This is a genomic window from Streptosporangium sp. NPDC049046, assembly GCF_040649155.1.
Classification (GTDB): Bacteria; Actinomycetota; Actinomycetes; order Streptosporangiales; family Streptosporangiaceae; genus Streptosporangium.
The window spans coordinates 1-56,541 of record NZ_JBEZEZ010000015.1 but is presented as its reverse complement, the minus strand read 5'-3'; the positions used below and the strand labels follow the sequence as shown (position 1 = coordinate 56,541).

At 70.5% G+C, this 56,541-nt stretch carries 50 protein-coding genes, 1 rRNA gene and 1 riboswitch; of the genes, 16 read left to right on the top strand and 35 right to left on the bottom strand.

Translation table 11 applies throughout. The annotated features are described in order from the left end of the window. Positions 1 to 15 precede the first annotated feature (15 nt). Positions 16 to 2,295 carry an AAA family ATPase gene (locus tag AB0B96_RS22025; protein ID WP_362901273.1) on the top strand — a complete coding sequence of 760 codons (2,280 nt, stop codon included), beginning with the start codon at positions 16 to 18 and terminating at the stop codon, positions 2,293 to 2,295. Positions 2,296 to 2,412: 117 nt separating this feature from the next. Here AB0B96_RS22025 and clpB read toward each other — a convergent pair whose 3' ends face one another. From clpB to AB0B96_RS21985, 8 genes are all read right to left on the bottom strand, one after another. Then, positions 2,413 to 5,019, bottom strand: a complete 2,607-nt coding sequence (gene clpB / locus AB0B96_RS22020; RefSeq protein ID WP_362901271.1) for an ATP-dependent chaperone ClpB — start codon at positions 5,017 to 5,019, stop codon at positions 2,413 to 2,415. After that, positions 5,010 to 5,498: a chaperone modulator CbpM gene (locus AB0B96_RS22015; protein WP_362901269.1), complete on the bottom strand. Its 489-nt coding sequence runs from the start codon at positions 5,496 to 5,498 to the stop codon at positions 5,010 to 5,012. The genes clpB and AB0B96_RS22015 overlap by 10 nt, the downstream gene beginning before the upstream one ends. Further along, complete coding sequence (locus AB0B96_RS22010; protein ID WP_362901267.1) at positions 5,498 to 6,451, bottom strand: DnaJ C-terminal domain-containing protein; 954 nt, start codon at positions 6,449 to 6,451, stop codon at positions 5,498 to 5,500. Before AB0B96_RS22010 ends, AB0B96_RS22015 begins: the two co-directional genes overlap by 1 nt. Next, positions 6,448 to 7,023 carry a nucleotide exchange factor GrpE gene (locus AB0B96_RS22005; protein WP_362901265.1) on the bottom strand — a complete coding sequence of 192 codons (576 nt, stop codon included), beginning with the start codon at positions 7,021 to 7,023 and terminating at the stop codon, positions 6,448 to 6,450. Before AB0B96_RS22005 ends, AB0B96_RS22010 begins: the two co-directional genes overlap by 4 nt. Beyond that, positions 7,016 to 8,935 (bottom strand): molecular chaperone DnaK, encoded by a 1,920-nt coding sequence (gene dnaK, locus AB0B96_RS22000; RefSeq protein WP_362901263.1) that lies wholly within the window; start codon positions 8,933 to 8,935, stop codon positions 7,016 to 7,018. Before dnaK ends, AB0B96_RS22005 begins: the two co-directional genes overlap by 8 nt. Positions 8,936 to 9,151: 216 nt before the next feature. After that, positions 9,152 to 9,634 carry a general stress protein gene (locus AB0B96_RS21995; protein ID WP_350947163.1) on the bottom strand — a complete coding sequence of 161 codons (483 nt, stop codon included), beginning with the start codon at positions 9,632 to 9,634 and terminating at the stop codon, positions 9,152 to 9,154. A 192-nt stretch (positions 9,635 to 9,826) separates the two neighbouring features. Continuing rightward, a complete protein-coding gene (locus AB0B96_RS21990; protein WP_362901261.1) occupies positions 9,827 to 10,468 on the bottom strand; it encodes a response regulator transcription factor in 642 nt (213 codons plus the stop codon). A 152-nt stretch (positions 10,469 to 10,620) separates the two neighbouring features. Then, entirely contained in the window at positions 10,621 to 11,745 is a 1,125-nt protein-coding gene (locus AB0B96_RS21985) for a histidine kinase (RefSeq protein WP_362901259.1), read from the bottom strand. A gap of 157 nt (positions 11,746 to 11,902) precedes the next feature. Here AB0B96_RS21985 and AB0B96_RS21980 point away from each other — a divergent pair, with 157 nt between their 5' ends. Further along, positions 11,903 to 12,589, top strand: coding sequence for an ATP-binding cassette domain-containing protein (locus tag AB0B96_RS21980; protein WP_362901257.1), 687 nt, complete (start codon positions 11,903 to 11,905; stop codon positions 12,587 to 12,589). Continuing rightward, complete coding sequence (locus tag AB0B96_RS21975) at positions 12,586 to 13,323, top strand: ABC transporter permease (protein ID WP_362901255.1); 738 nt, start codon at positions 12,586 to 12,588, stop codon at positions 13,321 to 13,323. Before AB0B96_RS21980 ends, AB0B96_RS21975 begins: the two co-directional genes overlap by 4 nt. A 122-nt stretch (positions 13,324 to 13,445) precedes the next feature. Here the strand turns inward: AB0B96_RS21975 and menD are convergent, their stop codons facing one another. Beyond that, positions 13,446 to 15,104, bottom strand: a complete 1,659-nt coding sequence (gene menD, locus AB0B96_RS21970) for a 2-succinyl-5-enolpyruvyl-6-hydroxy-3-cyclohexene-1-carboxylic-acid synthase (RefSeq protein WP_362901253.1) — start codon at positions 15,102 to 15,104, stop codon at positions 13,446 to 13,448. A 175-nt stretch (positions 15,105 to 15,279) separates the two neighbouring features. Continuing rightward, the gene (gene menB, locus AB0B96_RS21965; protein ID WP_350947313.1) at positions 15,280 to 16,128 is read right to left on the bottom strand and encodes a 1,4-dihydroxy-2-naphthoyl-CoA synthase; all 849 of its coding nucleotides are present in this window, start codon (positions 16,126 to 16,128) and stop codon (positions 15,280 to 15,282) included. A gap of 161 nt (positions 16,129 to 16,289) precedes the next feature. On the opposite strand from menB, the gene AB0B96_RS21960 reads away from it, so the two are divergent. The 3 genes from AB0B96_RS21960 (at position 16,290) to AB0B96_RS21950 (ending at position 19,484) form a co-directional block, all read left to right on the top strand. Continuing rightward, positions 16,290 to 17,438: an AMP-binding protein gene (locus AB0B96_RS21960; RefSeq protein WP_362901251.1), complete on the top strand. Its 1,149-nt coding sequence runs from the start codon at positions 16,290 to 16,292 to the stop codon at positions 17,436 to 17,438. Positions 17,439 to 17,489: 51 nt separating this feature from the next. Further along, positions 17,490 to 17,864, top strand: coding sequence for a hypothetical protein (locus tag AB0B96_RS21955; RefSeq protein WP_362901249.1), 375 nt, complete (start codon positions 17,490 to 17,492; stop codon positions 17,862 to 17,864). A gap of 195 nt (positions 17,865 to 18,059) precedes the next feature. Next, positions 18,060 to 19,484 carry an RNA polymerase sigma factor gene (locus AB0B96_RS21950; RefSeq protein ID WP_362901247.1) on the top strand — a complete coding sequence of 475 codons (1,425 nt, stop codon included), beginning with the start codon at positions 18,060 to 18,062 and terminating at the stop codon, positions 19,482 to 19,484. Between the two features lie 212 nt (positions 19,485 to 19,696). Here the strand turns inward: AB0B96_RS21950 and AB0B96_RS21945 are convergent, their stop codons facing one another. Together AB0B96_RS21945 and AB0B96_RS21940 are read right to left on the bottom strand one after the other, a co-directional pair. Beyond that, positions 19,697 to 19,906, bottom strand: coding sequence for an MbtH family protein (locus AB0B96_RS21945; protein WP_362901245.1), 210 nt, complete (start codon positions 19,904 to 19,906; stop codon positions 19,697 to 19,699). Between the two features lie 480 nt (positions 19,907 to 20,386). Beyond that, positions 20,387 to 20,788: a hypothetical protein gene (locus AB0B96_RS21940; protein ID WP_350947155.1), complete on the bottom strand. Its 402-nt coding sequence runs from the start codon at positions 20,786 to 20,788 to the stop codon at positions 20,387 to 20,389. A gap of 195 nt (positions 20,789 to 20,983) precedes the next feature. Between AB0B96_RS21940 and AB0B96_RS21935 the strand changes: the two genes are divergently transcribed. Beyond that, entirely contained in the window at positions 20,984 to 21,586 is a 603-nt protein-coding gene (locus AB0B96_RS21935; protein WP_362515827.1) for a TetR/AcrR family transcriptional regulator C-terminal domain-containing protein, read from the top strand. Positions 21,587 to 21,995: 409 nt separating this feature from the next. Beyond that, a complete protein-coding gene (locus AB0B96_RS21930) occupies positions 21,996 to 22,187 on the top strand; it encodes a DUF5999 family protein (protein ID WP_307558872.1) in 192 nt (63 codons plus the stop codon). A gap of 7 nt (positions 22,188 to 22,194) precedes the next feature. On the opposite strand, the gene AB0B96_RS21925 is transcribed toward AB0B96_RS21930, so the two are convergent. Next, positions 22,195 to 22,827 carry an alpha/beta family hydrolase gene (locus tag AB0B96_RS21925; protein WP_362901512.1) on the bottom strand — a complete coding sequence of 211 codons (633 nt, stop codon included), beginning with the start codon at positions 22,825 to 22,827 and terminating at the stop codon, positions 22,195 to 22,197. 146 nt (positions 22,828 to 22,973) lie between these two features. Here AB0B96_RS21925 and AB0B96_RS21920 point away from each other — a divergent pair, with 146 nt between their 5' ends. Continuing rightward, a complete protein-coding gene (locus AB0B96_RS21920) occupies positions 22,974 to 23,324 on the top strand; it encodes a hypothetical protein (protein ID WP_350947153.1) in 351 nt (116 codons plus the stop codon). A 163-nt stretch (positions 23,325 to 23,487) separates the two neighbouring features. Here AB0B96_RS21920 and AB0B96_RS21915 read toward each other — a convergent pair whose 3' ends face one another. The 10 genes from AB0B96_RS21915 to AB0B96_RS21870 form a co-directional block, all read right to left on the bottom strand. Continuing rightward, positions 23,488 to 24,270, bottom strand: coding sequence for a hypothetical protein (locus AB0B96_RS21915; protein ID WP_362901243.1), 783 nt, complete (start codon positions 24,268 to 24,270; stop codon positions 23,488 to 23,490). A gap of 135 nt (positions 24,271 to 24,405) precedes the next feature. Next, complete coding sequence (gene gcvP, locus AB0B96_RS21910) at positions 24,406 to 27,261, bottom strand: aminomethyl-transferring glycine dehydrogenase (protein WP_362901241.1); 2,856 nt, start codon at positions 27,259 to 27,261, stop codon at positions 24,406 to 24,408. Between the two features lie 179 nt (positions 27,262 to 27,440). After that, positions 27,441 to 27,533, bottom strand: a riboswitch (glycine riboswitch). Between the two features lie 15 nt (positions 27,534 to 27,548). Further along, a complete protein-coding gene (locus tag AB0B96_RS21905; protein ID WP_350947150.1) occupies positions 27,549 to 28,169 on the bottom strand; it encodes a MerR family transcriptional regulator in 621 nt (206 codons plus the stop codon). Between the two features lie 144 nt (positions 28,170 to 28,313). Beyond that, positions 28,314 to 28,784 carry a bifunctional nuclease family protein gene (locus AB0B96_RS21900; protein ID WP_326639501.1) on the bottom strand — a complete coding sequence of 157 codons (471 nt, stop codon included), beginning with the start codon at positions 28,782 to 28,784 and terminating at the stop codon, positions 28,314 to 28,316. Between the two features lie 79 nt (positions 28,785 to 28,863). After that, positions 28,864 to 29,541 carry a MerR family transcriptional regulator gene (locus AB0B96_RS21895; protein WP_350947149.1) on the bottom strand — a complete coding sequence of 226 codons (678 nt, stop codon included), beginning with the start codon at positions 29,539 to 29,541 and terminating at the stop codon, positions 28,864 to 28,866. After that, complete coding sequence (locus AB0B96_RS21890; protein WP_350947148.1) at positions 29,541 to 30,053, bottom strand: FHA domain-containing protein; 513 nt, start codon at positions 30,051 to 30,053, stop codon at positions 29,541 to 29,543. Before AB0B96_RS21890 ends, AB0B96_RS21895 begins: the two co-directional genes overlap by 1 nt. A 357-nt stretch (positions 30,054 to 30,410) precedes the next feature. Continuing rightward, positions 30,411 to 32,912: a mannose-1-phosphate guanyltransferase gene (locus AB0B96_RS21885; protein WP_362901238.1), complete on the bottom strand. Its 2,502-nt coding sequence runs from the start codon at positions 32,910 to 32,912 to the stop codon at positions 30,411 to 30,413. A 3-nt stretch (positions 32,913 to 32,915) separates the two neighbouring features. Continuing rightward, a complete protein-coding gene (locus AB0B96_RS21880; RefSeq protein ID WP_350947146.1) occupies positions 32,916 to 33,512 on the bottom strand; it encodes a CDP-alcohol phosphatidyltransferase family protein in 597 nt (198 codons plus the stop codon). An 80-nt stretch (positions 33,513 to 33,592) separates the two neighbouring features. Next, positions 33,593 to 33,718, bottom strand: coding sequence for a hypothetical protein (locus AB0B96_RS21875; RefSeq protein ID WP_362901236.1), 126 nt, complete (start codon positions 33,716 to 33,718; stop codon positions 33,593 to 33,595). A gap of 5 nt (positions 33,719 to 33,723) precedes the next feature. Then, positions 33,724 to 34,011, bottom strand: a complete 288-nt coding sequence (locus tag AB0B96_RS21870) for a hypothetical protein (RefSeq protein ID WP_362901234.1) — start codon at positions 34,009 to 34,011, stop codon at positions 33,724 to 33,726. Between the two features lie 139 nt (positions 34,012 to 34,150). Between AB0B96_RS21870 and AB0B96_RS21865 the strand changes: the two genes are divergently transcribed. Continuing rightward, positions 34,151 to 34,756 carry an rRNA adenine N-6-methyltransferase family protein gene (locus AB0B96_RS21865; RefSeq protein ID WP_362901232.1) on the top strand — a complete coding sequence of 202 codons (606 nt, stop codon included), beginning with the start codon at positions 34,151 to 34,153 and terminating at the stop codon, positions 34,754 to 34,756. 76 nt (positions 34,757 to 34,832) lie between these two features. Further along, positions 34,833 to 36,014, top strand: coding sequence for an acyl-CoA dehydrogenase family protein (locus tag AB0B96_RS21860; protein ID WP_362901230.1), 1,182 nt, complete (start codon positions 34,833 to 34,835; stop codon positions 36,012 to 36,014). 46 nt (positions 36,015 to 36,060) lie between these two features. Here the strand turns inward: AB0B96_RS21860 and AB0B96_RS21855 are convergent, their stop codons facing one another. Both AB0B96_RS21855 and AB0B96_RS21850 read right to left on the bottom strand, forming a co-directional pair. Next, positions 36,061 to 36,975 (bottom strand): alpha/beta hydrolase, encoded by a 915-nt coding sequence (locus AB0B96_RS21855; RefSeq protein ID WP_362901228.1) that lies wholly within the window; start codon positions 36,973 to 36,975, stop codon positions 36,061 to 36,063. A gap of 172 nt (positions 36,976 to 37,147) precedes the next feature. Beyond that, positions 37,148 to 37,834 carry a gamma-glutamyl-gamma-aminobutyrate hydrolase family protein gene (locus AB0B96_RS21850; protein WP_362901226.1) on the bottom strand — a complete coding sequence of 229 codons (687 nt, stop codon included), beginning with the start codon at positions 37,832 to 37,834 and terminating at the stop codon, positions 37,148 to 37,150. A 491-nt stretch (positions 37,835 to 38,325) separates the two neighbouring features. Here AB0B96_RS21850 and AB0B96_RS21845 point away from each other — a divergent pair, with 491 nt between their 5' ends. Together AB0B96_RS21845 and AB0B96_RS21840 are read left to right on the top strand one after the other, a co-directional pair. Further along, the gene (locus tag AB0B96_RS21845; protein ID WP_362901224.1) at positions 38,326 to 39,441 is read left to right on the top strand and encodes a globin domain-containing protein; all 1,116 of its coding nucleotides are present in this window, start codon (positions 38,326 to 38,328) and stop codon (positions 39,439 to 39,441) included. Positions 39,442 to 39,812: 371 nt separating this feature from the next. Beyond that, entirely contained in the window at positions 39,813 to 40,142 is a 330-nt protein-coding gene (locus AB0B96_RS21840; RefSeq protein ID WP_350947139.1) for a hypothetical protein, read from the top strand. 6 nt (positions 40,143 to 40,148) lie between these two features. On the opposite strand, the gene thyX is transcribed toward AB0B96_RS21840, so the two are convergent. The 3 genes from thyX to AB0B96_RS21825 all read right to left on the bottom strand — a co-directional run bounded on the left by thyX (position 40,149) and on the right by AB0B96_RS21825 (position 44,554). Then, positions 40,149 to 40,841 (bottom strand): FAD-dependent thymidylate synthase, encoded by a 693-nt coding sequence (gene thyX / locus AB0B96_RS21835; protein WP_362901221.1) that lies wholly within the window; start codon positions 40,839 to 40,841, stop codon positions 40,149 to 40,151. Between the two features lie 112 nt (positions 40,842 to 40,953). Continuing rightward, positions 40,954 to 42,291, bottom strand: coding sequence for an amidohydrolase (locus AB0B96_RS21830; RefSeq protein ID WP_362901219.1), 1,338 nt, complete (start codon positions 42,289 to 42,291; stop codon positions 40,954 to 40,956). A gap of 121 nt (positions 42,292 to 42,412) precedes the next feature. Further along, the gene (locus AB0B96_RS21825; RefSeq protein WP_362901217.1) at positions 42,413 to 44,554 is read right to left on the bottom strand and encodes an anthranilate synthase component I; all 2,142 of its coding nucleotides are present in this window, start codon (positions 44,552 to 44,554) and stop codon (positions 42,413 to 42,415) included. Positions 44,555 to 44,942: 388 nt separating this feature from the next. Here AB0B96_RS21825 and AB0B96_RS21820 point away from each other — a divergent pair, with 388 nt between their 5' ends. Then, entirely contained in the window at positions 44,943 to 46,133 is a 1,191-nt protein-coding gene (locus tag AB0B96_RS21820; RefSeq protein ID WP_362901215.1) for a WYL domain-containing protein, read from the top strand. 133 nt (positions 46,134 to 46,266) lie between these two features. On the opposite strand, the gene AB0B96_RS21815 is transcribed toward AB0B96_RS21820, so the two are convergent. The 4 genes from AB0B96_RS21815 to AB0B96_RS21800 form a co-directional block, all read right to left on the bottom strand. Next, a complete protein-coding gene (locus tag AB0B96_RS21815) occupies positions 46,267 to 47,181 on the bottom strand; it encodes an SDR family oxidoreductase (RefSeq protein WP_362901213.1) in 915 nt (304 codons plus the stop codon). A gap of 119 nt (positions 47,182 to 47,300) precedes the next feature. Continuing rightward, a complete protein-coding gene (locus AB0B96_RS21810; RefSeq protein WP_362901211.1) occupies positions 47,301 to 47,729 on the bottom strand; it encodes an SRPBCC domain-containing protein in 429 nt (142 codons plus the stop codon). Continuing rightward, on the bottom strand, positions 47,722 to 48,042 hold the full coding sequence (locus AB0B96_RS21805) for a metalloregulator ArsR/SmtB family transcription factor (RefSeq protein ID WP_362901209.1): 321 nt from the start codon (positions 48,040 to 48,042) through the stop codon (positions 47,722 to 47,724). The genes AB0B96_RS21810 and AB0B96_RS21805 overlap by 8 nt, the downstream gene beginning before the upstream one ends. Then, complete coding sequence (locus tag AB0B96_RS21800) at positions 48,035 to 48,424, bottom strand: VOC family protein (RefSeq protein ID WP_362901207.1); 390 nt, start codon at positions 48,422 to 48,424, stop codon at positions 48,035 to 48,037. The genes AB0B96_RS21805 and AB0B96_RS21800 overlap by 8 nt, the downstream gene beginning before the upstream one ends. Before the next feature lie 405 nt (positions 48,425 to 48,829). On the opposite strand from AB0B96_RS21800, the gene AB0B96_RS21795 reads away from it, so the two are divergent. Together AB0B96_RS21795 and mctP are read left to right on the top strand one after the other, a co-directional pair. Then, positions 48,830 to 49,042, top strand: a complete 213-nt coding sequence (locus AB0B96_RS21795; RefSeq protein WP_362901205.1) for a DUF3311 domain-containing protein — start codon at positions 48,830 to 48,832, stop codon at positions 49,040 to 49,042. Between the two features lie 4 nt (positions 49,043 to 49,046). After that, positions 49,047 to 50,642: a monocarboxylate uptake permease MctP gene (gene mctP, locus AB0B96_RS21790; RefSeq protein WP_362901203.1), complete on the top strand. Its 1,596-nt coding sequence runs from the start codon at positions 49,047 to 49,049 to the stop codon at positions 50,640 to 50,642. Positions 50,643 to 50,699: 57 nt separating this feature from the next. Here mctP and AB0B96_RS21785 read toward each other — a convergent pair whose 3' ends face one another. From AB0B96_RS21785 to rrf, 3 genes are all read right to left on the bottom strand, one after another. Continuing rightward, positions 50,700 to 54,020, bottom strand: a complete 3,321-nt coding sequence (locus tag AB0B96_RS21785) for a PQQ-dependent sugar dehydrogenase (RefSeq protein WP_362901201.1) — start codon at positions 54,018 to 54,020, stop codon at positions 50,700 to 50,702. A 187-nt stretch (positions 54,021 to 54,207) separates the two neighbouring features. Next, entirely contained in the window at positions 54,208 to 55,383 is a 1,176-nt protein-coding gene (locus AB0B96_RS21780) for a TIM barrel protein (protein ID WP_362901199.1), read from the bottom strand. A gap of 1,083 nt (positions 55,384 to 56,466) precedes the next feature. Next, a 5S ribosomal RNA gene (rrf, locus tag AB0B96_RS21775) occupies positions 56,467 to 56,541 on the bottom strand; the annotation flags it as partial.

Sequence of the window (56,541 nt, the reverse complement as noted above, 5' to 3'; positions counted from 1 at the left end):
ATCCGAGACAAGACCATGCGCGGCCGGAAGGATGAGTGGGCGGCGGCCCTCGCCCTGCTCGAAGGCGTCGCGTCCACGACCCGGAACGTCATGCTCGTCGAGGGCGAGCCGGGGATAGGCAAGTCGCTGCTGCTCGCCGAGGCCGCGAGCGCCGCGAGCGCGCGTGGGATGTCGGTGGCGGGCGGCCGGGCCGACGAGCTGGGACGGCTCACCCCCCTGGGGCCGCTGCTGTCGGCGCTTGAGGAGTCACCGACGACTCCGATGCCCCTGACCAGGAGTTTCTTCCCCGACGGGCCGGAACTGCTGCTGTGGCTGGCCGAGCAGGTCCGTACCTCGCTGGAGAGAAGACTCGCCTCGGGGCCTCTGCTGGTGATCCTCGACGATCTCCAGTGGGCCGACCCCGCCACGATCATGGCCCTGCGGACGATGCCCTCGCGACTCGCCTCACGCCCGGTGACATGGCTGCTGGCCCGCCGCGACGCCCCGGCCGGCGGCGACGCGGGCCGGCTTTTCGACCTGCTGGAGGAGGAGGGGGCCGCCCGGACCGTTCTGCGCCCGCTGGACGAGCGCGCGGTGGCCGAGGTCTCCGCCGACATCCTGGGCGCGCCACCCGGGCGGGAGCTGGCGGCGCTGGCCGCCCAGGCCGCCGGCAATCCGCTCCTGCTCTCCGAGCTCCTCACCGGGCTACGCGAGGAGGGCGCCGTCCTGGTCGAGGACGGCGTCGCCCGGCCGTCCGGGATCACCTCCGCCCAGGCGGCGCTGCCCGCGCGCCTGCACGACGCCGTCCGACGCCGCCTGAACGAGCTCGGCACCAGGACCCGTTATCTGCTGGAGGCCATCGCGGTGCTCGGCCGCTCGGTCACACCTGCGTACGCGGCCAGGATGCTCGGCGAGACCCCGGCCGCGTTGCTCCCTCCGCTGGAGGAGGCACTCGCGGCCGGGGTCCTCGTGGCCACCTCCGACGAGCTGACGTTCCGTCACGAACTGGTGTGGCGGTCGGTCGTCGACAGGGTGCCCTCACCGGTGCGGCGAGCGCTGCGGGAGCAGGTCGAGCGCTCCACCGCGCCCCTCCGGGGCGGCGACGGCGGGAGGCTCCTGGACCTCTCCCTGCTCGCGTGGAACGAGGGCGACCTCTCTCGCGGGCTGGGCCTGGCGCGCGAGGCCGTGGAGCGACCGGCCCGCGGCCCGCACCGGCAGCCGCGGGCGGTGCTGGCCACGATGCTCGTCGACCTGTGGCTGCTGGACGAGGCGGCAGCGGCGACGGAGATCGCCGCCGAGGAGGCCGACACCGAGGGTGAGCCCTCGTGGGCCGCGGAGATCCCCGTTCTCCGCGCCCGCCTGGACCTGGCCGCGGGCCGGATCGGCGCAGCGATCAAGCACGCGGAGGTCGCCCTGACCACCGCCGAGGCCCTGGAAGCGCCGATGCTGGTCTCCTCGTCCCTGTCGGTGCTCGGCACCGCGTCACTGCGGTCGGGCGACCTGCCTGGGGCCGTCAGGTACATGGAGAGGGGCCTGGTCAGGCCGGCATCCGGCATGCCGCCGCCCGCACGGCTGCGATCGGAGCTGGTGGCCGCACGGATCAGGGAGGCGCGCGACGGCGCCGCGGGTGGCATGAGCTCGCTCGGCGGGGTCTACGACGCGCTGCCCCTGTACCTCGGCGCGCTGACCGGCGAGCCCGCGGCGGCGGCGTGGCTGGTGCGGGTGGCGATGGCCGTGAACGACCGGCGCAGGGCCGACGCCGTGGTCGACGCCGCCGAGGACGTCGCCTCCCGCAATCCCGGCCTGTCCAACCCGTCGGTCTCCGCCGACCACGCGCGAGGGCTGCGGGAGGGTGACGCCGAGGCGCTGGGCCGCGCGGTGGCCGGGTACGTCGATCCCTGGGCGAGAGGGTCGGCGGCGGAGGACCTCGGGGTGCTGCTGGGGGTGGGCGACGGCCACAGGGAGCTGGCCGTGGGGAGCCTGAAGACCGCCCTGACCTGCTACGGGGCCGTGGAAGCCGTCCGGGACGCGGCGCGGGTGCGGGGCAGACTGCGGCGTCTGGGCGAGCGGTGCCGCCACTGGGTAAGGACCGCCCACCCCGCCTCGGGGTGGGCCAGCCTGACCGGCACCGAGCAGGCCGTCTGCGATCTGGTCTCCCAGGGGCTGACGAACCGGCACGCCGCCGAGCAGATGTTCATCAGCGAGCACACCGTCGCCTTCCACCTGCGGCAGGTCTACCGCAAGCTGGGTATTCACTCGCGGGTCGAACTGGCCAGGCTCGCGGCGCAGGAGAGCGGCCACCGGCGTCCTGGCTGACGTCCCCCTGGTGCGTTCTCCTCGAGGAGGGCGGGACGTGGTTCCGGTGTCGCACGATATTTTGATATTTCGTTATTTCGGTGACGTCGACCGTTCCGCTGGTCCGCGGTCGGCGACTCACCCGTAGGTGACGGCGAGTTCGTCGTCGCCGAGGTCCACCCGGACCACGGCTCCCTCGTCCGCCTCCCCCGACAGGAGCGCGCGGCCGATGCGCGTCTCGACCTCCCTGGCGATGAACCTGCGCAGCGGGCGGGCTCCGTACACGGGGTCGTAGCCTCGCTCGGCGATGTGCCGCAGCGCCGCCTCGGTGACCTCCAGCCGGATGCCCCGCTGTTCGAGGCGGTCGCGCAGCTCGACGAACATCAGGTCGACGATGCGTTCGATCTCCTCCGGGGTGAGCGGCTTGAAGATCACGATGTCGTCGACGCGGTTGAGGAACTCGGGGCGGAAGTGGGAGCGCAGCTCGGCCATGACCCGCTGTCTCGCCTCGGGCTCGATCTCCCCGGTCGAGGTGACGCCGTCGAGGAGGTACAGGGAGCCGAGGTTGGAGGTCATGATCAGGACGGTGTTGCGGAAGTCGACGGTCCTGCCCTGCGCGTCGGTGAGCCTGCCGTCGTCGAGCACCTGCAGCAGCGTGTTGAAGACATCGGCGTGCGCCTTCTCCACCTCGTCGAAGAGCACCACGGAGTAGGGCTTGCGCCGCACGGCCTCGGTCAGCTGGCCTCCCTCCTCGTACCCGACATAACCGGGGGGCGCGCCGACGAGACGACTGACCGTGTGCCGCTCCTGGTACTCGCTCATGTCGATGCGGATCATGTTGTCCTCGGTGTCGAAGAGCGCCGCCGCGAGCGCCTTGGCCAGCTCCGTCTTGCCGACGCCCGTGGGCCCCAGGAAGATGAACGACCCGATCGGGCGGCGCGGGTCCTTGATGCCGGAGCGTGCCCGGATCACCGCGTCGGCCACCAACCGCACCGCCTCGTCCTGGCCGATCACCCGCTCGTGCAGGATCTGGTCGAGCCGCAGGAGCTTCTCACGCTCGCCCTCGCGCAGCCGGCTCACCGGGATGCCCGTCCATCGGGAGACGATCATCGAGATCTCCTCGTCGGTCACGACCTCGCGCAGCAGGCGCGAGGCGCCCTGCTTGGAGTACAGCCGCTCCTCCTCGGCCTCGAGCCGCCGCAGCAGCTCGGGCAACCTGCCGTGCCGCAGCTCCGCGGCGCGGTTGAGGTCGTAGTCGCGCTCGGCCCGCTCCGCCTCCGCGCGTACGTGCTCCAGTTCCTCGCGCAGGGCCTGGACGGCGCGCAGGGCGTGCCGCTCCGCCTCCCACTGCGCCCGCATCGCGTCGGCCTGGGCGCGCAGGTCGGCGAGTTCCCTGCGCAGCTCCTCCAGCCGGGTCCCGCTCGCGGAGTCCTCCTCCTTCGCGAGCGCGGCCTCCTCGATCTCCAGGCGCATCACCCTGCGGGTGAGCTCGTCGAGCTCGGCGGGCATCGAGTCGATCTCCGTACGCAGCATCGCGCACGCCTCGTCCACCAGGTCGATGGCCTTGTCGGGCAGGAAACGGTCGGAGATGTAGCGGTGGCTCAGCACGACGGCCGCCACCAGCGCGCTGTCCTGGATCTTCACGCCGTGGAAGATCTCCAGGCGCTCGCGCAGGCCGCGCAGGATGGACACGGCGTCCTCGACCGAGGGCTCGTCGACCATCACCGGCTGGAACCGGCGCTCCAGGGCCGCGTCCTTCTCGACGTGCTTGCGGTACTCGGCGAGGGTCGTCGCCCCGATCATGTGCAGCTCACCACGGGCCAGCATGGGTTTGAGCATGTTGCCCGCGTCCATCGCGCCCTCGGCGGCTCCCGCGCCCACCACGGTGTGCATCTCGTCGACGAAGAGCAGGATCCGCCCTTCCGCGGCCTTGACCTCGTTGAGCACCGCCTTGAGCCGCTCCTCGAACTCGCCCCGGTACTTGGCCCCGGCCACCAGCGAACCCATGTCGAGGCTGAAGACCGTCTTGCCCTTGAGTCCCTCCGGCACGTCCCCGTGGCTGATCCGCAGGGCGAGGCCCTCCACGATGGCGGTCTTGCCCACACCGGGGTCGCCGACGAGGACCGGGTTGTTCTTCGTCTTGCGCGACAGGATCTGGATGACGCGGCGGATCTCGGCGTCACGCCCGATGACCGGGTCGAGTTTGCCGGACATGGCGTCGGCCACCAGGTCGCGCCCGTACTTCTCCAGCGCCTCGTACGCCACCTCGGGCATCGCGGAGGTCACCCGCTGGTTGCCGCGGATCGCGGTGAGCGCCTTGAGGAAGCCGTCCCTGGTCAGGGCCTGCTCGTGCAGCAGCCGCCCCGAGGCCGTCGAGCCGCCCTCCTCAAGCAGGGCGACGAGCAGGTGCTCCACCGACACGTACTCGTCCCTGAGCCGGTCGGCCTCCCGCTTGGCCGTCTCCAGCAGGCGGGAGAGCCGCTGCGTCACGTAGACCTGGCCGGGCGAGGCGCCGGGACCGCTCACCTTGGGGCGGCGGTCCAGCCCCGCCTCCAACTCGGTCCTGAGCCGGTCGGTGTCGACGTTCGCGTACGAGAGCAGGCGCGGGATCAGCCCGTCCGGCTGGTCGAGCAGCGCCAGCAGCAGGTGCTCGCCGTCCACCTCGGTGTGCCCGAAACGCAGGGCCTTGGTCTGCGCGTCGTGCAGCGCCTCCTGTGACTTCTGCGTCAGCTGGTTCATGTCCACGGCGGGCCTCCGGTGGGTCGGGAACGACCGCGCTGGGCGGCCTCGAGTTCTGCGATGCGGTCCAGCAGGTCCAGTACGAGGCCGAGCGCCGCGTAGTTGATCGAGAATCCGGCGCGCAGCCGCCGGATGCGCGCCATGGTGAGCAGTTGGGGAGGCGGGAACCACAGGTTCCCCTCGGCGTCGGTCCAGGCGTCGAGCAAACCCAGCACGACGAGGCGCCGCAGCAGGTCGGGGTGTGTCCCCGTCCGGGCGGCGAACGTCTCCAGATCCAGGCGCGCGGGCCTGGTCAGCTGGTAGGTCCTCCCTGCCTCTCGCGGGACCTCTCGCGGGGCCTCCCTTGGGGCCTCCCGCCGGTTCTCTCGCGGGTGGGAGACCGCGTCCGGGGCCGACGAGCGTCCGGCGCGCTCCGCCCGCTCCCGCGGGTGGGCGGGGCGCGGCTCCGGCCGGCGCGGTCCGCGTTCGGAAAACGGGTCGTTCATCACCGTCTCCTCGGGTCGAACGTGGAAACCGAGGAGAGCTGCTCGAACAACCGCCGCTCCTCCTCGGACAGCCGTTCCGGGACCATGATCCGCACCTCGGCGTACAGGTCGCCCGGCTTGTCGCGACGGCTGGGCATCCCCCGGCCGCGCAGCCGCAGCCGCCTGCCGCTGGACGTGCCCGGCGGCACCTTGACCTTGGTCTCGCCGCCGGGGGTGTCGACCGCGACGGAGGCTCCGAGCGCCGCCTCCCATGGAGCGACCGGGAGCAGGACGTGGATGTCGCGCCCCTCGGCCCGGTAGCGGGGGTGCGGGGCGATCCTGACGATCAGGTAGAGGTCGCCCGCGGGCGCCCCTTCACCGCCCTTGCCGCCCTGACCGGCCAGCCTGACGCGCTGGCCGTCGGTGACGCCCGGCGGGATGTCGACCCGCAGCCGACGCGAGCCGACGGTGATGGAGCGGGGCCCGCCACGGTAGGCGTCCTCGAAGGACAGCACGATCTCGGCCTCCTGGTCGGCACCGGGAATCGGCCCCCAGCTCGCGCCGGAGCGCCCCCTCCTGCCGCCGGAGAACAGCCCTTCGAGGAGATCGTCGAGGTCGACGCCCTCCTCGAAGCCGCCGAAGCCGCCGCCACGGGGACCCGCTCCGCTCCGGCCCCCGGCCCGGCCCGCGCCCGCCCCGCGTCTCCCGGCGCGCGCCCACGTCTCGGGGTCGACGTCTTCGGGCACCTGACGGAAATCCGGCCCGAAGGCGTCGTAGCGGCGCCGGGTCGCGGGGTCGGACAGCACGCTGTAGGCCTCGGAGACCTCCTTGAAGCGGTCCTCGGCGGAGGGGTCCTTGTTGACGTCGGGATGGTTGGCCCGCGCCAGCTTGCGGTAGGCGCGCTGGATGTCCTCCTGGCTCGCCCCTCTCCGCACGCCGAGGATCTCGTAGAAGTCCCGGTCAGGGGGCATCATGCCCCCTTGGCCACCACGACCAGCGCGGGCCGCAGCTGCTGTTCACCGTCCCCGTAGCCCGGCCGCACCACCCGTACGACCGTGCCGTCGGGCACGCCCTCCTGCGAGAGCACGCCCACCGCCTCGTGCCTGGCCGGGTCGAACACGGCCCCGGTATCGTCACGACGCGCGTACCCGAGGCGGGAGAGCACCTCCTGCGCCTGGTCGCGGATCACCCGCAACCCGTCGGCTATGGAGACGGGATCGGTCTCGGCGTGCTCCAGCGCGCGGTCCAGGTTGTCCAGTACGGGCAGCCACTCCCCGGCGGCCCGGGCCCGCTCCTCCGACCGGGTCCGCGCGGCGTCCCTGCTGACGCGTTTGCGCAGGTTGTCGAGGTCGGCGAGGGCACGCCGCCACCTGTCCTGGAGATCGGTCACCAGCGCCTGGAGCTCCACGACGCGCTCCTGGAGCTCGTCCGGGGCCTCCAGGCTCTCCGGGGCCCCCGGGGACCCCGGGTGCTCCTCCCGGACCTCCGGCCCCCGGTCCGGTGTCTCCTCCCGGCCATCGCGCCGTGCCTCGGGTGTCTCACTCATCGGTCGTGAACTCCGCGTCGATGACGTCGTCCCCGCCACCCTGGGAGCCGGCCGGTCCCGCGGCTCCCGGACCGCCCGCCGCCCCGCCGGTCCCCGGGGCTCCGTCGCCCGAGACGCCGGCGCCCGCCGCGGCGAGACCGTGGTAGGCCTGCTGGAGCTCGGAAGTGAGCGAGCGGACCCGGTCGAGCGGGGCCTCCTGCTTGATCGCGTCGCGGGCGTCGTTCACCAGCATCTCCCCGCGCGCCTTCTCGTGGACGGGTACCGAGTCACCCAGCTCCGCCAGGCGACGCTCCACCTGGTAGGCGGCACTGTCGAGCTCGTTGCGCGCGTCCACCACCTGCCGCATCCGCTGGTCCTCCTCGCGGTGCCGCTCGGAGTCGGCGACCATCCGCTCGACCTCGCTCTTGTCCAGGTTCGAGCTCTCGCTGATCGTGATGCGCTGCTCGGCGCCGGTGTCCTTGTCCTTGGCCGAGACGTTCAGGATGCCGTTGGCGTCGATGTCGAAGGTCACGTCGACCTGCGGCACACCGCGCGGCGCGGACCGGATGTTCTCCAGCCGGAACCGGCCGAGGGGGCGGTTGTCGGCGGCGCGCTCACGCTCGCCCTGCAGGATGACGACGTCCACGGCGGTCTGGTTGTCCTCCGCGGTGCTGAACGTCTCGGAGCGGCGGGCCGGGATGGTCGTGTTGCGCTCGATGACCTTCGTCATCACCCCGCCGAGCGTCTCGATGCCGAGGGAGAGCGGGGTCACGTCGAGCAGGACGACGTCCTTCAGCTCACCCTTGATGACGGCGGCCTGGATCGCGGCGCCCAGCGCCACGACCTCGTCCGGGTTGACCGTCATGTTCGGTTCCTTGCCACCGGTCATCCGGCGCACCAGGTTCTGCACGGCGGGCATCCTGGTCGACCCGCCCACCAGGATCACCTCGTCGATGTCGTCGGCGGTGAGCTTGGCGTCGGCCATCGCCTGCTGGACCGGCCCTTTGCACCGTTCGAGCAGGTCGGCGGTGATCTCCTCGAAGGTCGAGCGCCTGAGCGTGGCGTTCAGATGCTTGGGGCCGGAGGCGTCCGCGGTGATGAAGGGCAGGCTGACCTGCGTCTGGCTGACCGCCGACAGCTCGACCTTGGCCTTCTCGGCGGCCTCGAACAGCCGCTGCAGGGCCTGCGGGTCCTGACGCAGGTCGATGCCGTTGTCCCGCTGGAACTCGTCGGCGAGGTAGTCGACGACCCGCCGGTCGAAGTCGTCGCCGCCCAGGTGGGTGTCGCCGGCGGTCGACCGCACCTCCACTACGCCGTCCCCGATGGCGAGGATGCTGACGTCGAAGGTTCCACCGCCCAGGTCGAAGACGAGCACGGTCTCGCTCTCCTTGCGGTCGAGCCCGTAGGCGAGGGCCGCCGCGGTCGGCTCGTTGATGATCCGCAGGACTTCCAGGCCGGCGATCTTCCCCGCGTCCTTGGTCGCCTGGCGCTGGGAGTCGTTGAAGTAGGCGGGTACGGTGATGACCGCCTCGGTGACCTTCTCCCCCAGGAACTTCGAGGCGTCGTCCACGAGCTTGCGCAGGACGGCCGCGGCGATCTCCTCGGGGGCGTACGACTTCTCGTGGATCTTGAAGCGGACGGCCCCCTCCGGGCCGGGAACGACGTCGAACGAGACGGCGTTCAGCTCGCTGGAGACCTCCTCGTGGCGGCGGCCCATGAAGCGCTTGGCCGAGTAGATCGTCCCCTTGGGGTTCAGGATCGCCTGGCGGCGAGCCAGTTGCCCCACCAGGCGTTCGCCGTTGTCGGTGAACGCCACGACCGACGGCGTCGTCCGGGCACCCTCGGAGTTGGGAATCACCGTGGGCTTGTCGCCCTCCATGGTGGCGATCACCGAGTTGGTGGTGCCCAGGTCGATTCCGACTGCTTTAGCCATGCTGCCCTCCTATGCGCTGCGGCACCGGCGCCCGCCGGACGGCGTCGTCGGTGCCCATCCGACAGCCCGGCGTCCCCCGGGCCCGGTGGTTCCGCGTCTTCACCGGAACCGCCCGGCGGATCGGGCCGGCCGGATGGGCGGACATGGGACGGCGGCGCGAGCGACATCGCCCGCGCCGCCGTCAGTACGGGCTCCGGCCCGGGTGGCTCCGGCCGGTCAGATCTGCTGATGCATCTGCTGGGACGTACCGACGTTGAGCAGCCTGCGCGCCTCGGCGGCGTGCGCGGCCGCCGCCAGCACCTCGTAGCGGTCGGCGACGATCGCGCTCGACGACAGGAAGTCGCGTTTGCCGCCGGTGAGCGCGTGACCGACCAACCCGAAGATCACTCCGGCGATGGCACCCCAGATCAGGCCCCACAGCACCAGGATGAAGGGGAAGCGCCCGGGAGTGAAGATCGCGAAGAACAGGCCGATCAGCAGTCCGAACCAGGCTCCGGTCGCCGCGCCCATCCCCGCGGCGCGGAGATAGGTCAGCCGCCCGAGCACCCGCTCGATGAGCCGGAGACCGACTCCGACGATCATCGTGTGCTCCACCGGGAACTTCTGGTCCGACAGCTGGTCCACGGCACGCTGGGCCTCGGCGTAGTCGCCGAAACTCGCAACCGTCTCATAGCCGGTCAAATTGACGTCAGGTCGCATGGCACTTCCCTTCGACGGGCACCCGCGAGGTGAATCCGTACTCGACTCACCCTCACCCCGCGACGGCGTCCCCACATCCCCAGACCTGACAGTCATCGCCGTCGCCGTCACCCCGGCGCGGGTTCCCCTGCCGTCGGGCCACCGCCGGGGAGGGCTCCCGGCGCGCCCCCACCGTCGGCCGGGAATCCGCTGTCAGTCGGGGGCCAGGCCATGCCGGAAGGCGTACGTCACCGCCTGGGCCCGGTCGCGCAGTCCCGCCTTGGCGAAGAGATTGTTGATGTGCGTCTTGACCGTCGCCTCGGAGATGAACAGCTCCCGGGCGATCTCCGCGTTGGAGCGGCCCGCCGCTATCAGCCGCAGCACCTCGCTCTCGCGGCGGGTCAGGCCGTCGGGCGGGTCAGGCGTGCGGCGGCTCCCGGCCACCGCCTCGGCGAGCCGCCGCTGGACACCGGGATCGAACTGGGCCTCACCCTCGACCACGGTGGCGATGGCCGAGGCGAGGGACTCGGCGTCGGCGTCCTTGGTCAGGTAGCCCCGCGCCCCCGCGGCCAGCGCGGCGAAGACCGACTCGTCGTCGGAGTACGTCGTCAGGACCACCACCTGGATCTCCGGGTGGGCGGCCCTGATCCTGCGGGTCGCCTCCACCCCGTCCATCCGGGGCATCCGCAGGTCCATCAGGACCACGTCGGGCCGAAGAGAGCCGGCGAGCCCGACCGCCTCCCGTCCGTCGGCCGCCGCCCCCGCCACCTCGATGCCGGGCAGCAGCCCCAGGAGCAGCACCAGCCCCTCGCGCACCACCGTCTGGTCGTCGACCACCAGCACCCGCACGCTCACCCTGCCTCCCTGCCTCCCTGCCCCTTGAACGCCCCTCGAACGCGCCCGCGTGCGCCGATCACACTCCCCGGCGTGGTCGTACCGTACGGCACCGGCGTGACCCGTCCGCGGCGCGGCGCCCACCCCCGCGATGGCGCCGCGCCGCGGGCGGCTCACGCCGGGACCCGCAGCAGGACCTCGAAGCCCTCCTCACCCGGACGCACGGCGAGCGAACCACCGATCAGCTCGGCCCGCTCCCGCATGCCCACCAGCCCGTATCCGCCTCCCGACGGCGCCGCCGGGCCCGGCGGGCCGCCCGTGTCGCGTACCTCCAGCTCGCACCAGCGGCCGACGCGGCGCAACGCCACCGACGCCGCGGCGCCCGGCGCGTGCTTGCGCACGTTCGTCAGCGCCTCCTGCGCGGTCCTGGCCACCGCCAGCCGTGCCCCCGCCTCCAGGCCGTCGAGGTTCCCCACGACCGAGACCGCGCAGGGCGAGCCGGTCACGGAACGGAACTCCACCGCCAGCCGCTCCAGCCGCTCGGCCAGCGGAAGCTCCTCCCCGCGCAGCGCGTCTAGCGCCCTGCGGGTCTCCTCGAGCCCGGCGCGCGCCAGCCGCACGGCGCGGTTCACCCGGTCGAGGGCCGCCGCCGTGTCCTCTCCGCGCTCGGGTCCCCGCTCAAGCCCACGCTCAAGCAGCAGCCGCGCGCCCTCCAGGTGGACGATCTGCGCCGACTGCGAGTGCGCCAGGATGTCGTGGACCTCCCTCGCCAGCCGGGCCCGCTCGGCCAGTACCGCCTCGCCCGCCCGCGCCTCGGCGAGCGCGGCGGCGTGATCCCTGGTCGCCTTCACGTGCCGCATCAGGAAGACGAAGACGGCGACGTAGGTGAGGCCGAAGGTGTTGCCCAGCACCTCCGCGACCGGCAGCCCGAGCAGGAAGGACACGGCCGTCGTGGCGGCGACGTCCGCCGTGACCAGGAACGCCGCCGGCCAGAGGCGGGTTTTGAACGGCGCGGCGAAGATCACGATGTACATGAACCCCATGCCGCTGTAGGGGCTGATCCCGTGCAGGGCCAGTCCCCCGGCCAGGGTCGCCGCGAGCAGCGGGGCGTCTCGGCGCGGCTCCCGGCCGAGCAGCACCCACAGGCAGCAGCCGACGGTGGCGGCGCCGAGCGGGACCACTCCGAGCAGACCGGGCCAGCCCGTCTCGACCGCGCCGATCACCGGACCGGAGAGGATGTAGCCCACCAGCACGACGGTGAGGAACCGGCGCACCGAGGGGCGGCGGAGAAACGTCACGCCCACAAGCTATCCACGCCCCCCTGCGGCGGGCCATGGGCCTCGGGGTGGAGATCGCCTCCACCCCCGGCGGCCCCGATCTCCTCCCGGGTGGACATCGCGAGATCCATCCCCGGGACCGTGCGCTCCCACCCGCCCGGGGGCCATCGTCGAGGTCATGTCAGCAATCAGCGTCACCCACCTCGGCAAGTCGTTCGGCGGGGTACGGGCCGTCGACGACCTGTCGTTCACGGTGGAACGGGGAACACTCACGGCCTTCGCCGGCCCCAACGGGGCGGGCAAGACCACCACCCTGCGCATGATCCTCGGCCTGGTCACGCCCACCGAGGGCAGCGCGACCATCGGCGGCGAGCCCTACCGCGACCTGAAACGCCCCGTCCGGACGGTCGGCGCGGTGCTGGAGGCCACCGCCTTCCACCCGGCGCTGAGCGCCCGCACGCATCTGGAGGCTCTCCGTCTCGCCGCGGGCCTGGATCCCGGACGCGTGGAGCAGGTTCTGGAGCAGGTCGATCTCACCGCCGCGGCCGACCGCAGGGTGCGGGGCTTCTCCCTGGGCATGCGTCAGCGGCTCGCCCTCGCCTCCGCCCTCCTGGGCGACCCGGAGATCCTCGTCCTCGACGAGCCCGCCAACGGCCTGGACCCGGCGGGCATGCGCTGGCTGCGGGGTTTCCTGCGGGCCTACACCCACCAGGGGCGCACGGTCCTGGTCTCCACCCACGTGCTCGCCGAGATCAGGCAGATCGCCGACCACGTGATCATCGTCAGGGCGGGGCATCTGGCCTGGCAGGGCCCGCTCGCCCCGGAGACCGACCTGGAGGAGCTCTACATGGAGGTGACCTCGTGAACGGCCTGATCCGCGCCGAGTTGCTCAAGGCACGCGCGAGCCGCACCACCTGGATCCTCGCCGCCCTCGCGCCCCCGCTGTGCGTGGCCTGGGCGGGGCTGATGGTCTTCCTGATGGGCCTGGAAGGCGGGATGCCACTCGACGCGCAGATCGAGAACGTCTACAGCATGGCCCAGCAGGCCTACGTCGTCACCCTGCTGCTCGGCGTACTCGGCATGGCCGGGGAGAACCGCCACCAGACGATCACCTGGCAGTTCCTGGTCACCCCGGGGCGGAGCCGGGTGGTGACGGCCAAGCTGACCGCGTACGGGATCGTCGGCCTGCTGATCGCCACGGTCTCGGCGCTGGTCACGCTGGTGGCGGGCCTGGTCACCCTCACTCTGGCCGGCCACCCCGCCTGGAGTCCCGGCGTACCCGCCGTCCTGCTCGGCTCGGCGCTCGGGGTCGCCCTGTACGGCCTGCTCGGAGTGGCTCTGGGCGCTTTGATCCGCAACCAGGTCGCGGCGGTGGCGGTGGCGCTGGTGTGGTTCATGTACGCCGACTACCTGCTCGTCAGTTTCCTGCCGGAGCTGGGCAGATGGCTGCCGACCGGGGCGGCCAGGGCCCTGAGCGGCATGCCCCTGCGTACCGGTGAGCTGCTGCCCGCCTGGGCCGGCGGGATGCTGTTCGCGGGCTACGTCGCGGTGATCGTGCTCGCCGCCCGCGCGCTGACCCTGCGTCGCGACATCACGTGATCTCGCGACACCGCGGCACGACCCCTGTCACGGCACCTTCATGACACCGTCACGAAGCGCGTCGGACCGGCCGCGCCGCGCCTCGGAAAGCACGCGGTGCGATGTGATCGGAGGAGGCGGTGTCACGCCATGGTGTCGCGGACGGCGGCGTGGGCCGCCTCACGCATCATGGAGTGCAGCACCGCGTTGGACTCCCGGTCCGTCCGCACCTCGATCATGCGCAACCCGTCGCCGCGCAGCGCCTTGACCAGCTGCCCCGGCTCGTCCACGAAGGTGTACGGCGTGCCGGTGGCGGCGGCCACGTAGCCCAGGTCCACCCCGTGCGAGGTGCCGAAGACCCGCTCGAAGGGGTCGCGCAGCGCGGCCTGGGGAAGGAGTGAGAAGATCCCGCCGCCGTCGTTGTTCACCACGACCAGGCAGAGATCCGGGCGGGGCTCGCGGGAGCCGAGGACCAGCCCGTTCTGGTCGTGCAGGAAGGTCAGGTCGCCCATCAGGGCGTAGGAGGGGCCGTTGTGCGCGAGGGCGGCGCCCATCGCGGACGACACCACACCGTCGATCCCCGCCGCCCCCCGGTTGGCCAGGACCCGCAGACCTCGCCGGGCACGCATCGCCTGGTCGAGGTCGCGGATCGGCATGGAAGAACCGGAGAACAGCAGCGATCCGTTGGGCAGCGCCTCCGCCAGGTCGCGGGCCAGGCGCGGCTCGCTGAGCCCCGTACCGTCCAGCACCTCGTCGATCGCGGCCCTCGCCGCCGTCTCGGCACGGCGCCAGGAGTGCAGCCACGCGTCGTCGCCCGCGGTGACCGGGATCTCCACCACTTGGGCGACCTGGGTGGCCGAGCGGGTCGGGTCGGGCCAGCGGGTCATGTCGGCGGCGACCACGATGTGCTCGTCCGCGTGCCTCAGCCAGTTCAGCAGCGGCCGGGACAGGCCGGGACGGCCCAGGGTGACCACGACGTCGGGACGGTGCCGGTCGGCGAACTCCGGGGTGCCGAGGAGGAAGTGGTAGGTCGACATCGCGTGGTCGCCGTAGCGGGCGCCGCCGTTGGGCTCCGACAGGACCGGCCATCCGGCCATACCCGCCGCCGCCACGTATCTGCGCGTGTTGGTCGCGCCGTCTCCGACGACCAGCACACCCCTCCTGGTCGGCGGCAGGTGCAGGGCCACCGGCGGGGAGGCCACCCTGGCGCGGATCCACGGCCCTTCGCTGTCACCCTCCAGGGACTCGCACCAGGACGGGTCGCCGTCCGGGACCAGCGGCTCGCGGAAGGACACGTTGAGGTGAACCGGACCCGGGTCGTACGGGCCCAGCGCGCGCTGGTAGGCGCGGCAGGCCGTCGACCGCCAGTAGGCGACCTGGCCCAGGCGGTCCTCGGGCACGCCGATCTCGCCGAACCAGCGGACGGCCGTGCCGTACAGCTTGATCTGGTCGACGGTCTGGCTGGCGCCGGTGTCGCGCAGCTCCGGCGGGCGGTCGGCGGTGAGCACCAGCAGCGGAACCCCCGACTCGTGCGCCTCGATGACGGCGGGGTGGAAGTTGGCCGCCGCGGTGCCGGAGGTGCAGATCAGGACGACCGGGCGGCCGCTACGGCGGGCGAGGCCCACCGCCAGGTAGGAGGCCGAGCGCTCGTCCACCCGCACGTGCAGCCGGATACGGCTGTCGGCGTGCACGGCCAGGGCGAGCGGCGCCGACCGCGATCCGGGTGCGAGCACCACGTCCGTGAGACCGCAGCGGGCGAGCTCGTCGACCAGCACCGTCGCGAGCGCGGTCGCGGGATTCACCGCACCGCCTCCTTAACTCCGCACCCGGGGGGGTGAGTCCGTCCTGAGGCGCGCGAAGGCGACCTCGTCCATGCGGGGCGGCGCGCCTCGGGACCGAACCGCCTCGGACCCCCGCCATCCTCGGGGGCGGCGGGAGAACCTGTCCCCGCCACCCGGCCGTGAACTTCCGCCGCCGCTAGGGACGGCGCGGGAACTTGCCGAAGTCGGGGGCGCGCTTCTCCTTGAACGCGTCGCGGCCCTCCTGCGCCTCCTCGCTCATGTAGTAGAGCAGGGTGGCGTCACCGGCGAACTGCTGCATCCCCGCGGCGCCGTCGGTCACCGCGTTCAGCGCGCCCTTGAGCATACGCAGCGCGAGCGGCGACTTCTCCAGCATCTCCCTCGCCCACTTGACCGTCTCCGTCTCAAGCTCGGCGAGCGGCACGACCGCGTTGACCAGGCCCCAGTCGAGGGCGGTCTGCGCGTCGTACTGGCGGCAGAGGTACCAGATCTCACGGGCCCGCTTCAGGCCGACGGTCTCGGCCAGCAGCCAGGAGCCGTAGCCTCCGTCGAAGGAGCCGACCTTGGGGCCGGTCTGGCCGAAGACCGCGTTGTCGGCGGCGATGGACAGGTCGCAGCACACGTGCAGCACGTGGCCGCCGCCGATGGCGTAGCCGGCGATCATCGCGATGACCGGCTTGGGGCAGCGGCGGATCTGGACCTGCAGATCGAGCACGTTGAGCCGGCCGACGTGCGGGGTGGACTTGTCGACGTAGCCGTCGTCGCCGCGGATCTTCTGGTCACCGCCGGAGCAGAAGGCCCTGTCACCCGCGCCGGTGAAGATGATCACACCGACCTCGGCGTCCTCCTGGGCGACGTTGAAGGCATCCTTGAGCTCGAAGAGCGTCGTCGGGCGGAACGCGTTGTGGCGCTCCGGGCGGTTGATCGTGATCTTGGCGATACCCTCGCCGGTCTCGTAGACGATGTCCTCGTACTGGCCGGACCTCTTCCAGTCGACCGCGCCGTCGCGCTCGGACGCCTTCTCCACCGCCCGCTCATCCACGCCCGGCTCGACCCGCTCCGTGCCCACGATGGCTTCACCCTCTCCGCTGCGCCGGTACCCCCGGCCGTTGTCCGGCTTCCGGCACTAACCTTACGACCGTGATGACCGCTCCTGCGCACGAGGCGTGGCTTTCCGTAGAACGGGAATTGCATGCCGTGGTATCTCCGGCGACCTCGGAGTTGTTCCGGGCCGTCGGCGCGGCGCTGGACGGCAGTGGCCCGGCCGTGCTGCCCCTCTCCCCCGCCCTGCCCGCCCCCGCACTGCGGGCGACGCTCGACGCGTTGCGCCCGACCCATGTGAACGGAGTACGCCGCGAGGGCGGCGTCGGTGTGCCCGCCGAGGTCGCGGTGGTCATCGCCACCAGCGGCTCGACCGGCGTCCCGAAGGGCGTCCAGCTGTCCGCCGAGGCGCTGCTCGCCTCCGCGTCGGCCTCGTTGCGGCGCCTGGGCGCCGCAACGGGCGAGCGCTGGCTGTGCTGTCTGCCTCCCTCCCACGTCTCCGGCCTGCAGGTCCTGGTCAGGTCGCTGCTGGGCGGGACCGAGCCGATCGTGCACGACGGGTTCTCCCCCGAGGCCGTGCTCTCCAGCGGCGCGGAGCACGTCTCACTGGTGCCGACCCAGCTGCGCCGGCTGCTCCAGGTGGATTCGACGCGTCTCCAGCGCCTGTCGAGGATCAGGACCATCCTGCTCGGCGGCGCCGCCGCTCCCCCCGGCCTGCTCGCCGCGGCCCGCGCGGCCGGCGCCCGGGTGGTCACCACGTACGGCATGAGCGAGACCTGCGGCGGGTGCGTCTACGACGGCGATCCCCTCAACGGGGTGGGGATCACCGTCGTAGACGACGGCCGGATCCGTCTGAGCGGACCCATGCTGTTCTCCGGCTATCGGCTCCGCCCCGACCTCACCGAGGCGGCCCGCGACGGCGACTGGTTCCTCACCTCGGACCTGGGCACCCTGGAGGGAGGGCGGCTACGCGTGCTGGGGCGGGCCGACGACGTCATCAACACCGGAGGTGAGAAGGTGGTCGCCGCGGCGGTGGCCGCCGTGCTGGCCGAGCATCCCGCGATCGTCGACGTCGCCGTGGTCGGCCGTCCCGACCCCGAGTGGGGCGAGCGGGTGGTGGCCGTCGTCGTCTCGCCCTCCCCGCCGCCCCTGGCCGAGCTGCGCGCCCTCGTCAAGGAGCGGATGCCCGCCTACGCGGCCCCTGCCGACCTGACCGTTGTGACCGAAATACCGCTTCTGGCCAATGGCAAGCCGGATCTCGCGGCTCTCCGTTATGGTCGTGATCGGGAACCGTGAAGGTGCCCCCGAACGTCCAATGAGGTAGCCGAAGCAGGAAGGACAAGCCCGATGAACGTCACCCGGAAGACATGGGTCTCGGCTGGAATCGTGAGCCTGGTCCTCGCCGGCGGCATTTCCGTCACGGCGGCCGCCGCGTCGGGCGGGATCGGGAGAGCGGAGAAACCATCGGACGAGCCGGTGCCCGCCGTGTCCCCGAACGAGCCGGGAGCGCCCTCGTACGAGCCGTCACCGACCGCGTCCGCTCCTCCCGCCGAGGACTACGTGGTCTCCAAGGAGGTCAACCCCGACCCCGAGAAGGTCTTCGGTTACTGGAACGAGGACCGGCTGGAGCAGGCCGAGCCCTTCCCGATGCCCATGGTCGACGGCCCGCTCGAAGGCTCCTCGGAGTCGGCGAAAGAGGGCCCCGTGGAAGTGATCGAATAGGCCCTCTCGGGCACCCGCGCGCGGGTGGATCGCCGACACGGCGGTCCACCCATCATATTTTCCGAGTCAAGTCGGGAACAGAATGTTCTTGCCTGGGGTTATTGGTACTGGTGCGCCGAGCGGCTCCCAGACCGCCCCACCCCAAGACCAGCAAACCGTAAATTCAGACGACTCCGTGATGGAGGAGGTGTCCTCATGCCCCCAGCCGCCGTGGCGACCTCATCTGAGGCCCCGACGACCCTCGACCAGCTCCTTGACCGAGGACGAGTCCAGGGTCACCTTTCACTCGCGGAGCTGCGTCACGCCTTCGCCGAGGCGGGCGTCAGCCCCACCGAGGGCAGGTCGATTCTGCGCGAGCTCACCGAGGCGGGCGTCAGCCTGGCGGCCGAGAACGAGCCCACACTCTCGGCATCCACCGCCAAGAGCACCCGCAAGACCTCCGCACGCAAGACGAAGACCGCCTCCGCGAGGAAGACCTCGACGAAGGCCGAGCCCGTGGCCGGCGCCCCCGACGCGACCAAGGTCCCGGTGGAGTCCTCCGGGGACCTCAAGACCACCAGGAGGACCAAGGCCGTGAAGGCCGCCGGGACCACCGCCAAGGGCACCAAGGACGCCAAGGACACAGCGGCGGAGCCCGAGGACGAGTGGAACCCGGCGGAGGAGCCCGAGGTGGAGGCCGAGCCGACCCTCGACCTCGACGACCAGTCCTCCGTCATGGGCGACTCGGTGCACACCTACCTGAAGTCGATCGGCCGTCGCACCCTGCTCACCGCCGCACAGGAGGTCGAGCTGGCCAAGCGCATCGAGGCCGGCCTGTACGCCGAGTCCAAGCTGGAGGCCGACCCGGGCCTGTCCGCGGTCGTGCGTGACGACCTGGAGTGGATCGCCGAGGACGGCCGCCGGGCCAAGGACCACATGCTGGAGGCCAACCTCCGCCTGGTCGTCTCCGTGGCGAAGAAGTACACCGACCGGGGCATGGCCCTGCTCGACGTGGTCCAGGAGGGCAACCTCGGTCTGATCCGCGCGGTGGAGAAGTTCGACTACACCAAGGGCTACAAGTTCTCCACCTACGCCATGTGGTGGATCCGCCAGGCCATCCAGCGCGGTTTCGCGGACTCGGCCCGCACGATCAGGCTGCCGGTGCACGTGCTGGAAATGCTCTCCAAGCTGTCGCGCGTCGAGCGCGACATGCACCAGCGCCTGGGCCGCGAGCCCACGCCGGAGGAGCTGGGCGTCGAGCTCGACAAGAGCCCCGACCAGATCGAGGAGCTGCTGCGCACCAGCCGCCAGCCGATCAGCCTCAACGCCACCATCGGCGAGGACGGCGAGACCACCATCGGCGACCTCATCGAGGACGTCGACTCGCCCGAGGCCTCGGAGGTCGTCGACCGTCAGCTGCTCGGCGAGCAGCTGCGCGGCGTGCTGGGCAACCTTTCCCCCAGGGAGGCCAAGATCATGGCCCTGCGCTTCGGCCTCGTCGACGGCAAGCCCCACACCCTCGACGAGATCGGTAAGCACCTCGGCCTGACGCGCGAGCGCATCCGCCAGCTGGAGAAGGAGTCGCTCTCCAAGCTTCGCCACCCCAGCAACACCCGCCCGCTGCTCGACTGGGCCAGCTGACCCGGCCGCCCGTTTCGAAGGGCGCCACCGCGAGACCTCCTGTCCGCGGTGGCGCCCTTCCGCGTTTCCGGCCCCGCCCAAGGGGTGTCCCGACGGAATCGGCGCGATCGCCGGGCATCCCTCCCGGAAGGTCGGCGCGGGGGCCAAGGTGGACCACCCGTATCCGGCCTCGAAGGCCGGGAAGGCTCGGAGGCCGGGAAGGCGCGGAAGGCTCAGCCGTCCATCTGGGCGATGAGGCTCCTTGGGCGCATGTCGGTCCAGGAGCTCTCGACATAGGCGAGGCAACCGGCGCGGGAGTCCTCACCGTGGGCGATCTGCCAGCCCGCGGGGACGTCGGCGAACGCGGGCCACAACGAGTGCTGCCCCTCCACGTTCACCAGCACCAGGAAGGACGCGCCGTCGTCGTCGAAGGGGTTGATCATCGGTTACCTCCAGCAGGAACGGGCAAGGATCGGGGATTCGTCCGGCACCGGGAGCGGCGGTCGGCACGGGGTCCGCGTGCGGGCGTCGGCGCGCGGTTTTCCCGCCGACGCGCCCGGAGGCCGCCGAGCACCGATCTCCCGTCGCGTTCTCGGAGCCATCAGGCAGGGGTTGGGGCAGAGGAAAATGCGTGGCGTGCACATCTCAGCGAAATACCTGGTCACAGCGTTAGGCGAGCAGTCGGGGGCTGTCGGAATGACAAGGTTTATTAGGTAAGCCTATCCTAAAATCCACCTCATCGACGGCGATGTCAAGGCTTATGGGGGATGACGGCGTCCAGGCCCCCGCAGGCCCCCCGGAGGCCCGCCGTGGGCGCCCGCGGCGGGCCGGGACCACGAAGGGCTCCTCCCCGCGGTCTTCGGCCGCGGGGAGGAGCCCTCTCGAACGGGAGCCCTGAGTGCCCAGGGTGCTTGGGATGAAGGTCAGCGGGCGGAGGCGGCGACCGGGCGGGGAACCCGGGGGATGCCGGTCAGCCGGTTCTGCTCGCGAAGGGTGCGCAGGCGGTTGACCTCCGCGGTCCACTCGGCACCCCGGGGGGTCGCCCTGCCCTTGCGGCGGCGGATCCGGTCGTCGTACGCCTTGACCCCGAACGTCGCACGCTGGTTGGCCTCGGCCGCGCGCAGGGCCTCGGTGAGAGCCCTGTCGAACGCCAGCCCGGCGGCTCGCAACTCCTGCACCGGAGCCGCGGCGGCCTGCGCCCGGCGCACTTCGGCCTCGGCCTCGCGCGCCTTCTCAAGGAGCTCGGGAAAGCTCTTCCCGACCTCCTGGTCAGCGTGGTGACGAACCTCCGCCTCCCGGCTCACGCTCGGTCGGAAAAACGCCATCTTCTTCCCTCTCTCACCGGTCGCCGGGCCTCCTCCGGCAGATCACCGCTCGTAGCCTACGCGCTCAGCCCTCACCCCACACACTCAGGGACCCGACCTCTCCCGGACGACCCCGTCCCGCCGCGCGACGGAGGTCCGTCCTGTTCGGCGCGCCGCCCTTTACGCAGTAAGGCAGGCGGTGGCAGGATGCCTCCCATGCCCGCCAAGCGACCACCCGTCCCGCTCTCCAGGGAGCGCATCATCGACGCCGCCCTTCACATCGCCGACGGCCAAGGACTTCGGCGTCTGACGATGCGACGGCTGGGCGACGCGCTCCAGGTGGAGGCGATGGCCATCTACCACCACCTGCCACGCGGCAAGGACGCCCTCATGGACGCGCTGGCCGAGCACGTCACCACCGTGCACGCCGAGCCGGGCGAGAGCTGGCAGGAGAGCGCGAGGGCCTGGTGCCGGGCGAGCAGGGCAGCACTGAGGGAGCATCCCGGGGTGCTGGCCCTCGCCCTGACCAAGCCGCCGAGAGGCAGGGCGGCGATCGCGATCAGGGAGCAGACCGAGCAACTGGCCGAGGCGGGCCTGGCCGACCCGGCGGGGGCGGTACGCGCCCTGCGGGCCTACGTCTTCGGCGCGGTGGCGGTGGAGGTGCAGCAGTCGGGCTGGGCCGAGCCCTCGGGCGACGAGGACGAGCCCTGGCGCCCTCCGTCGAGGGGAGGCGGTAGCCCGGCGGCGGACACCGACTTCGAGCACGGGCTGGACGCGCTCCTGGCCGGCCTGGGCACGCGGGAGGGCAGGAGCCGCTAAGGGCCAGGCCAGGGGCGCGAGGGCCGACATCGGGGCACGTCAGCAACTTGTAACCGATCGTTTACCCGCCAGGCGGCGTGTCGGACTTGGTTGAATGTGCTCATATGAGGCATGCTGTGTTATAGGTCACATCCCCCGACAAAGCCCTGACGGACTGGCCCTCTAGCAGTCCCAAACAGTCCTAACGGGCTATGTCGCCGAGGTGCGATCGATCGCACACTTGATCTACTTGATGTGCGACCCTCGCTCTGTTAGGGGTCGCATGGCCATATGTCAACATTCAGATGCTCGTCCCCGTCATACGTGGGAACGGAGACCCATCGGTGACGGTGCCGCCGGATGTCCGATGCCCACCCCCGTGCCCGGTGTGACACGGGCGAGCCGACACGAGAGATCCGGAGGCACGCCGATGTGCCCGCACGAGCCGTCCTGTCCGTCCGCCGACGCGCTGGACCGCGAAGCCGCCCGCACCATGGCGGCCCACCCCGAGCAGGGCTGGAGCCTGCTCTGCAACGGTGTTGTGCTGTTCGAGGACACCGGCGAGCTCCTCCCCGACGGTGCCGTCATCGAGCCGCACCGGCCACTGGCCGGCGTCGTCTGAAGACCCGTCACCCCCGACCGGTCACGCTGAGCGGGTCCACCGAGCCCGGCCGCATCCTCGTGTCGAGCCACTCGGCGACCACCTCGCCCACCCTGGTGGGACTCCTCCCGAGGTCGTGACCCTCTCCCGGCAGCACCACCAGGCGCGCGGCGTCCGCCGCCTCGGGCACGCCGAACGGGTCACGGTCTCCGCTCACCACCAGCACGTCCACACCCGCCGCACGCAGCTCTCCCGCGCGTGACCGCTCCGGCTTCCTCGGCGGGTGCAGGGGGAAGGCCAGCGCGACGACCGCGTGGGCACCGACCCGCTCGGCCGTACGGCACGCGACCCTCGCCCCGTTGCTCCGCCCGCCCTGCGCCAGCGGCAGCCCCGGATAGCGCCCGCGCAACTCCGCCACCAACCTCTCCCACGCCTCGTCCTGCTTGACCGCCGACCCCGGCGCCCGGGCCCCGCGCACACGAAACGGCTGCAGCACCCGCGCGACCGTCCCGCCGATCGCCGTCACGGCGTCCCGCACGGCCAGCAGGTCCGGGGCGTCGACTCCCCCGGCCGAGCCGTGGGTGAGCACCAGCAGGAAGCGCTGGGCGGCCACCTCGTCGATCTCCACGAGGGCCGGGCCGTGCGGGGTCACGATCTCCAGGGGCCCGGCCGTGCTCGCCGGAAGCCGGGGTTCCGCGGTGGTCCGCGGGGCGGACGCCTTCGCGAGGGGGGTGGAGTCGAAGGTGGACACGAATCTCGTCCTAACGGCTGATGCCCGGCGGCCGGGGGCGAGGGAACAATCGAAGCGTGCAGGACTACCAAGATATCCGCCAGGACATGCGCGCCACCATCGAGGCCCGGCGCGACCTCGGCCCGGAGTACGAGGCCGCGCTCGTCGACTCGTTCGTGTCACGTCTCGACGCGACCATCGCCCACCGGGTGCGCGCCGAGTTGCACGCCACCGGGGCACCGGCGGCCAGGCCGCGCAGGAGCACGAACTCCTCGATCCCGATCGCCCTCGGTTCCATGGGCATCGGGATCCCGCTCACCGCCATCGCCGCGCAGAACGCCGGCACCGCCGGACTGCTGCTCGCCTGGGGCGGAATCGTCGCGATCAACTTCGCCCACGCCCTGAGCCGCTGGCGGGAGCGCGACTGACGGCGAGGGCGCCGCGGGGACGGGGAGACGCCTTTCCTGTGGTCCCCTGTGGATCCGCCACTCCCGGACAGTGTCCGGCCCGGCCTCATCGGCCCGGCGACCGCCCGACGTCCGCCCACAGGGCGACCGCCGCTCCGCGCACGGCCCCCGAAGTCACCGGACCTCAGAGATCCCGGTCGAGGCGCAGGCGGACCTCACCGGCGAGGTCCTCGTCGGCGCTGTCCAGACCGTAGCGCCACACCCGCTCGGCGTCCTCGTCGCGCCCCCTGAGCGGAAGGGTGCGCGCCAGGAGCTCGATGGCCAGCGCACCGGTCTCCACGTCTCCGCCCTCCTCGATCGCACCGGAGAACTCGGCGCAGGCCATCTCCAGATGAGCGATGCCGAGCATCACCCGCAGTCTCGGCACCTCGGCCGCCTCCGGCACCGAGAGCGCCTCCAGGAGCACCTGCGCGGCCTCGGCCGGCTCGCCCTCCTCAAGGAACACCTCCGCCAGCCGCTGAGCGGCCCGAGGAGCGATCTCCGGGTCACGGGTGGCGAGCGCCTCGCGAAGCGACCGCTCGGCCTCCTCATCGCCCGTGGCGAGCCGCGCGAGGGCCATGTGCGCCAGCGGGACGTAGGCGGGGTGGCCGACACCCAGCGCGGCCTGCCAGGCGGCGCGGGCCTGCTCCGCCAGGTCCTCCCTTTCGAAGCTCCCCGCGAGCAGGCAGGCGGCCTGGGCGGCGAACTCCGGGTGCCCGGTCGCCAGCGCGGTGCGCGCGGCCGCGCGGGAGCCCGGCACGTCTCCGCTCTCCTCGAGCACCACCGCGAGCCCCACCGCCGCCTGGGCCCTGTCGGGTTCGTCGGGATCGGCGACCAGCTCAGCGAAGATCGTGGCGGCGCCGTCGAGATCGCCCGACTCGGCCAGTCTTCGCGCGGCGTCCAAGGGACGGGTGTCCACCTCAGGCATGCATGATCCTTCCGGATACGGAGACGCCCCGAGCCTAACGACTCGGGGCCTCGTCCGTCCCCCCGCATTCCCGGCGGATATCACGGTTCGCGCGGGTTTCCCGGCTCTCGCGCGATGTCCACGAGGCCGGCGGGATCAGTCCTCGTACGCCTCCAGGGGAGGACAGGAGCAGACCAGGTTACGGTCGCCGTAAGCCTGGTCGATACGGCGGACCGGCGACCAGTACTTGCCCTCGCGCACCGACGGCAACGGGTAGGCCGCCTCGGTGCGGCTGTAGGGGTGGGCCCACTCGTCGACGACGAGGCTGTCGGCCGTGTGCGGGGCGTTGCGCAGCGGGTTGTCGGTCCTGTCGTACGCGCCGGAGGCGACCTTCGCGATCTCCTCGCGGATCGAGATCATCGCCTCGCAGAACCGGTCGAGTTCGGCCAGGTCCTCGCTCTCGGTCGGCTCGATCATCAGCGTTCCCGCCACGGGGAAGGACATGGTCGGGGCGTGGAAGCCGTAGTCGATGAGGCGCTTGGCCACGTCGTCGACCGTCACCCCGGTCTCCTTGGTGATCTGGCGCAGGTCGACGATGCACTCGTGGGCGACGAGGCCGCCGCGGCCGGTGTAGAGGACCGGGTAGTGGGGGCTGAGCCTGCGGGCCAGGTAGTTGGCCGACAGGATGGCCTGCTCGGTCGCCGCCTTCAGGCCGTCGGCGCCCATCATCCGAATGTAGGCCCAGGAGATGGGCAGGATGCCCGCCGAGCCGTACGGCGCGGCCGAGACCGGGCCGACCATCGTACCCTCACGCAGCGGATGGCCGGGCAGATAGTCGGCCAGGTGGGCGCGGACCGCGACCGGGCCGACGCCGGGGCCACCGCCGCCGTGCGGGATGCAGAAGGTCTTGTGCAGGTTGAGGTGGGAGACGTCCGCCCCGAACTCCCCCGGCCTGGCCAGGCCGACCAGCGCGTTGAGGTTGGCGCCGTCGACGTAGACCTGCCCGCCGGCCTCGTGCACCAGCTCGCAGATCCGGACGATCGTCTCCTCGTACACGCCGTGCGTGGACGGGTAGGTCACCATGATCGCGGCAAGCTGCTCGCGGTGCTTGTCGATCTTCGCGACGAGGTCGTCGAGGTCGACGTTGCCCTTGTCGTCGCAGGCGACCACGGCCACGCGCATGCCGGCCATGACGGCGCTCGCGGCGTTGGTGCCGTGCGCGGACGAGGGGATCAGGCAGACGTCGCGGCCCGACTCTCCGCGCGCGGTGTGGTAGGCGCGGATCGCCAGCAGCCCGGCGAACTCCCCTTGCGAGCCGGCGTTCGGCTGAAGCGACACGGCGTCGTAGCCGGTGACCTCGGCGAGCCAGCGCTCCAGCTCCCCGATCAGCTCGATGTGGCCCGCGGCCTGGTCCTCGGGCGCGTAGGGGTGCAGCCCGGCGAACTCCGGCCAGGTGATCGGCTCCATCTCGGTGGTCGCGTTGAGCTTCATGGTGCAGGAGCCCAGCGGGATCATCGACCGGTCGAGCGCGATGTCCTTGTCCTGGAGCCTTCGCAGGTAGCGCAGCATGGCCGTCTCGGAACGGTGGCTGTGGAAGACCGGGTGGGTCAGGTAGTCGCTGACCCGCGCCAGCGCGGCGGGCAGCGCGTCGTGGGCGGCGGCGTCGAGGTCGGCCAGCACGGCGCCGCTGATCTCGAAGGCGGCCAGGACCTGCTCCAGGTGGAGCGGCTCGGTCTTCTCGTCGCAGGTGACGCCCACGTGGTCGGCGTCGACCAGGCGCAGGTTGACGCCGTTCTCGCGGGCCGTGGCGACGATCTCCTCGGCGCGGCCGGGCACCCTGGCGAGCACGGTGTCGAAGAAGGTGTCGTGCACGACCTCGACACCGCCCTGGCGCAGGCCCTCGGCGAGCACGACGGCGTGCCTGTGGGTGCGCCGTCCGATCCTGCGCAGGCCCTCGGGGCCGTGGTAGACGGCGTACATGCCGGCGATCACGGCGAGCAGCACCTGCGCGGTGCAGATGTTGCTGGTGGCCTTCTCCCGGCGGATGTGCTGCTCACGGGTCTGGAGGGCGAGCCGGTACGCGGGGCGTTTGTCGGCGTCCTGGGAGACGCCCACCAGGCGGCCCGGCAGCTGGCGCTGGAGACCGTCGCGGACCGCCATGTAGGCGGCGTGGGGGCCACCGAAGCCGAGGGGGACGCCGAAGCGTTGCGAGGACCCGACGGCGATGTCGGCGCCGAGCTCGCCCGGCGCGGCCAGCAGGGTGAGGGCGAGCAGGTCGGCGGCGGCGACCACCTGGGCGCCGCGCGCGTGGGCGGCGTCGGCGACGGCGCGGAAGTCGCGGATCCTGCCGCTGGCGCCGGGATACTGCACGAGCACCCCGAAGCACTCGGGAAGCTCGGCGGTGAAGTCGCTCTCGACCAGTTCGATGCCGAGCGGCTCGGCGCGGGTGCGCAGCACCGCCTTGGTCTGCGGCAGCGCGTCGGCGTCGACCACGAACACCTTCGAGGGGCCGCGGCCGGCGCGGCGGGCCAGGGTCATCGCCTCGGCGGCGGCGGTGGCCTCGTCGAGCAGGGAGGCACCGGCGACATCGAGGGCGGTCAGGTCGGAGACGACGGTCTGGAAGTTGATCAGGGCCTCCAGACGGCCCTGGGAGATCTCCGGCTGGTAGGGCGTGTACGCGGTGTACCAGCCGGGGTTCTCCAGGAGGTTGCGGCGGATGACGCCCGGAGTGATCGTGTCGTGGTAGCCCAGGCCGATCATCGAGGTGAGCACGGTGTTGCGCCCGGCGAGGACTCGAAGCTCCGCGAGGGCCTCGGACTCCCCGGCCGCCGGGGGCAGGCTCAGCCGCCCCGCGGAGCGGATCGCCTCGGGCACGGCCACCGCGACCAGGTCGGCCACGGAGGCGAATCCGACCGCCTCCAGCATGCGGGTCTGGCCGGCGTCGTCCGGCCCTATGTGGCGGGTGGAGAACGGCAGGGAGCCGAGTTCGCTGAGCGATGACAGGTCGGTCATGGTGAAGCCTCCCGGGACGGGGTGGAGACCGGCGCTGGGCGCGGGCGTATGCCTGGTCTCCCCCTCTGTCATCACGACCGTCTCACGCGTCGTGACCTGAGAGCTTCACCTACCCGTGACGGGAGGCTTGCACCGTCGGTGAGTCGCACCTGGCCGGCGCGCCTGCTTTCCAGAGTTGCCTCGTCCGTGCGGTACCGGGTGCCTGAGAGATTCCGGGGAGGTTGCTCCTTCGGCGCCCCGCTCGCTGTCGGGGTCTCTCCCGCACAGGGTCAGCAGCGAGTCCGAGTTTACCCGGTTCGTCGTGCTCTGCGACGGCGGGCCAGCTCATCGGCCTGATGATCGCCTAAAGGGCCCTCGCTCGACTCCGCACGTTCGCCGGGCAGATCCGCGAGGGAGCCCTCCACCTCCTGCCACACCCGTCCCAGTGCTATGCCGAAGACTCCCTGGCCGCCCTGGAGGAGGTCGATCACCTCGTCGGGCGAGGTGCACTCGTAGACGCTCACCCCGTCGCTCATCAGGGTGATCCCGGCCAGGTCGTTGACGCCCCGGTCGCGCAGGTGCTGCACGGCGATGCGGATCTGCTGGAGGGAGACGCCGGTGTCGAGGAGCCGTTTGACGACCTTGAGCACCAGGATGTCGCGAAAGCCGTAAAGGCGCTGGGAGCCGGATCCGTGGGCGGCTCTCACGGTGGGCTCGACGAGGCCGGTGCGCGCCCAGTAGTCGAGTTGCCGGTAGGTGATGCCGGCCGCGGAACAGGCCGTCGGGCCCCTGTAACCGATGTCGGCGGGCACCTTCACCGGTTGCCCGTCGAACAGCAGACCCTCTTCACCCGCGCGCTGACGTGCCGACTGGCGCCGTTTCGGGTCATCCTGATCGGCGTTTCTACCCTCGCCGCTGCTGACCGCCACGCGGACCTCCGGCTTTCTCTCATCCCACGGCCTGATCTGGGGGTTTACGCACGGCCGCAGGGTTCACATGCACCGTAGGACTGGGGCCAAGTCCAGTCAACGACCCCACTCGGCGCGTCGTGAAGCGTAAATGCACCGAAATTCCTACCCCGCGCGGCCGAAGTCCTCGGGCGTGATCGTGTCAAGGAACTCCCTGAACTTCTCCACCTCGTCCTCCTGGTCGTCGGGGATGATCACCCCCGCCTCCCGGACCACATCCTCACTCGCGAAGATACGTGCGCCGGTTCGAAGTGCCAAGGCGATCGAGTCCGAGGGACGCGCGCTCACCTCCACCCCGTTGGAGAACACGAGATCGGCGAAGAAGATGCCGTCGCGCAGGGCGACGATGTTGACCGTGCTCAGCCGGACTCCGAGCCCTTCGAGCACGTCACGGAACAGGTCATGAGTGAGCGGCCGGGGTGGTGGTTCCTCGGCCTGGGCCATGGCGATCGCCGTGGCTTCCGTCATGCCGATCCAGATAGGCAGGTAGCGCTCCCCATGCGTCTCTTTCAACAAGACGATCGGCTGGTTGGAGGGCATTTCAACTCGAACGCCCACGACCTCCATCTGCAACACGGGCTGCTCCGTCTTCGCTGGATTCCGACCGGTTTGTTCAACGTAACACTCGTGGGGGTACGAGTGCCTGGTCAGGCTCTCACCGACCCAGAGCCCCACGCACGCCGGAACGCAGCAGCGAGGCGTGCAATTCCAGCAGCAGGCCGGAAATCTCCCTCGCCGTCTCGTCGGCCTGGTCGATCGCACCCGGCCCGCGACGGCGCAGCAGCGGGGCGACGGCCTGCTCCACCAGGCCCGCCTCGCGCTCGGCCGCGGCCTTGACCGCCCTCAGGTGGCGGGCGCGCAGGCCGAAGGCGGCGAGGGCTCCGACGCTGCGGGCCACGGCCAGCGCCTCGGCGTCGTAGTAGCGGGCCACCGCGGCCAGCAGGCCGTAGTCCTCAAGCTCGGCGAGGGTCTCCTCGTCGAGCTCGGCGGCGGCGATCAGCTCCTCGCGGGTGAGCCTGAGCTCGGGAGGCGCCTCGTCGGGGACGGCGCGCGGCCGGGCGGCCGGGCGCTCCTCACGATCGGCCGCCTCCAGATGATCCTTGATCACTCGCAGCGGCAGGTAGCGGTCACGCTGCTCGCTGAGGATGTAACGGAGCCGCTCGACGTCGGCGTAGCTGAACTTGCGGTAACCGGAGGGACTGCGCTCCGGCTCGATCAACCCCTCGCCCTCCAGGAAACGAATCTTGGAGATGCTGACGTCGGGGAACTCGCCCTGCAGGAGGGCGAGCACCTCCCCGATGCTCATGTGCGCACGAGCGGCCTGCGAGCTCATCATCCTCCAGCGGCGCCGCGGGTGAGGAAGACGAGGCGGAACTTGCCGATCTGCACCTCGTCCCCGCCGTACAGCGGGACCTCCTCGATGCGCTCGCGGTTCACGTACGTGCCGTTGAGGCTGCCGACGTCACGGACGGTGAAGACCCCGCCGCCGCGCCGGTAGAACTCCACGTGACGGCGCGAGACCGTGATGTCGTCGAGGAAGATGTCGCTCTCCGGATGGCGGCCCACGGTGGTGAGATCGCTGTCGAGCAGGAACCGGCTGCCGGCGTTGGGGCCGCGCATCGCGACCAGCAACGCGGTGCCCGGGGGCAACTGCTCGACGGCCTGCCGTTCGGCGAGAAGCGTCTCACCTGTCTCCGCCTCATATGCCTCGATCCCGGAGAGGGAGATCGTCGATGTGCTGTCTCCGGCGGTCTCGGCTTTGGTAAGCGGCGACCCGCATCGTGAACAGAAACGGGCATCCTCAGGGTTGGCATGACCGCACTGCGTGCAGTAGACGCTCGGCATCGATCGGCTCGGCCTCCTACCGCGAAGACGCGGCAACGGTGCTCAGTGATGCGCGCCTCGCTTCTTCGCTTCTCAAGTGTTTTCTCGGACTGCGAATGCCGCAACATACAGTGATGAGGCGCGAAGGTCAAGGTTGACGCTGAACCGCGGGTACGGTCGGTGACAAAGTTACAGTGGGGCACTGTCTCCGGTCCATGGCGCCGCGCTGTGTTTTGTCGCGACCCCTCGCCCCCGAGCGCTCATCCTCCTCCCTTCCCGTCCGGCTTTCCCGTTCCGCTCGGCTCACGGTCCTCGCTCACAACCCTCCCCTCGCCCTCCCGGTGTCCGGTTGGGCCCACCTGAGCCCGTCTGTGCCCCTCAGCCGCCCGCGGCGTCCTCGACCACCCGCGCCCAGTGCTCGATCAGGGTCTGCGCGGAGTCGACGTCGAAGCCCTCGGCCCACAGGTGGGTGACCGCCTCCGTCGGGTCGGGCAGCACCAGGGCCCAGCTGCCGTCCTCGGCGACGACCCGGACCCCGTCGGTGGTGTCGATGCGGTAGTGCTCGGCGGCCTCGATGACCGAGCGCATCACCGCGCCCTTGGCGGCCCACGGGGTCGGCACGGTCCGGCGCAGCAGCTTGGCCTCGGGGATCCTGGCGTCGATCTGGCTGAGCGAGAGCCGGGTCCTGGCGACCAGGCCCAGCAGGCGCAGGAACACCGCCAGGCCGTCCACCGTGGGCCCGAACTCGGGCACGATGAAACCGCCGCGCCCGTCGGCCGCGAAGATCGTCTCCTGCCCTCTGGCCGCGGTGGTCAGCGCGTCGATCGCGGTGGAGGTCCACTCGGCCTGCACGCCGTGGAACCTGCAGACCTGCTCCGCCACCCGGGTGGTGGTGACCGGCAGCGCCACCCTGCCGCCGCGCCGCTCGGCGGCGACCAGGTCGAGCACGACCAGCAGGGCGCGCTCCTCGCTGATCAGCTGGCCCATCTCGTCCACCAGCGCGACCCGCTCCCCCACCGGGTCGAAGCGCACCCCGAAGGCCGCCCTGGAGGAGCTGACGAGCTCTGAGAGGCGCTGCAGATCGCGGCGGCGCTCGGCGAGGGTCTCGGTGGGCGAGGCGTCGTCCAGCCGGTTGTTGACGGTCAGCACGTCCACCCCGACCCGGCCCAGCAGGCTGGGCAGCACCAGCGAGGAGGTGCCTCCCGCGCAGTCGACCACGACCTTCATGTCGACGTCGCGCACCCCGCTGATGTCGACCAGACGCAGCAGCTCGTGCGTGTAGTCCTCCACCGCCCTGGCCGGAAAGCTCAGCTCGGCGATCTCTCCGGGGAAGGCGCGGCGGAACTCCTGCCGGGAGAAGACCCGGTCCAGCTTGCGCTGGGCCGCCGGGGACAGGTCCGCGCCGTGCTCGTCCATGAAGACGATGTCGACGCTCTGCGGGTCGCCGGGGGTGGTGCGCAGCGCGATGCCGCCGACGGCGTTCTCCCTGGCGGTGTGGAAGCGGGCCACCGGGAGCGGGGACGCCTCCAGGTCGAGCACGTTGATCGCGCTCGCGTTCAGGGCGCTGATCACCGCCCGCTTCAGTGCCCGCGCGGCACGGGAGGAGTCGCGGGAGGTGATGACCGAGGCGCCCTTCTTCAGGGTGGTGGCGTACGCGCTGGCCAGCCGTACGCACAACTCGGGGGTGATCTCCACGTTAACCAGCCCCGACACCCCCCGGGGGCCGAACAGGTTGCGCTGGGCGCGCGGCTCCCAGATGACGCTGTTGTTGATCACCGCCCCGGCCTCGATGGTCTTGAACGGGTAGATCTTGACGCCGGAGGAGATGTACGCCTCGGCCTCGATGATGCACTCGTCTCCGACGACGGCGCCCTCCTCGACCCTGGCCGCGGTCATCAGGTCGGTGTTCTTGCCGATCACGCAACCGCGCAGGTGGGCGCTGGGCCCGACGTAGACGTTGTCGTGGACGACCGCACGGTGCAGGAAGGCTCCCTCCCTGACCACCGCGTTGCTGCCGAGCACGGTGTACTCGCGCAGCTCGGCCCCCGCCTCGACCTTGGCGTAGTCGCCGATGTAGAGGGGGCCCTTGAGGACGGCGTCGGCGTCGACCGAGGCCCCCTCGGCCACCCAGACGCCCGGCGAGACCTCGAAGGCGTCGATGTCGACCTTGACCCGCCCCGACAGGACGTCGGCCTGGGCCTTGAGGTAGCTCTCGTGGGTGCCCACGTCCTCCCAGTAGCCGTCGGCCACGTAGCCGTACAGCGGGGCGCCGCGCTCCAGCAGCCTGGGGAACACGTCGCCCGACCAGTCGACGGACTCCCCGGCCGCGATCTCGTCGAGGACCTCGGGCTCCATCACGTAGATGCCGGTGTTGGCGGTGTCGGAGAAGACCTGGCCCCAGGTCGGCTTCTCCAGGAAGCGCTCCACCCTGCCCTGGTCGTCGACGATGACGATGCCGAACTCCAGCGGGTTGGGGACGCGCTTGAGCCCGATCGTGACCATCGCGCCGTTCTCGCGGTGGAAGCGGATCATGTCACTCAGGTCGATGTCGGTCAGCGCGTCGCCGGAGATGACCAGGAAGCGGTCGTCACGGAGCCGGTCGGCGGCGTTCTTGACGCTGCCCGCGGTGCCGAGCGGCGTGTCCTCGGTGGCGTAGTGCAGGCTCATGCCGAGCTCGTCGCCGTCGCCGAAGTAGTTTCTGACCAGAGCCGCCAGGAACTGCACGGTGACCACCGTCTCGGTGAAACCGTGCCGTTTCAGCAGGCGGAGCACATGCTCCATGATCGGCCGATTGATCACGGGCAGGAGAGGCTTGGGCTGGTTCGCGGTCATCGGCCGGAGCCGTGTCCCTTCCCCGCCCGCCATGACGACGGCCTTCACAGATCACCTCTTAAGGCGTTTGGCCTCGCTGGTCAGCTGACGCACCTGTACCCAATACAGCACTCCGGACCACCAGTACAGACCTGTGCCCCAGATGGCGAGGGACCAGCCGACGATCCCCGCCGCCTCGGCGTACCAGGAGGGGTGATGGGCCAGGAAGAGCAGGGGGAAGGCGTAGAGCAGGTTCGCGGTGGCGGCCTTGCCGAGGAAGTGCACGGGCAGTGCCGGGCCGTATCCGAGACGGCGCAGGATGAGCGGGATGCCCAGCAGCATCACGTCGCGCAGCGGGATGGCGAGCGCCAGCCACCAGGGGATGATCTCGCGCATGGCGAGGCCGAACAGGGTGGCCAGGATGTAGAGCCGGTCGGCCAGCGGGTCGAGCAGGCGACCGAGCCTGCTGGTCTGGTTCCAGGCACGGGCGATCTTGCCGTCGAGCCAGTCGGAGAATCCGGCCAGCATGAGCAGGGCGACGGCCCAGCCGTCGGCCTTCGGCCCCAGCACGAGCCAGAGGAAGACCGGCACCCCCAGGAGCCTGGCCAGGCTCAGCGCGTTGGGAACCGTCCAAATTCGATCTTCAGCCCCCGATTCTTCCGGACCCACCGGCTGAACTCCCTCCCCGCACCTGATGGTGACACTACTGTGTCCGGCGCCACCAAGGGGATGCGGGGAGGGCGCACGTCTCAGGACCGGCGCTCGGCGGCGCGGGGCGACCACGCCCAGATGAGCACCGCCACGGTCAGTCCGAACAGGGCGAGACCGCTGGGCACGTGGGTGCCGAGCGCGTCCCAGCTGAAGTGCTGGCCCATGCCGATCAGGAACAGGCCGAGACTGGCCAGCGCGGGCCAGCCCGCCCCCGTCCCGGACGCCAGACCAGCACGGCCGCGACGATCTGCAGCAGGGCGATCAGGTGCACCACCATCCCGGCCATGACGTGGGTCTCGCCGAGTTCTCCCCCGCCCTGTACGGCCTGGCCCGCGAACGAGGCGGCGACGACGAGTCCGGCGGCCTGGGCGACGACGAGGACGCGGACGCCGTACAGCAGGCCCGTGGATACCTGACGGCCCCGCGTCGGATCGGGCTGGGTGACGACCTCCTGCATGAGATGTGTCCTTCCTCAGATGAAAGATGAAAAGCGAGTGGTTCGAAGCACATCGTGACCGCGGAGACACGGCCGGGTCGTCAGCCTGGGGAATGACCTACGGATCCACCGCCTGGCGGATTCCCCTACGCTTCAGACCATGACCAATGACACCGCGCTCTTTCTGGGACAGTGGCTCCGCTCGCCGGGCACCGTCGGAGCGGTGGCGCCGAGCTCGCGGCGGCTCGCCGAGGCGGTGGCCTCGCCCGTTCCCCTCCGGGGAGATCCGGTGATCGTCGAGCTCGGCCCCGGCACCGGCGCGTTCACGGCGGAGATCCAGCGCCGGCTGGGCGGCCGGGGACACCACATGGCCGTCGAGATCAACCCGAGGCTGGCCGAGTTCCTCGCCGCGGGAAACCCCGGGGTGGACGTCGTGGTCGACGACGCGGCGCGGCTGCCGCAGCTGCTCCAGGAGCGCGGCCTGTCCAAGGCCGACGCAATCGTGAGCGGGCTGCCGTGGGCCGCCTTCTCCGCGGACACACAGGCCCGCCTGCTGGAGGCGGTCACCGCGATCATGGGCACGCACACGGCCTTCACCACCTTCGCGTACAGCTTCGCCAAGCGCCTTCCTCCCGCGCGGCGCTTCAGGAAGCGTCTCGCCGACACCTTCGAGGAGGTCGTCGTGGGCCGGACGGTGTGGGGGAACGTGCCGCCGGCCTTCGTCTACCACGCGCGCAGGCCGCGCCTTCCCGCCTCGGAATCCTGAGTCAGCAGAGCCGACGGAGCCGCAGACTCACACTTCCGCGGCAGTCCCCCCGCCGAGAACGATGGAGTTGATCATCGTGGACTTCACCCTCCCCGAGAGCGCCCTCGCCGTGCAGCGCGGCATCGGCGACATCTGCGCGCGCTACGACCTGGACTACTGGCAGCGGTGCGAGAGCGAGAAGCGCTGGCCGGAGGAGGTCTGGCAGGACCTGGCGAAGGGCGGTTGGCTCGGCCTGGCCGTGCCCGAGGAGTACGGCGGCGGCGGGCAGGGCCTGCTGGAGCTGGCCGTGGCCACCGAGACCCTGTCGGCCTCCGGCTCGGCGGGCGGCTCGGCGTTCACCTACGTGCTCACCCCCGGGTTCGGCGCCATGACCCTCGCCAGGCACGGCAGCGCCCGGCAGCGTGAGGAGCTGCTGCCCAGGCTGGCCACCGGCGAGCTGGAGACCTGCTTCGCCCTGACCGAGCCCGACGCCGGGTCCAACGCCCTTGGCATCTCCACCTTCGCCCGCCGCGACGGTGCGGAGTTCGTCGTCCAGGGCCAGAAGATCTGGATCACCGGGGTGCAGCGGGCGACCTGGATGCTCCTCGTGACCCGGACCATCCCGGCCGCCGAGGCCAGTCCTCGCTCCAACGGCCTGACCGTCCTGCTGGTGAACGTCCCCGAGGCGGTCGCCGCAGGGCAGCTGTCCTTCCGGCCGATCCCGAAGATGGGCGCGAACACCACCCCGTCCAACATGGTCTTCATCGACGATCTGCGGGTCCCCGAGAGGAACGTCGTCGGCGAGGTCGACCAGGGCGCGCTGGTGCTGTGGGACATCCTCAACCCCGAGCGCGTCCTGCTGGCCGCCTCCGCCCTCGGCGGCGCCGAGGTGGCGCTGGGGGTGGCCGTGCGGTACGCCAAGGAGCGCGAGGTCTTCGGCCGCCCGATCGGCGCCAACCAGGCCATCGCCTTCCCCCTCGCCCAGGTCAAGGCCAAGATCGAGCTGGCCAGGCTGATGCTCTACAAGGCCGCGTGGCTGTTCGACAGGCAGCTGCCCTGCGGCACCGAGGCCAACATCGCCAAACTGACCGCCTCGCAGGCCGCGTGGGAGGCGGCCGACCACGCCTTCCAGACGCATGGCGGCATGGCCTACTCGCTGGAGTATCCGGTGGCCCGCCTGCTGGCCGACGCCCGCATCGGCAGGGTGGCCCCCGTCACCGAGGAGCTCCTGCTCAACTATCTGGCCACCCAGGTGCTCGGGCTGCCCAGGAGTTTCTGACCGGGTCGCGGACGCTCCCGCCGCATGGGGGCAGGGGCGGCGCCGCTCACCGGAATGCCTCCGCGAGACGGGCCGCGGCGTACTCGCGCGCCTCGGTCGCCTGGTCGAAGAAGCCCGGCAGGCCGAAGAAACCGTGGATGGCCCCCTCGTACCTCCTCACCTCGACCGGCACTCCGGCCTCGGCGAGCTGGGCGGCGTACTCCTCGCCCTCGTCGCAGAGCGGGTCGCACTCGGCGACGATCACCGTCGCCGGAGCCAGGCCGGACTTGTCGGCCAGCCGGGCCGGGGCGAGCCGGGGGTCGGCCGGGTCGCCTCCGTACTGCGTGACGAACCAGGCCATCTCATCGGCCCCGAGCCCGAATCCGGTGGCGTAGGTGCGGTAGCTCTCGGTGTCCATGGCCACGTCGGTCACCGGGTAGACAAGCAGCTGGTGGGCGAGCCCGAGCCCGGCGTCCCTGGCCCGCCAGGCGGCGACGGCCGCGACGTTGCCCCCGGCGCTGTCGCCGCAGACCGCGATGCGCCCGGGGTCGGCCCCGTAGGCGCCGGGACGGGCGAAGAGGTCCTGGACGACGCTCCACGCGTCGTCGGCCGCCGCGGGAAAGGGATGGTGGGGCGCGAGCCGGTAGTCGACCGAGATCACGACCGCCCCGTTGCGTACCGCGAGGTCGCGGCCGAGCGCGTCGTTGCGCTCGACGCTTCCGAAGACCCAGCCTCCGCCGTGGAAGTAGACGAGCGCGGGGAGGGGGGCGTCGCCCTCCCGGGGCCGGTAGACGCGGACCGGCACCCCCGCGGCGACGTCGTCCCTCACCGTCGGCAGGGGAATGATCGGACCGCGCTGCTCGGCGAAGGCGTCGAGGGCCCGCAGCTCGGCGATCGTTTCGGGGGTGAGAGTGGAGAGAGGGGCACCGAGGTCTGTCTGGAAGAGCTTCAGGTAGGCCTCGGCCTGCGGGTGCAACGGCATGATCGGCACCCTACCCGCGTCGTCCCCGGCACGGCGGGACCCGGGCGCGGCGGCGGCGCGCGTCAGCGGCGCGTCGCATCGCCCGTTCTCGCGGGTGACGTCCGCGCGACGGCGTCGGGAACGACCGGCACACCGGGGCGATCACGCGGGACGTCACGTCCGCGCGACGGTGTCAGGATCCGGCGGCCTCGACCAGGGCCTCGACGAGCCGGTTGTCCCCGGCTCGCGCGAGCTCCCACTGCACACCGATGCCGAACCTGTGCCCCTCCAGCTCGACGCCCTCGACGATCTGGTCGTCGGCCCACGCCACGGCGAGCAGCCCGGTGCCCAGCCGCTTGACGGCCTGGTGATGGGAAGCCGTCACCTCGGCCGTGTCGCCCAGCGTCTTGCCGAGTTTGCTGGAGACGCTGATCTGGACGCGGTGCGCCGTGGAGGCGGCGTGACGGTCGTGGTCGACCACCTCGGGGAGCCAGGGGATCAGGTTCCCGCCCTGGGCGACGTTCAGGACATGCATGCCCCGCCCCGAGGCGAGCAGCGGCAGGTCGGCCTTGACGGCGGCGCGGGCCAGCGCCAACTCGAAGCGGTCGCGGTGCGGCTGCGGGTCACCGACGCGCTCCTCGCGGGCGGCCCCGTACAGGGAGGGGTCGAGCTCGCCCCCTCCGGCGAGGATCACACCGGACAGGCCGCGGACGTAGTCGTCGATCCCGCCGAGGTTGAGCGGGGGCAGCAGCACCGGGGCGCCACCCGCCTTCTCGACGGCCCGCGCGTAGGAGGGCGGCGACAGGACGGCCTCCCTGACCCAGTCGCCCCAGCGGGCGGCCTCAAGGTAGGTGGTGATACCGATCAAGGGTTGGGGCATGCGTTCTCCAGGGGGGCGTGCACGAGGTGGCGCCACCTGTTTCGGACAGCACCGATCCCATCTCCAACAGCTTCCCTATCATGGCGCACTCTATTTCGGTCATGTCACACATTCGAGGTATCAGTGTCGTCTCGCCGGGCCTCCCCACCCCTCACCGCCGGAGGGCTTCCCGCCGCCCAACCCCTCGGAACCCCGCCGCGATGAGAAATCGTACGAATAGTAAATTTCACCTTCAAAACGAATGTGATTATTATTCGTTTATCCAGCTCTCCATAGATTAACCAGTCACCCAAAATAACTCTCCAATTACCGATAGTTAGATTTCCCGCTATATTGCCGGGAAACGGTTGTGAGGCCCACTAGGTGATGGAAGACTCGAATTCGAGTGACCGGGCGAGCCGGGGCTCCAGGTCACTCGTCACCCGGAGCCGTCAGGGAGGTGGATCTGCGTGATCGGACTTTGAGCCGGTCAATTAGGGTGGGTTCTTTAAATGTCTTTGAATCCGCGTCTTGTCAAGGAAAGCTTCGCCGTCGTCGAACCCGTCGCGGACAAGGCCGCGGCATACTTCTACGGGCGCCTGTTCGCCGAGAACCCGCACCTGCGGGCGATGTTCCCCCCGGCGATGGACATCCAGCGCGACCGGTTGTTCAGCGCGCTGACCAGGATCGTCTGGAGCCTGGACAGCCCTGGCGGCATGGCGTCGTTCCTCGGCCAGCTCGGCCGCGACCACCGCAAGTACGGGGTGGTCCCCGAGCACTACACCGCGGTCGGCAACGCGCTCCTCGCCACGATCCGGCGCTTCGCCGCCGAGGTCTGGAACACCGAGATCGAGGCGGCGTGGGTGGCCGCGTACACCGCCGCCGCCAATCTCATGATCGAGTCAGCCCAGTCGGACGCGGGAGTGTCGCCCGCCTGGTGGCCGGCCGAGGTGATCGACCACGAGCTCCGCACCCCGGACATCGCGGTGATCACCCTGCGGCCCGGCCAGGAACTGCCTTATGTACCCGGCCAGTACGTCAACGTGCAGACCGCGCGCTGGCCACGCGTCTGGCGCGCGTTCTCCATCGCGAACGCGCCCCGGGACGACAACACCGTCCGTCTGCACGTCCGCGCGATCACCGGTGGCTGGGTCTCCACCACGCTGGTCAGGCACACCCGGATCGGTGACACCGTGACGCTGGGCCCCGCGATCGGCACCATGGTGCCCTCCGGCTCCGGACGCGACATCCTGTGCGTGGCGGGCGGCACCGGCCTGGCCCCGATCAAGGCGATCCTGGAGCACCTGATCGACTCCGGGCGCCGCCCCAACATCCACCTGCTGTACGGAGCCCGCACGGCCGCCGAACTCTACGACCTGACCGACCTGCGGCGGATGGAGTCGGCCTGCCCGTGGCTGCGGGTGCTGCCCGTGGTCTCCGAGGAGCGAGGGTACGCCGGCATGCGGGGCCGTCTTTCCGAGGTGATGGAGCGGTTCCACTCGTGGGCCGACCACGAGGCCTATGTCTGCGGCCCGGTCGCCATGGTCAACGAGACCGTCCGCAGGCTCCAGCGGAGCGGAATGCCGCCGGCCCATATCCACCGGGACATCGTGGAGGGGGATCCTTGAGCGACATTCGCGACTAACACCCCAAATTGATCACGCAAATTTCATAGAGCACGGCGGGACGCGGCGTGACATGGCAGCATGAGGCCCGATCCGAAAGGAGATGGTCATGCACGAGGGCCCCCCTCCCAGCCCGTGCCCCCCTCTCGACCGCCACCCGCACGGACCCGTCCGCCATCATCGTCACTCGCCCGGCAGCCCGGCCGGCCCCGTCCGCCACCGTCGCCGCCCGTCCGGCCCTCCGGCCGGGACCGCCCGTCCGCACACCCTCGTCCCCGGTCCCCTCCACCGGCGGCGGCCCTCCGCGGACCGGGGTGAGCTCCCCCCTCGGCCCCCGGCCGTGTCCGCCTCGCACGTCACGGTGCTCTGAGCCGATGGCCAGACCCGTCACCCTCGTGACCTTCATGCTGCCCGCCACACTGCGCCACTGGGCGGGCGAGACCACCGAGATCCGCGTCTTCGCGATCGCCGACCGCGACGACGGACACCCCACGCTGGGCTCCGCCCTCGACATGCTCCGCCGCACGCACCCGTTCCTGGAGCAGCGACTCCGCGACGACTACGGGGGCATCCGCCGCCATATCAGCATGTTCGTCTGCGGGGAGAACGCCCGGCACCATGGCGGCCTCGACTGCGCGCTGCCTCCCGGTGCCGAGATCTTCGTCCTGCCCGTCCTCTCCCGCTCCCCGGAGACGACGGGCTGAGGCGGGCTAGGGAGCGACCCTGCCCGCTGCCGCGAAGGCCGCGTGCGTGAGGGGCATCAGCTCCGCCCAGGCCGCCTCCATCTTCTCCGCCACCATCTCGATCTCGCGCTGCGGGAACGAGGGCACCCTGGCCTGCTCGTTCTTGGTACGCAGGGACAGGAAGTGCATGAGCGAGCGCGCGTTGCAGGTGGCGTACATCGACGAGAAGAGACCGACGGGCAGCACCGCCCTGGCCACCTCCCTCGCGATCCCGGCCTCCAGCATCTCCTGGTAGGCGGCATAAGAGCTCCGGTACGACGACTCCATCACCTCGGTGACGAGCTTGTGCTGCCCGGCGTCACCGTCGGCGAAGACGTACTGCCCCGGCTTGCCCTTCTGCACCAGCTTCCGGTCGTGGCCCGGCACGTAGAAGACCGGACGAAGCTCGCGATATCTCCCGCTCTCCTCGTTGAACGACCATCCCGCCCTGTGCCGGTGGAACTCACGGAAGACGAAGATCGGAGCGCTGACGAGGAAGGTCATCGAGTTGTGCTCGAACGGACTGCCGTGCCGGTCGCGCATCAGGAAATTGATCAGCCCCTTCGAACGCTCGGGGTCCTTGCCGATCTCCTCCAGAGACTGCTCCCCGGCGGTCGACACCCGCGCGGCCCAGAGCACGTCGGTGTCGGAGGCGCTGTGCTTGACCAGCTCCACGGTCACGTCGTCAAGAAAGCGTGCCTCTGCCCCATCGCCTGTCAACTGGCTCCCCCTCATCGCACCAACAGTCGCCCCATTATTCCAGGGGCCCATCCGCCCCTGGGCCGGGCGTCCGTCACAACCGGTATATCCGGCGCGCGTTGCCGGAGCCGATCATCTGGGCCACCCGGGCCGCGTCGGCGACGCTCCACTCGCCGTCGGCCAGTCTCGCGGCGAGCGCCCCCGCCAGGCCGCGCCGGTAGTGCAGGGCGCCGAGGTGACAGGTCTCCGCCACGCCGTGGCCACCGGAACCGAACAGCTGCTTGTGGAACGGCACGAGCTCCAGCAGTTCCGCCATGACCGCCGCCGAGCCCGTGGCACTGCGGGTCAGGGCCGCCCCCACGTCGACGTAGACGTGCGGAAGGACCCCCGCCAGCCCGGCCGCCTGGCGGTGGAACGGGTGGCAGTGCAGCAGGACGACGGGGACGCCCACCGGCTGCACGGCCATGATGAAGCCGGCCACCGGCGCCGGACCCGCGTCGTGCGGGCCGGGGACACCTCCGGCGTGACCGTCGGAGGTACCGAAACCACCGTGGGCCTCGTGACCGCCGGAGGTGATCCGGCCACCGCGTCCCAGGTGAGTGTCGCGGCGCGCACCGCCGCCGGGGCGAGCGAGACCGGTGTGAAACTGCAGCGGCCGCCCGTACTCCCTGGCCACGTCGACGGCCGTCCAGAGCAGGTGGCGCAGCAGCACCTGGTCGGTGAGCCTCTCCCCGGGGCAGGCCAGCCGCCGGGTGGCCGCCGCGATCACCGCTCCCCGGCTCGGCCTGGCCGGATCGAGACGCCTGCCTGACCGGTGGGCCGTGACCGACTTCAGGGCGACCGCGCGGACGGCCCGTCCCGCGAGGTTCTGGGCGAGGGCGGAGATGTAGGAGACTCCCGAGACGGCGCTTCCCGCGACCTCCGCCTCGACCCGTTCGATGGGAACGACCCGCGCGGTCTCCGCGCCGCCCGCGTGGCCCATCTCGGCAGGTGGTAACACCTCGGGCACGCCGAAGCGGTCCCGACGATCCGGGCCACCGGGGCCCTTCGGTCCGCCCGAGTCGCCGAAACCGTCGAAAGTGTCGAAGCCGTCGAACAGGAAGGTGGCGATTCCCGCGGCGCCCAGCAGCCGCCGGTTCACCTCATCGGCGCCGAGTTCCATCCGGCGGGCCAGGTAGACGGCGGGCGGCACGTGCGGGGCGAGACCGAGGACGGGGGCGCACCAGCGGCGGACCGCGGCGCCCGCGGGGGTGTCGAAGTGGGTGGTGCCCGGCGGCGCCGGGGTTCCCGCTTCGGTGAGCAGCGTCTCGAACCGGGCCCGGGTCAGGTCGTCGCGGCGCACGCCGTGGCAGTTGTGGTCGACCAGCGGCGCCAGCAGCGCCTCCCGCACGGCGTCGGGCAACTCGACGGGCAGCACACCGTCCGACCTCATGCCCGCTCCTCCCCGCCACAGGCGTACCGGCCGAGACCGGCCCCGGTACGCCCGCGATCTCCACGACGAGGGGAACTCTAGGGTCACCCGGCGTGCTCGCCGGGCGCGAAGCACGGGTTCTTTACCCGCTCTTGCGGCAGAGCCGAAGAACGTTGGCGATGACCTTCGCTCCCGCGCCTCCCCCCGCGGTGAGGATCGACTCGGGGTGGAACTGCACCGCGAAGCGGCGTCGCTCGACGTCCTCGATCGCCATCACCGCGCCGTCCGGAGTGAACGCGGTGGCGGTGAACCCGGCGACGCCCGACTGCTTGGCGTGGACCGAATGGTAGCGGGCGGCGGTGAACTCCTCGGGGAGCCCGTCGAGCAGGGCACTCGCGCCCACCCTCCGTACCTGGCCGCGCTTGCCGTGCTCGGGGTAGGACAGCAGTTCGAGGGTGCCACCCGCGTGCTCCACCATGCCCTGCAGGCCGAGGCAGACGCCGAACACCGGTAGATCACGCTCGTAGAGGGCGCCGACCAGGGCGGGCAGGCCGAAGTCGGAGGGCCAGCCGGGGCCGGGCGACAGCACCACCAGAGAGGGGTCCAGCTCGTCGATCATCGTGACGGGGAAGCCGTGCCTGAGTGTGACGACCTCGGCGCCCTGCTGACGGAAGTAGTCGGCGAGGGTGTTGACGAAGGAGTCCTCGTAGTCGACGAGGAGCACCTTCATGCCGCTTCCCGGCAGCTCCGCGGCCGCCTTCACCTCGGTCCGCTCCTGCGGGGCCGCGCCGACCGCCGCCAGGGCGCCCAGCAGGGCACTGGCCTTGAGTTCGGTCTCCCGCTCCTCGGCCTCGGGGTCGGAGTCGAACAGCAGTGTGGCCCCGGCCCGCACGGTGGCCACGCCGCCGCGGATCTGCGCGGTGCGCAGGGTCAGGCCGGTGTTCATCGAGCCGTCGAAGCCGATGTAGCCGACCGCCCCGCCGTACCAGCGTCGCGTGGTCTCCTCGTGGTCCTCGATGAACTGCATCGCCCAGTTCTTGGGGGCTCCCGTGACGGTGACGGCCCACATGTGGGTGAGGAAGGCGTCCAGGGCGTCGAACTCGGGACGCAGCCGGCCCTCGATGTGATCGACGGTGTGGATGAGCCGGGAGTACATCTCGATCTGACGCCGGCCGATCACCTGGACCGTCCCCGGCACGCAGATGCGGGACTTGTCGTTGCGGTCCACATCGGTGCACATGGTCAGCTCCGACTCCTCCTTCACGCTGGACAGGAGGGTCCGGATCGCGTCGGCGTCCTCGATGGGGTTGCCGCCTCGGGCGATGGTGCCGGAGATGGGACAGGTCTCGACGCGGTCGCCGCTGACCCGGACGTACATCTCCGGTGAGGCACCGACCAGGTGCTCGCCCTCGCCGAGGTTGAACAGGAACTCGTACGGCGCCGGATTCACCGTGCGCAGTCCCCGGTAGAAGGCGGCCGGGTCGGTGCAGGGGGCGTGGAAGACCTGGCCTGGGACGACCTCGAACAGGTCACCGCGGACGAACTTCTCCTTGGCCGCGGCCACGACCTTGGCGTAGGAGCCCTTCTCCGGGTCGGCGGGAAGCTCGGACGGGAGCGCGGGCAGCGGCACGACCTCCCCCTCGCGCTCGAGCCCGTGGGTGGATACGCCGTCCACGGTGAACTCGTAGCGGAACTCCTTGCTGGTCTCCCTCTTGCGGTCGATCACCATCACCCGGTCGGGCAGGTGGAGCACGAGGTCACGCTGGTCGGCGGCCCGGGTCAGGACCTGCCTGATCGGCTCGAACTGGAAGGCCAGGTCGTAGCCGAAGGAGCCGTACAGGCCCAGATGCTCGTTCTCTCCCTTGAAAACGGCGATGACCTCGCGGATCGCGGTGAAAACGGTGGGGCGGCGGCTGCGCATCTCCTCGGGGAGGATGTCCTCCGACTCCGCCACGTAGACCTCGACGAGATCGGCCGTCGGCTCCTCGACGGGCTTGCCGGCCGCCAGCAGGCAGGACACGACGGCGGGCAGGACCACCCTGCCCCGGGCGTTCAGCGCGCGGGCGGAGATCCTGCGTCCCCTGGCCACGATCTCCAGGCAGGGGTCGACATAGGCGAGGTGCCATCGGCTGTAGCGGCCCGGATACTCCATCCCGGAAGAGAGCACTCCGCCACGGCGCTCGCCGAGCGTCGTGACGACGTCCTCAAGCACCGTCTCGGGCACGTCGGACGCGGTGACCTCGACCCCTATGCCGCCGGCGGTGGTATATCGGCTCGTCTCCACTGCGGTATCGCCCCTCTTGTTTCCCTGATGCCCTGAGGGGGCGGACACAGAAAAGGCCACCTCCCCGGGCGGCCGTTTGTCTGCTCGCGAATGCGAAACCTGCGCCGCCTAGAAGCGGCGCCACCACTGAAGGGTAATCGGGTGTCGCATGTGGCCAGAGTACCGGCGGCAACCGCGATCATGCAACGTGACGCGGTGGCGGGTCCTCGACGCTCCACAGGGGCCAAAAACCCCATGAAACCTATGCAAAAGACTCGCGGCTCGACACCCGGCCGGATTGTCCGCCGGGTCGTCGCCCGGTCCGGCTCCACCCGCCACCCGCTCCCCTTCCGGCCGTCACCGTCACCGTCACCGTCACCGTCACCGTCACCGGGGCTAGGGTCGGAGGGTGCGTGCGGCCAGGTTGATGTCGTTGGTCCTGTTGCTCCAGGGCCGGGGCGGGATGACCGCGGCGGAGCTCTCCCGGGAACTGGAGGTCTCCGAGCGGACCGTCCACCGTGACGTGCTGGCCCTTTCCGAGGCCGGCGTGCCGGTGTACGCCGACCGCGGGCGAGGTGGCGGCTACCGGCTGCTTGACGGATACCGCACCCGTCTCACCGGCCTTGACCGGGCCGAGGCGGAAGCACTGTTCCTGTCGGGGGTTCCCCAGGCCCTGCGGGAGATGGGGCTGAGCGAGGTGGCGGCCACGGCGCGGCTGAAAGCCGCGGCCGCGCTCTCTCCCGGCCTCCGCGACGCCCCCGCGACCGCGGCCCAGCGCTTCCACCTGGACGCCCCCGGCTGGTTCGCGAGCGAGCGGCCTCCGCCGCAGGCGCTGGCGCCCCTGGCCAGAGCGGTGTGGGGCGATCACCCGGTCACCGCCCTCTACCGGCGTGCCGCGCGCCACCGCCCTGGCGAACAGACAGGGCCATCGGGCGAGACCATGAAGACCGGGCGGATCGGGCGCCCCGAAGACACCGGGCGGAGTGAGCGTGACAGGCCGAGCGGAGGGACCGAGCAGTCCGGGGACCACGGGCGGACCGAGCGCGACGGACAGGCCGGGGACGCAGAGCAGACCGCGGACACCCGGCAGGCCGGCACCGCCCGGCGCCTGGAGCCGTACGGGCTCGTGTTGAAGGCGGGAGTCTGGTACCTGGCGACCCGGTTCGCCATCTACCGGGTCGACCGCTTCGACGAGGTCCAGATCCACTCGGACCTGCGCTTCGAGCGGGACGGCGCCTTCGACCTCGCCGCCTTCTGGACGGAGCGGGTGGCGCGGTTCGCCGGGTCCCTGCTCACCACGCACGTCACCGTACGGCTCAGTCCCGCCGGCCGCCGCGCGCTCCCCTCCGTCGCCGATCCCGCCGCTCTCGACGCCGCCCTGGCCTCCGCCGGCGAGCCCGACGAGCAGGGGTGGGTCACGTTCCGCCTGCCCGTCGAGTCGCCGGAGGTCGCCTACGCCCAGATCCTCGGTTTCGGCCCGGAGGCCGAGGTCGTCGACCCACCCGGCCTCCGGGCCCGCCTCGCCGAGGCCGCGGTCCGCCTGCACGGCCTGTACTCCGCTCCCCGCTCCTCCGATGACACCGGCACGCCGGACCGTTGACCTCTCACGACGATTCCAATCTCGGGAGCACTGCCCCCTCGCGACGGGCCCGGCCTTCGAACCGCTGACCTCTTACGCCCCCCTGGGGCCGCTGATCCCTCACGGCGGGCCGAACCGGCGGTCGCGGCGCCGGTCAGCGGTAGCCGGTGGCGTCGGCGGGTTTCCCCTTGCTCTCGACCTCCTCGATGTAGCGCCAGGCGTCCGGCCTGCTGCCGTCGACGTCGGTGAAGCCGTACACCTGGGCGAGTTGCCCGCTGGACACCGACTGCCCCGACCAGCGCATCCGGTCCTCGTCGGCGGCGAGGGCGACGACCGCGCGACCGGTGTAGGCGGGTGTCTCGGAGATCACGAAATGCGGCTGTTTGGCAGTGGCGTCCCGCCAGTTCTCCTCGGTGACGCCGAAGAGTTCCAGCATGTTCTCCGACCTGAGCCAGCCGGGGGTGAGCGAGATCGCGGCGCAGCCGTGCGGGCGCAACTCGTGACCCTGGATGAACGCCAGGCGGTTCACCGAGATCTTGGCCAGGTCGTAGAAGGCCGAGAGCCGGTAGTTGGAAATGTTGTACTCCAGGGTGCCGTCGGTCACCTCGATCACCATGCCCCCGGGATTCTCGATCAGCAGGGGCAGGGCGTGGTGGCTGGTGATGAGGTGAGTGTCCACCGCCAGCCGGAGGATGCGCAGACCGTCGTCGAGAGAGTGTTTCCAGACGGGGACGTGCCACTCGGTGAGCGAGTCGGAGCCCCAGACGTCGTTGACCAGGATGTCGAGTTTGCCCTGCTCGTTGCTGATCCGTTCCACCAGGAGGCGCACCTGCTCCGACTCCAGGTGATCCACCTGGACCGCGACGCCCCGCCCACCGGCACGGGTCACCAGCTCGGCCGTCTCCTCGATGGTCTCCGGGCGGCCCATTTCCGAGCGTCGTGCCCGCGTGCTCCTCCCGGTGCAGTAGACCGTGGCACCGGCCGCGCCCAGCTCCACCGCGATGCCCCGCCCGGTCCCCCTCGTCGCCCCCGCGACCAGGGCGACCTTCCCTTCCAGCGCTCTTGTCATGAGATCAGCGTGACGCGAAAACAGGACATCCTCTGTCATGTTTTCGCGCCACGCCTGCCGAAGAACGCGACAACCGAAACGGCCGGGGGAAAGCGAAGGAACGTGGCGCCCGGCCGGGATCAGCCGGTCGCCAGCGCCTCCTCCAGTGCACGGAGGACGTGCGAGCGCCACCCCCCATCGAGGATGGCGCGCGTGCGCCGCTGGATGGGATCGTCGGGGTCGAACCCGGCGTGCTCCAGGAACAGCCGGGTGCCGCGCCCTTCGGGTTCCAGCCTCCAGACCACTGTGGTGTCCAGCCTCCCGCCCCTCCAGGACAGGCGCAGCAGGCGTTCCGGCTCCAGGTCGAGGACCTCGCAGTGCACGACGCCGTCGAAGCCGTGTTTCGGTTTCGGCTCGGTCCTGAAGGTGAACCGGTGACCGACGACCGGCTTGAAGTCGTTGGGCATCAGCCAGCGCGCCAGCAGGTCGGTGTCGGTGAGCGCCCGCCAGACCCGCGCGGGCGGGTGGGCGAGATACTGATCGGTCTGGATCAGGGTCGGGTCAGTCATCGTCCTCGGCGTCCAGAAGGTCACGAAGGCTGGAGAGTCTCTCCCGCCAGAACCGCTCGTACGGCGTGAGCCACTCCGACATCTCTCGCAGCGGCTCGGAGTTCAACGAGTACAGCCGCTGCCGACCGGCCCTGCGCTCGACCACCAGGCCGGCGTCCTTGAGTACCTTGAGATGCTCCGACAGACTCGGCCGGCGCATGTCGAAGTGGCTGGCCAGTTCCTGGACCGGCTGCGGGCCACCGTCCAGGAGCAGGCCGAGCAACCGGCGCCTGGTGGGGTTGGCCACCGCGGCGAACACATCCGTCTCAGCCACCGGCGGACACGTTCACCACGGTGGTCTGCAACACGATCCCGTTGCCGTCGGGGTCGTCGAAGGTGACGTACCGCCCCCACGGCGACTGCTGGATGCCCCCCTCGATCGCCACCCCGCGGCCGCTCAACTCCGCCACGTCACCGTCGAGGTCGTCGGTCTCAAGCACCAGGCCCTTGAGCGAGCCTGGCGACATGGTGTCGAACCAGGTGACGAGCGTGATGGCGGTGTCGGCGCCCTTGGGAGCCACCTGCACCCATCGCCGATCGGGCCCCATCGGATTGTCGGAGACGAGATCGAAGCCGAGCGTGCCGACGTAGAAGTTCTTCGCCCGCTCCTGGTCGGCGACGGGCAGGGAGAGCAACTGGATGTGTGTGATGGTCATGCCCCAAGAATAGGTAGGAGATTTCCTACCAGTCAAACGATGACCGGTAACCGCTGCGGCGCCCACGACAGGAAGGACCCATTCGCGCCACATGGGAGGCGGGAGGCGAGAGGCGGCCAATCCTGCCTGTACGCCTTTACGAAATGCACTCCATATTGTCAAGGAAGCCGCGCCGAGAGGTCGGCGATCGGTGGGATACCGGCGGCGAAGTGAAGGACTCGGAGACGTACGACGCCCGCGACCTGGCCTGGAACCTCGGCGGCGGGGCCGAGCCACCGTTCGTCGCGCCACACGTGCCACTCGGCGCTCGGTGACCCGAATGGAACGGCGGCGTAATTACGCTGCCGGTCAGCCGAAGGGGATATCCCTGCCCGGGCGTCCATTCTCCAGCTCAAGGAGACCGCGTTGACCACTCCAAACGGGGACCGGAGCGATCGCAGCCCATGGAACTGGCTGCTTATCGTGCCGATCATCCTACCTTTGCTCCCGCTTCTCTACAATTCCGATGAACCCCGGCTTTTCGGTTTCCCGATGTTCTACTGGCTCCAGCTCGCCTTCATCGCGATCGGTGTCACGTGCACCTCGATCGTGTACCGGATGACGAAGCGGCGGCGGTGACCCGATGGAAGCCCACCTGACAGAGATCATCATCTTCTCCGTGCTGTTCCTGGTGGTCAGCGGCATGGGATTCGTGGCCGCGCGCTGGCGCCGCCCGGAGAACCTGGCCAGCCTCGACGAGTGGGGACTCGGCGGCCGCAACTTCGGCTCGTGGGTCACCTGGTTCCTGGTCGGCGGCGACCTCTACACCGCCTACACCTTCGTGGCCGTACCCGCCCTGCTCTGGGGGGCGGGCGCGATGGGCTTCTTCGCGGTGCCGTACACCATCGTGGTCTACCCGATCGTGTTCCTGGTGCTGATCCGCCTCTGGTCGGTCTCGCACGTGCACGGCTTCGTCACCCCGGCCGACTTCGTCCGGGCCAGGTTCGGCTCCCCCACCCTCGCGCTGCTGGTCGCGATCACCGGCATCGTCGCGACGATGCCCTACATCGCGCTTCAGCTCGTCGGCATCGAGGCCGTGTTGAAGTCGATGGGGGTGACCGGTCATCTGCCGATCATCATCGCGTTCGCGATCCTGGCCGCGTACACCTACCAGTCGGGCCTGCGCGCGCCCGCGCTGATCGCGTTCGTCAAGGACACGCTGATCTACATCGTGATCCTGGTCGCGATCTTCGCGATCCCCGCCCAGATCGAGGGCGGCTGGTCGGGCATCTTCGACGCCGCCCAGGCCAAGTTCGACGCCAGCGCCGCACCCGGCGACGGGATCCTGCTCAACGCGAACAACCAGCTGCAGTACGTCACGCTCGCCCTGGGCTCGGCGCTCGCGCTGTTCCTCTATCCGCACAGCGTCACCGGCATCCTCGCCTCCAGGAACCGCGACGTGATCAAGCGGAACATGTCGGCGCTCCCCGCCTACAGCCTGCTGCTCGGCCTGATCGCCCTGCTGGGCTTCATGGCCATCGCGGCCGGGATCCAGCCCATCGGCACCGACAACAACACGATCGTGCCCCAGCTGTTCGACAGGATGTTCCCCGACTGGTTCACCGGCGTCGCCTACGCCGCGATCGGCATCGGCGCGCTGGTCCCCGCGGCCATCATGTCCATCGCCGCGGCGAACCTGTTCACTCGCAACATCTACAAGGAGTATCTGAACCGGGACGCGAGCGACGCCGACGAGGCCCGCGTCTCCAAGATCACCTCGCTGCTCGTCAAGGTCGGCGCGGTGCTGTGCATCCTGTTCCTGGATACCGGCTTCTCCATCGACCTGCAGCTCATCGGCGGTGTCATCATCCTGCAGACGCTCCCGTCGGTGGCGCTCGGCCTCTACACCCGCTGGTTCCACCGGGGCGGCCTGATCGCCGGCTGGGTGGCCGGCATGGGGGCCGGGATGCTCCTGCTCTACAACATCGGCAACCCGGCCACCGGCAAGCTGCACTTCGCGGGGTCGGCGTTCCCGCTGGAGAAGCTGGGACTGGACACCAAGATGACGATCTACGCGGGCATCCTCGCCCTCGCGGTCAACCTCGCCGTCGCCGCGCTCGGTACCGTCATCGCGCGTTCCGCCAGGATGGCCGAGGGCGACGACTCCACCAAGCCCGACCACTACTTCGCCGACGAGGGCGATCCCAGGATCAAGGACCTGGACCTCAGCGCCCCCTGACACCTGCACGCCGAACGCGGGGGGAGAGCCGGTCGGGCCCTCCCCCCGCGCCCCGCGTCAGCCGCCGGCCGGGGCGCGCAGCTGCGCGATCAGCGCCTGCCCGTCCCGTACGAGCACGTCACGCGCCTTCGTGTCGGGCACCCAGAGCTCACGCTGGGCGAGCTTCACGAAGACCTCCAGCGAGGCGATCGCGGCGTTCTTCCTCCCAGCCTCCGCGTGCTTCGTAGCCTGGTCGAGCTGGACATCGAGGACGCCGCCCCGCGCCGAGCCCTCCGCCTTGAAGCGGTCGAGGAGTTTGCGCACGTCGGCGAAGGAGGTTGTGACCTCGAACGCGACGGTCTGCTTCGTGACGTGCCCCGCCTTGTCCTTCGCGGTGACGGTCAGCGTGTGCGTGCCGAGCGCCAGCTTCGACAGGGCGATCGCCTTGCCGGAGACCACCTCCAGGTCACCGATGGCCGCCGTCACACTCGCCACTCCCGAGGCCGCGTCGGACGCCGAGAAGACGGGCGTGATGAACGCGGAGTCGCCGTACTTGCCCGGCTCCACCCCGCTCACCGACAGGACCGGGGCGGTCTTGTCGATCTTCGCCGTGACGGTGCCGATCTGCGAGACGTTGCCCGCGTTGTCGGTCGCCCGGTAGCGCACCTCGAGAGCGCCCTCCGCGCTCAGGGTGACCGGGTTGTTGGCGTTCAGCCACGTCGTACCGCCGTTGAGCGAGTACTGCCTGCTCGCCACCGTGCCGTTGTCGGTCGCGGTGACCGTCAGCGTGACGTTCCCGGTGTACCAGCCGTTCTCCCCGCCCGGCTGGGCCGGGGCGAGCGTGGCCGACACGGTCGGGGGCGTCTTGTCGGCGACACCGTCACCCTGGAAGGTGAACCCGTCGACCTCCACGCCGCCGGTCGAGGTGACGTAGAGCTCGCCGCTGCCGGTCGGGGCACCGGTGAGCGCGGTCTCCACACTCTGCCAGCCCGATCCTGCCGGCACGGTGACGGTGGCGAACGGCTCCGCCGTCTCCGAACCCCATCGCAGGGAGAGCGTTCCCGCACCGGAGGCGCGGGTCTTCACACTGGTGATACCGGCGAAGTTCACCGGGTCGTACGAGATCCAGTCACCGGCGTCGAACGACGTGATCTTCGCCCTGCCGGACGCGCTCGCGTCCTCCACCTTGGTCACACCGCTGCTCGCGTCGGCGTGCTCGGCCTGCAGCTCCTTGGGGTTGAGGATGAGCGTGGCGTCACCGACCGCCCCGGGGATGTCACCGGCGCCGTTGTCCCGGTAGCTCACGACGACGACGCCGAAGATGTTCTCGGTCTCACCGTGCTCGGGGGCGTCGGCCGGTGTCGGCCACGCGCCCGAGCATCCGGAACCGAGGGTCTCCGGGTGCGCGTGCGTGTCGTGACCGAGGCCGAAGGTCCACTGCACCCGGCTGCACACCGGGTTGTCGCCGTCCTCCTTGTCGGAGACCTTGATCTGGAACGGCACCGCGTCGCCCCAGTTGAAGAAGGAGCCGTTCCCCGGCGCCTGGATGGTCACCTCGGGCGCGGTGTTGCCCACGGTGATCTCGGTGGAGGTGAGCCCGAACTTGCCCTGCGCGTCGGTCACGCGGAGCCTGGCGACGTACTGCCCGAGCGCGGGGTAGGTGTGCGAGGCCGTCACACCGGTGGCGTCGAAGGTCCCGTCGCCGTCGAAGTCCCACTCGTAGGTCAGCGGGCCCGGCTCGGCGTCGGTCGACGAGGCCGCGCTGAAGTCGACGGCGAGAGGCGCGGTGCTACCCGACGACGGCTTGGCGACGATCTTCGCCTGCGGGGTCTTGTTCCCCTCGGCGTAGTCGATGCGGTACAGACCCGAGTCGGGGTTGGCACGGAAGAAGCCGTCGCCGTAGTCGAGCACGTACAGCGACCCGTCGGGGCCGAACTCGATGTCTATCGGGCTGTCGGTGATCGGCATCACCGCCGCGTTCAGCGCGCTGTTGGGCAGGAAGTGTTCGAGCTTGGTCACCGGCCCGCCGGGCCCCGCCAGGGTGAACGCCGCGAGATAGTCCTGCGAGAACTCGGCGAAGAAGAACTTCTTGTCCCAGTACGCGGGGAACTTCGTCGTCGAGGGGTTCGCCGCGTCGTAGTGGTAGACGGGACCCCCCATCGGTCCCTGGCCGCCCGCGGGCTCGAAGTCGGTGAGCCCGGCCCATTCCGCGGGCTGGTGGGTGTTGTTGTCACCGTAGTAGAGGGTGGCCGGGGTCGCGGGCGGCAGCTTGTCCACGCCGGTGTTCCAGCGGGAGGTGTTCACCGGCCCCGCCGCGCAGTCGAACCACTCGCGCGGTGTCGCGGTCGCGAAGTTCCAGTCGTTGTAGTTGAAGTGGTTTCCCGTGCAGTAGGGCCAGCCGCCGTTCATCGGCTTGTCGATGGGGGTGACGTCCCACTCGACGTAGCCCAGGGGTCCCCGGGCGGGATCGGGCGCCCCGGCGTCGGGACCGTAGTCGCCCCAGGAGACCGTGCCGGTCACGTCGTCGACGTCCATGCGGAAGGGATTCCGCAGCCCCGTCACGAAGATCTCGGGACGGGTCTTGGCCGTTCCCGGCGGGAAGAGGTTGCCCGCCGGGACGGTGTAGGAGCCGTCCTCCTTCACGGTGATCCGCAGGATCTTGCCGCGCAGGTCGTTGCTGTTGCCCGCGCCACGCCGCGAGTCCAGTCCGGGGTTCATCCCCGGGGCGTCGTTGTTGGGCGCCATACCGTTGGCGCCGGGCGTACCCGCGGGCGTGTTGTCGCCGGTGGCGAGGTAGAGGTTGCCCTCGGCGTCCCAGTCCATGTCGCCCGCGACATGGCAGCACTGCCCGCGCTGCACCTCGACCTTGATGATCACCTGCTCGGTGGACAGGTCCAGCGCGTCACCGGTCCACTTGAACCGTGACAGCTGGTTGTAGCCCTTCCACTGGTCCCAGTACGACTCGTCCGCGCCCGCGGGCAGCGAGTTGGGCGCGGAACCGGTGGGGGTCGTCTCCGGGTACGGGGCCGTCATCGTCTTCGGCGCGTAGTAGACGTAGACCCACTTGTTCTCGGCGAACCCGGGGTCGATCGCGATCGTCTGGAGGCCGTCCTCGGAGTTCGCGTAGACGGGGATCGTGTTAATGATCTTGGTGATACCGGTGGCGCCGTCGGTCAGGCGGATGTCACCGTTGCGGGCGGTGTGCAGGACTCTGCTGTCCGGCAGGACCGCCATGTCGATCGGCTCGCCGACGTTCTTGGTCAGCGTGATCTTCTCGTAGTTCGACCAGTTCGTGGCCGCGTCCTGGAGCTGGGCCTGTGCGGGGGCGGCACTGGGCACCGCCAGGGGAAACAGCAGGGCGGCCAGTGCTCCGCCGAGCATGGCGCGGGTAAGCTTCAACTTCCTGAGCCTCTTCTTCAGGGGGGTATCAGGACATGGCGGGCCGCCACGCGTGCCGCGGCAACGGCTTCGATCACGTGGCGGTCCGCCGAACCCTCCGGATCCGCTGGATCCTTCCTCGGGTTCTTCCTCGGATTCTTCTTCGAGGTGTGTGCTCTGAGGTGCGGTTAAGGTATGCGCCGAACTCTCAGTGACGGCGCAGGGCGGAGAGGTTCTGGTAGCTCAGGTCGGCGTACTGGAGCGAGCGGCCCGGCTCGGCGGTCCCGCCTGGCGCGTTGTCCTGCTCGTACATCGGGTTATGGCGCTTCTCGATGTCCAGCTTGGAGAAGAAGGCCTGGTAGTCGATGTCACCGGTTCCGAACGGCACCATGTCGTAGCCGTTGGCGGTGGCACTGGACTTCCCGTCCTTGGCGTGGAACAGCGGGAACCGCTTGTCGTTCTGCTTCACGAGCTTCAGGGGGTCGAAGATGTCGGTCCGGGTCTTGCCGTTGTGCGCGACGTACTCGCGGTGCTTGTACTGCGCCACGTGCGCCCAGTAGATGTCCAGCTCGAGATAGACGTCCCTGCGGTTGGTGATCTCCAGGAAGTACTCCAGCTTCCGGACGCCCGACGAGCGGGTGGGCCGACCCAGCTCGTCGAGGGGTCCCTCGTCGAGAAGGAAGCTGTAGGCCGCGTCGTGGTTGTGCGTGTACAGCTTGAGACCGGCGGCCGAGGCGAGCGCGCCGAGACCGTTCCACTTCTGGGCGGCGAGGTCCCAGTCCGCCTTGTAGGCGCTGTTGGTCGGGTCGCTGCCGGTGCCCACGTGCTCCATGCCGAGGATGTTGGCGATCTCCAGCGTCCTCTTGAAGCGGTCGAGATCGGCCTGGGTGAGCGGCCAGGAGCTGGGAATGAAGCCGTGGTTGCCCTGGGCCTTGAGTCCGTTGTCGTCGAGCCACCGGCGCAGCAGCCGGGCACCCTCGACGGTCTCCAGGTCGGCTCCGCCCTCCGCGTTCGCGTGCTGGCGGTAGCCGGCGAACTCCACCTGCTTGTAGCCGATCCGCGAGAGCTCCTCGAACACGCGCCGGAAGCCCGCCGGCAGGTTCATCGCCGGGTCGCGGGAGACGACGTCACGGACCGTGTAGAGGATGATGCCCCGCTTCGCCTCCGGCACCAGGGCGTCCTGGTGACCGTGGCCGTGGCCCTTCCCGCGCTCCTGGTCGCCGTCGGGGGACGCGTACGCGGCCGACGCGAGCGGACCCACCGCCGACATGGCGGCCACCGCGGTGACCCCCGTCGTGGCGGCGAGGAACTGGCGGCGGTTCAGCCCGAGCCTGCGGCGCAGCGCGCCCGCGATCTCGTCGGTCTCTTCTTCGTGTGCACTCATGTTTTCCTACCTTCGTGTGGGTGGATGGAGCCCTGCGGTCCCCGATGCCTCAGCCGGGTGACCACCGACTCCCTTCCGCCGCAGGCCCCGGCCCCCACCCGCGGGTCGCCTCTTCGAGGAGATCCGCCTGCGGACGCCGCCGGCCGACTCACTTCGTCCTCTCGGTGGTGTGCAGAGAACTTGGCGTGGAAGTTACGCGTCTTCTGCACCTTTTGGAAGAACTTTTGCCATGATCACTTGAACTTTCTACGACGGACGACCAAAGTCCTTCCGGGGTGGAGCCGTACCGGACACGCTCCCATACACCCCCGATCGAGAGATCTTGCCTGATCAGGCGGGGTGGCCACGCGCGGAACGTCGCAATAGACTCGGTTTGTAACAATATGGGCAAACGGCCCTACGAGGCACTCCAGAGACGCCCCTCCCCTGGAGCCGTCACGCGACTCGACCTGCGTCTCGCCGGTCACTCCCACCCCACCCCGACACGGGTGATCACAGAACGTATTGAGCGGTGACTTCGGTCGGCCACGCTGAAACTTCTGTCAAATTTGACAAAAGTAGCTGACCGTAGGGGGCTCAAGGCCGAGGGGAACCGATCATCCCGGCGAGGAGAACGAAGAAAGGAGAACACCACCCCGCCGCGCGCCTCAGCGTAGGTCGAGCATCGCTTCCCGATCATGAGCATCGCCGCGACGATCACGCTTCGGCTGGTGCATGAACAGCGGCCGGCTCTCCGTGACACGCTCGGCGAGCTCCACGCCCAGGGTTGCGCATCGAGGGTTTCGTCGTACTCAGGCGGGCCCGGTGCCGACCGTCAGAACGTGACGCCCGTGAAGCGAAAGCGGCTTCGTCTCACAGAACCCCTTCGCCTCGCAGAGGCCCGGGAACTTCCCCGGAGTCCTTGCCTCTGCCGGCCTGGAACGTGGAGGCTCGGGAGTCCCGGCCTTCGACGTCTGGAGGTTCGGAACACCGCTTGAGCGCCGCTGGACCGCCCTCGGGACCCCGCTGGGCATCGCTTGAAAAAGGCCCTGGAAAGCACGAAAGGGCCCCCACCAAACGGTGAGAGCCCTTTCATGAAAGATTGTCCGGCGGTGACCTACTCTCCCACACCGTCCCCGGTGCAGTACCATCGGCGCTGAAGAGCTTAACTTCCGGGTT

What these genes read in the sequence shown, in the direction of transcription:
- AB0B96_RS22025 (WP_362901273.1), top strand. Translation starts at nt 16, where the DNA reads ATGCGCGGCCGGAAGGATGAGTGGGCGGCGGCCCTCGCCCTGCTCGAA.
- AB0B96_RS22015 (WP_362901269.1), bottom strand. Translation starts at nt 5,498, where the DNA reads ATGAACGACCCGTTTTCCGAACGCGGACCGCGCCGGCCGGAGCCGCGC.
- AB0B96_RS22010 (WP_362901267.1), bottom strand. Translation starts at nt 6,451, where the DNA reads ATGATGCCCCCTGACCGGGACTTCTACGAGATCCTCGGCGTGCGGAGA.
- AB0B96_RS22005 (WP_362901265.1), bottom strand. Translation starts at nt 7,023, where the DNA reads ATGAGTGAGACACCCGAGGCACGGCGCGATGGCCGGGAGGAGACACCG.
- dnaK (WP_362901263.1), bottom strand. Translation starts at nt 8,935, where the DNA reads ATGGCTAAAGCAGTCGGAATCGACCTGGGCACCACCAACTCGGTGATC.
- AB0B96_RS21995 (WP_350947163.1), bottom strand. Translation starts at nt 9,634, where the DNA reads ATGCGACCTGACGTCAATTTGACCGGCTATGAGACGGTTGCGAGTTTC.
- AB0B96_RS21980 (WP_362901257.1), top strand. Translation starts at nt 11,903, where the DNA reads ATGTCAGCAATCAGCGTCACCCACCTCGGCAAGTCGTTCGGCGGGGTA.
- AB0B96_RS21955 (WP_362901249.1), top strand. Translation starts at nt 17,490, where the DNA reads ATGAACGTCACCCGGAAGACATGGGTCTCGGCTGGAATCGTGAGCCTG.
- AB0B96_RS21950 (WP_362901247.1), top strand. Translation starts at nt 18,060, where the DNA reads ATGCCCCCAGCCGCCGTGGCGACCTCATCTGAGGCCCCGACGACCCTC.
- AB0B96_RS21945 (WP_362901245.1), bottom strand. Translation starts at nt 19,906, where the DNA reads ATGATCAACCCCTTCGACGACGACGGCGCGTCCTTCCTGGTGCTGGTG.
- AB0B96_RS21940 (WP_350947155.1), bottom strand. Translation starts at nt 20,788, where the DNA reads ATGGCGTTTTTCCGACCGAGCGTGAGCCGGGAGGCGGAGGTTCGTCAC.
- AB0B96_RS21935 (WP_362515827.1), top strand. Translation starts at nt 20,984, where the DNA reads ATGCCCGCCAAGCGACCACCCGTCCCGCTCTCCAGGGAGCGCATCATC.
- AB0B96_RS21930 (WP_307558872.1), top strand. Translation starts at nt 21,996, where the DNA reads ATGTGCCCGCACGAGCCGTCCTGTCCGTCCGCCGACGCGCTGGACCGC.
- AB0B96_RS21915 (WP_362901243.1), bottom strand. Translation starts at nt 24,270, where the DNA reads ATGCCTGAGGTGGACACCCGTCCCTTGGACGCCGCGCGAAGACTGGCC.
- gcvP (WP_362901241.1), bottom strand. Translation starts at nt 27,261, where the DNA reads ATGACCGACCTGTCATCGCTCAGCGAACTCGGCTCCCTGCCGTTCTCC.
- AB0B96_RS21895 (WP_350947149.1), bottom strand. Translation starts at nt 29,541, where the DNA reads ATGAGCTCGCAGGCCGCTCGTGCGCACATGAGCATCGGGGAGGTGCTC.
- AB0B96_RS21890 (WP_350947148.1), bottom strand. Translation starts at nt 30,053, where the DNA reads ATGCCGAGCGTCTACTGCACGCAGTGCGGTCATGCCAACCCTGAGGAT.
- AB0B96_RS21875 (WP_362901236.1), bottom strand. Translation starts at nt 33,718, where the DNA reads ATGGGCCAGCACTTCAGCTGGGACGCGCTCGGCACCCACGTGCCCAGC.
- AB0B96_RS21870 (WP_362901234.1), bottom strand. Translation starts at nt 34,011, where the DNA reads ATGCAGGAGGTCGTCACCCAGCCCGATCCGACGCGGGGCCGTCAGGTA.
- AB0B96_RS21865 (WP_362901232.1), top strand. Translation starts at nt 34,151, where the DNA reads ATGACCAATGACACCGCGCTCTTTCTGGGACAGTGGCTCCGCTCGCCG.
- AB0B96_RS21855 (WP_362901228.1), bottom strand. Translation starts at nt 36,975, where the DNA reads ATGCCGTTGCACCCGCAGGCCGAGGCCTACCTGAAGCTCTTCCAGACA.
- AB0B96_RS21850 (WP_362901226.1), bottom strand. Translation starts at nt 37,834, where the DNA reads ATGCCCCAACCCTTGATCGGTATCACCACCTACCTTGAGGCCGCCCGC.
- AB0B96_RS21845 (WP_362901224.1), top strand. Translation starts at nt 38,326, where the DNA reads ATGTCTTTGAATCCGCGTCTTGTCAAGGAAAGCTTCGCCGTCGTCGAA.
- AB0B96_RS21840 (WP_350947139.1), top strand. Translation starts at nt 39,813, where the DNA reads ATGGCCAGACCCGTCACCCTCGTGACCTTCATGCTGCCCGCCACACTG.
- AB0B96_RS21830 (WP_362901219.1), bottom strand. Translation starts at nt 42,291, where the DNA reads ATGAGGTCGGACGGTGTGCTGCCCGTCGAGTTGCCCGACGCCGTGCGG.
- AB0B96_RS21815 (WP_362901213.1), bottom strand. Translation starts at nt 47,181, where the DNA reads ATGACAAGAGCGCTGGAAGGGAAGGTCGCCCTGGTCGCGGGGGCGACG.
- AB0B96_RS21810 (WP_362901211.1), bottom strand. Translation starts at nt 47,729, where the DNA reads ATGACTGACCCGACCCTGATCCAGACCGATCAGTATCTCGCCCACCCG.
- AB0B96_RS21800 (WP_362901207.1), bottom strand. Translation starts at nt 48,424, where the DNA reads ATGACCATCACACACATCCAGTTGCTCTCCCTGCCCGTCGCCGACCAG.
- mctP (WP_362901203.1), top strand. Translation starts at nt 49,047, where the DNA reads ATGGAAGCCCACCTGACAGAGATCATCATCTTCTCCGTGCTGTTCCTG.
- AB0B96_RS21780 (WP_362901199.1), bottom strand. Translation starts at nt 55,383, where the DNA reads ATGAGTGCACACGAAGAAGAGACCGACGAGATCGCGGGCGCGCTGCGC.